The sequence below is a fragment of the Natronolimnohabitans sp. A-GB9 genome (genome assembly GCF_030848565.1).
Lineage (GTDB): Archaea > Halobacteriota > Halobacteria > Halobacteriales > Natrialbaceae > Natronolimnohabitans.
The window spans coordinates 229,117-285,631 of sequence record NZ_JAVDDV010000004.1 but is presented as its reverse complement, the minus strand read 5'-3'; the positions used below and the strand labels follow the sequence as shown (position 1 = coordinate 285,631).

Genomic DNA, 56,515 nt, shown 5'->3' with positions numbered 1-56,515 from the left:
ACGGCCAGGGAACAGGCCTCGATCGCGTCGTTTATCGACGAGGCCGAACCGGACCGCACGACAGACGGGACGAGCGCGAACGCGTCGGGGACCGAATCGGCGTCGGCGGATTCGACGGTCGAGACGACGACTTCGACTGAGACGACGGACACGACGGCATCGCCATCGACGGCAACCGGCGGGTTCGAGATCCGTGGCGGGGCTCCGTCCGTCTCGCGGGTGAGCGACGACGGGTCGAGTACGGACGCGTCGCCACAGGACGTCGCCGATGCAATCCTCGAGACCCAACGCGAGCGAACGGCGACACGGGACGACCGAGCCACCACCACCGAGAGAACCGAGCGTGAACACGAGCGCGAAACGACGGACGCGTCCGAGGACGGGTTCGGGGAGCTCTCCGGCTCGACGACGACGACCCGCGTGACCAACGACTCCTTCGGCACGGACGAGGCCTTCGAGACGGACGATGACCGCTACCGTGCGCTCGGAGCTGCCCTCGGTGCCGGCGGCGCCGTCTCCGTCGACGGGCTGCTCGAGGACGACGAGTTCCTGCCGGAGCTGCCGGCGGCCGAACCCGAGGAGACCCGCATCGAGTTCGAGGAGACGTTCGATCCCGACGCAACGACGGCCACGGCAAGCGCCGAGCAGGACGGCTTCGAGTGGGTCGATTCGGGCTCGCTCGAGACGACGCGGCTCTCGAATCGATGAGCGAAAGACCGTGGGAGGAACCCACAAGATTTTTGCACCGATCCCGACTCGTCTCCCGTATGGCACTCGAATCCCACGCGGACGGCGTCGCCAGCCAGCCACAGCGTTTCCAGTCGGGATTCGACTTCTTCTTCGCCCGGTGATCCCGGGCCGGTGGATCCGCGGGCGCTCACACCGGGCGCTCGCGGCGAAACCGACCACGTTCGTCTTCGGCCGGAGCTGGTCCCGGCCACGAGGGGAGTATCGGAACCGCTAACTGACCGACACGCAGCCATACGAACAAGCGAATGCAACTTCCAGCACAACAGGTCGCGGTCCTAGAGGCCGCGAGCGCGGACGAGGCAACGTCCGTCGACGCCCTCGCCGATGAGGCCGATCTTCCCCCCGAGACCGTCACCGGGGCGGCGTTCGAACTCGAGTCGGAGGGGCTGGTCGCCGTCGAGGAGCGCGTCGACGAAACGATTACACTGACCGAAGAGGGTGCCGAGTACGCCGACGAACGGCTCCCCGAAATTCGGCTGTACGAAGCCGCCCTCGAGGCTGGCGCCGACGAAGACCCCACACAGATGGGACAGGTCATCGGCGCCTCCGGCCTCGAGGGTGGCCAGGTCGACATCGCGCTCTCGAACTACGCCCGGAAGGGGTACGGAACGATCGAGAGCGGCGAGATCACGGCCGATCCGGACGCCGATCCCACGGCGGACGCGGAAGCGAACGCCCTCGAAGCGCTCGCCGAATCGGGCGAGGCAGCCGCCGATAGCGTCGACGTCGACGCGGAGACGATCGACCAACTCGAGCGCCGCGGACTCCTCGAGCGGACCGAGACGACGGTTCGCGAGGTGACACTGACCGAACTCGGCGTCACCGAACTGATGGCGGGCATCGAGACCGCCGAGACGGTCGGACAAGTCACGCCGGAGCTACTCACAAGCGGCGAGTGGGAGACGGTCGAGTTCGCCGACTACAACGTCGAGGCCGACGCCGAGGCGGTCGAAAGCGGCACGGTTCACGTTCTCCGTCAGATGTCCGAGCGGGTCAAGGACGTCCTCGTCGGGATGGGCTTCCAGGAGATGGATGGTCCCCACGTCGACGCGGACTTCTGGATCAACGACTGCCTGTTCATGCCACAGGACCACCCCGCACGGACCCACTGGGACCGGTTCGCGATGGAAGAACCCAGCCACATCGACGAGCTCCCCGAGGAACTCGTCGAGGACGTCGAACGGGTCCACCGCGAGGGCCTGGGCGAAGACAGCGAGGGGTATCACTCGCCGTGGGACGAGGACTTCGCCCGCGCGCTCGCACTGCGAGGGCATACGACCTCGCTTTCGACGCGGTACCTCTCCGGCGAAGAGATCGGCGAGATCGAACCACCTGCTCGCTTCTTCAGCGTCGAGAAGGCCTACCGCAACGACACCCTCGATGCGACCCACTTACTCGAGTTCTACCAGATCGAGGGATGGGTGATGGCCGAGGACCTCTCGGTGCGGGACCTCATGGGCACCTTCGAGGAGTTCTACGCCCAGTTCGGCATCGAGGACATCCAGTTCAAACCCCACTACAACCCCTACACCGAGCCCAGCTTCGAGCTGTTCGGTACCCACCCCACGACGGGCGAACTGATCGAGATCGGCAACTCCGGCATCTTCCGCGAAGAGATGTTAGAGCCACTGGGCGTCGACTGTGACGTAATGGCCTGGGGGCTCGCACTGGAACGACTCGCCATGCTGACCACCGGCGCGGAGGACATCCGCGACCTCCACGGCACGCTGGCCGATCTCGAGTTCCTGCGGAACGCGGAGGTGACCTACTGATGCCCACTGTCGACATCGATCCAGACGAACTGCGCGAGTTGACCGGCGCGGAGGAGAAAGGCGACGAGGAACTCAAAGACGACCTGTTCGGCCTCGGCCTCGAGTTCGAGGGCCGTACCGAGGACGGCGCGTTCGAACTCGAGTTCGCCCCCGACCGCCTCGATCGGCTCTCGGTCGAAGGGGTCGCGCGCTCGCTGCGATATCACTACGGCGACGCACGCGGAGTTCACGTCCCGTCGACGAATTCGGCGGACTGGACGATCAAGGTCGACGAGTCGGTCCCCGACGAGCGCCCCTACGTCACGGGTGCGGTGATCCGCGACGTCGACTTAGACGAGGAGAGTCTCGATTCGCTCATCCAGCTCCAGGAGAAGCTCCACGCGACGATGGGCCGCAAGCGAGCGAAGGGCGCGATCGGCATTCACGACCTGACGATGCTCAAAGGGAGTCCCGCGACGGAGGGGAACCCGACCATCGAGTACGTCGGCGTCGAACCCGAGGAGGATACGTTCGTCCCGCTGGACTCGGATCAGGAGATGACGCCCGCGGACGTGCTCGAAGAGCACCCGACCGGCCAGACCTACGCCGACCTCGTCGGCGACTACGAGCGCTACCCGGCGATCTACGACGACCTCGGGCTGTTCTCGTTCCCGCCGGTCATCAACGGCCGCCGGACGGAGGTCTCGACGGACTCCCACGCTCTGTTCGTCGAGATGACCGGCACCGACCAGTGGACCATCGACAAGATGTTGAACATCGTCTGCTACGCGCTTGCCGCCCGCGGCGCGACGATCGAGGACGTCGCCGTCGAGTATCCGGACAGCGAGTCCGCGAACGCGGACTCGAACGGGAGCCGGACGCAGTCCGGCGGACGCGAGATCGTCCGCCCCGACCTCTCGACGAAGACCAAAACGGTCGCCCACGACCGCATCGAGACCATCCTCGGGATCGACCTCGATCCCGACGAAGTGATCGACCTCGCAGAGCGGTCGGGACTCGAGGCCACAAAAGCAGAAAACGAGGACGGGAACCTCGTCTACGAAGTTACGATCCCGCCCTACCGCGTCGACGTCCTCCACCCGCTGGACGTCATCGACGATCTCGGACGGGCCTACGGCTTCAACGACCTCGAGCCGACCTATCCCGACGTGGGGACCGTCGGCGGTCGCCACGAACGCTCCCGGCTCGAGCGCGCGACGCGCACCCAGCTCGTCGGGCTGGGCTTCGAGGACCTGCTCAACTTCCACATGATCAACGAGACGGAGAACTTCGAACGCCTCGAGATCGAGCCGGGTGCCGACGCCTACGGCGCCGGCGAGCCGACGACGATCAAGGAAGTCTACAGCGAGGACTACACCATGTTGCGGACGTGGGTGATGCCCTCGCTGCTGATGGTCCTCGAGCGAAACACCCACCGCTCGTACCCCCAGCACCTATCCGAGATCGGGTTTACGGCCCGCCTCGACGAGAGCGAAAACACTGGCGTCTTCGAGAACCGCCACGTCGGGGCCGTCCTCGCGAGCCACGACGCGGGCTACGAGGACGCCAAGGCCCGCCTGCAGGCGCTGTGCCGGCAGTTCGACGTCGACCTCGAGACGCCCCCAACTGACCACCCAACCTTCATCGATGGCCGCACGGCCGCGGTCGTCATCGACGGCGAAGAAGTCGGCGTCATCGGCGAGGTCCATCCGAAGGTGCTCGTCGAACATGACCTCGAGGTGCCCGTCGCGGCCTTCGAGTTCGATCTTCAGGCGCTGCAGTAGGTCCTCGAGTCGTTTTCTCCCTTCAAACACGGCGGGTGAGATGATCCCGCACGGAACGTTGGCACCGCTCACAGAGCGCCTCGAGTTGGCACATCGTCGCCAGAACCGGGTACGATCGCGGACAGTCGCTGTAGAGCGACGCGACGAGTCGGCGGTGAGAAACGCCGACGGTACCGTCGGTGGTCGTCCCGTGGATCACATCCTGGCGTTCCCGGCAGACGCGACGACAGCGCTCGCGGTGGCGCGCAAGCGTTTCGTGGCGCTCTCGGAGCTCCTCGAACCCAAGTTCGAGCAGGGGCGTCTCGTCGGCCGCGACGAGCCAGTCAGTAATCGTCTCGACGGTGTCGACCGCCGAGCGAAGGGACTCCAGTTCGTCCGCCAGTGCCGCGGCCATCGCCGTCCGTTCCGAGTGGCGTGTTCCGATCGTCGATCGAACCGCCGCCTTCACGTCGGGGGTGAATCGACGATCGCTCTCCGGCGACAGGGCGAGCGCGAGCTCCGGTCCGAGTTCGTCCCGAACGTGTTCCGTAAGCGTCGGCGGGCGAGCGGAACGTGAAGCCACAGCTCGAACCGTCTCGTCGAACGCGTCACGGACCGCTCGACAGCGGTCGGCTGACTCCGACGACACTGACTGCGCCCCCGCCATCGAGATGGCCGTCACCCCACCATCAGTAGCCGTCGGTCGAGTCGGCGACACGGGTTCGATCTGCTCGAGCGTGCGGGCGAACCGTTCGAGCGCCGTGACCGTCTCGTCGGCCCGCTCCCGCTCGGCTTCGACACGGTCGATCGCGCGGTGGATACGGGTCGTCACGGTCATGGATTCCCTCGAGAGACGCTGAGCAGTCCGGTCGGGCCATCAGACGGCGCGGTCGTTACGTCGAGACGCCAGTTCGAGTCGGGCGAAGACGCGGCGGCCACGGTCAGATCTCGGCTCGGTAACCGACGGAACAACTCGAGAACGATCGGGAGCGTCACGGCGCGTTCGGCCGACCGTTCGAGCGCGTAGCCGTCGAGCGTGACGGCCCACGATCGAGTGCCAGTATCGAGATCGATCGTCGGCTCGATCGCGTAGGTCTCGAGCAATCCGGCGGTCTCGAGTCGCGACAACGTCGTCTCGAGGGGATCGTCGCCAGACGGTTGGGCGGGGAGCCGCTGTGCGGCCGCCAACAGGACGTCACGCTGGGCGGCCGGCTCGAGGTGGTCCTCTAGTTCCGTCGCCATGCTCTCGAGCAAGCGGAGACAGAGCTCGTCGGGGTCTTCGATCGTTTCGGCGGTCTCGAAGTAGGTGTCCATGATCGTCTCCTCGAGGGCGGCGTGAGGCGAGTCGGCGATCGTCTCGAAGACGGCGCCCGCGACGGTGTGACAGAAGTCGACGGCCGACCGGGTCCGGTCGTGGCCGTCCGCAGTCTGGGTCTCGAGTTCGTCGACTGGCGTGTCCGGTGGCGCGCCGCCGGCGTGTGTCTCGTCGCTCGTGCGTGAGTGAACGATTACGTCGTAGAAGGGAACGCGCGGATCGTAGCGTCGGAGTGCCGCCCGGTACTGTTCGGTCGCGCGTGCGGCCGCTCGAGCCATCGTGCGACTCTCGAACGCAAGTCCCGAGGCGGGCACCGGCCGCTCCCCCGTACGACCGCAGACGAGGTAGTAGGAGCCCGATTCGCTCGCGAGTGACTCGATGTAGCGTCTGATGTCGTCGAGTGTCGTTCCAACCATTTTAGGCTAGCCTAAAGAAAAACAGTCACATATAATTTAGGCATACCTAAAGGGAGGGAGCGACCGAAAGCGTGGCGCTTTGCGCCGCGGGAAGGCAAACGGGGAGCAAAGCAACCCGTGAGCAAGAAGAGCCACTGATACGGACTGCTGTACCGATCTCCCGCCAATCGCCGATCCGTTCTTGCGACCGCAGTAATTGACGACAGCAGACCGTATGAGCCGACGTCCACACCGATCACAACACAGTCCGGCGATCGGGTCTGGAGTGACGGTCAGTAGCTACTACGCGAGTCGAAGAGCGAACAAAAAGCGGTAGCTCTCGATCGGACTTTGGCGAGTGGCGAGGGGCCGATAATGCCAGTAGCGCTCCTGGCACGCAACGAGCACAGCGTGAACCGCCGTCTCTAGAACTCGTGTTCGACCTCTTCCTCGTCGGCTTTCTGGATGATGATCTTGCCGTCTCGGACCCGGACGAATACCTCGTCACCGATATCCATGCCCGCGACTGCGAGTTCGTCCTCGTGAAGGTTGAGGTGAACGTTGTGGTAGTTTCCGTCTTCGTCTTTCGCACCGCTTGGACTCAGCTTCTTTTTCCGTACCATCGCGGGATTCTATGACGAACTTCGCCGTAGGATATACTTAAGTGTTTTCGACGCGCCAACGAACGGTCGAATTCGAGAGAACGAGACGGAACCGACCGACGAGCGAGCGAACACTGCGGAAGACTGGCGGAAGCGACTCACTTAAAGATACCGCCGCAGTCGGTCGGTTTTGGGGGATATCTTTATGTCGAGTCGTGTGCTGGACTGACACGGAGGCGAAACCAATGGTACGCGAAGACGGGAAACGAAACTTTGCACTGCGCGAGTCGGACGGCGAGGAATCGAGCGTCTTCTCCGGAAACACACCGCGTCAGGCCGCACTCAAGGCGGCCCGGCGACTCGAGCCTGGCTCGAGCGAGGAGGAGGCAGAGCGGGTCGAACTGCGACTTCGAGAGAAAGGGACGGACAAGGTACACATCTACGACGGCTGGGCCTGGGAGGAGACGGCGCCCGACGACAAGCCCGACTGGATGCCCAACGAGATCACGGAGGCGAACGTCTCGAAAAAGGGGATCGAACACTTAGACGAGTGACGGCCGTCGACGGTTTTCTCGCCTGAACTGTTTTCCCTCGGAGCCGGTGGTTTCGACGTACTCGTGGGCGGAAACGGGGGTCGTTTCTCCTACTCCACGACGCGTCGCTGGCCGCACCGCCAACTCGATGCGACAGTTGGTCACGAACGAAGACGGTCAGCGATACGTGACTGTCAGTCCGCCGGCCAACGGTCCATTTGGCCATCGGAATCGTTGCTCCGCTATGCCGATTCGACCGCCGACGGAGGACGATCTGCGTGAGCTAGCCGACTCGCTCTATCTCGACCTCACCGACGACGAACTCGAGTTCTTCGCCGAGATGGCCGCACAGCGGGCGGACGCCTACGAGACGGTCCGATCGTACGATCCCGAGCCGCGACTCGGCGGCAACGAGCGACGCGAACGGACGAACGGAACCCGCGTTCCCAGCGCGGAGGACCCGTACAACGCCTGGGTGAGCAAGTGCTACGTCGAAGGCGACGCAAACGGCGAACTCGACGGACTGGACGTCGCGATCAAGGACAACATCTGTGTCGCCGGCGTCGAGATGACCTGTGGCTCTCACCCCGTCGTGGGCTACGTCCCCGACGTCGACGCGACGCTCGTAACCCGACTGCTCGAGGCCGGCGCCGACGTCGTCGGCAAGACGAACATGGACGATTTCGCCATGACACGCACCGGCCACAGCGCGTTCGGGCCGATCATGCACCCCCACGACGACGACTATCTGGCAGCCGGCTCGAGCGGTGGTAGTGCAGTCGTCGTCGCCACCGGCGAAGCCGACGCCGCCATCGGCTCCGATCAGGGCGGCAGCGTCCGCATTCCGGCCGCGGTCTGTGGGATCGTCGGCCACAAGCCGACCTACGGGCTCGTCCCTTACACCGGCTGTATCGGTCTCGCATACGCGATCGGCCACCCTGGCCCGATGGGACCGGACGTCGAGACGGTCGCACGCGTCCTCTCGAGCATCGCCGGCAGCAACGAACGTGACCTCCGGGACCCGAATCCAGTGCCCGTCGAACCCTATCACGAGAAACTCGACGGCGACGCCGACGAGTTCTCGATCGGCGTCCTCGACGAGGGATTCGACCGGGACGAGGCCAACGCAAGCGTCCTCGAGTGTGTTCGCGACGGCCTCGCGGAACTCGAAGATCGCGGTGCCACTCTCGAGGAGGTTTCCGAGCCGATGCACCGTGATGCAAGTGATATCCACACCGTCTGTACGGCCGAAGGGCTGCTCGACGCGATGATCGGCGAAGGGGTGGGCCACGGCTGGAAGGCCTGGTACAACACGTCCTGGATCGAGTTCTTCGGCTCGACGCGGCGAGTCGAGGCCGACGACTTCCCGGCCCCGCTGAAACTGTCCCTGCTCATGGGCGCCTACGCCAACGATGCCTACCACTCGCGATACTACGCCGACGGGATGAACCTCGTCATCGAACTCACCGAGCGCTACGACGCCTTACTCGAGGAGTACGACCTGCTGGCGATGCCGACGACGCTGGATACGGCACCCGAACACGATCCCGAGCAGGATCAGTACGACCGAATGCAAGCGGACATCGTCGTCGCTAACACGACTCCCTTCAACCGGACCGGCCACCCCGCGGTCAGCGTTCCCGTCGGCGAGGTCGACGGGCTGCCGGTCGGGCTCATGCTCGTCGGATCGCGATTCGACGACGCGAGCGTCCTCGACGCCGCCGAGACGGTCGAGTCGATAGTCGAAACGATATAATCGATCGTCAGACGCTCGCGTCCGCGACGATCGACGCGAAGTTCTCGACGACGCGAGTCGCGTCGACGTCCTCGAGATCGGTGTCGCCGTCCGTCCAGCCGAAATCGGCCTCGAGGCGCTCGCGGAGCGTGCCGGTGAACTCGGGGTGGAACTGCACCGTCCACAGCGGCGCGCTGTGATGACGCGTCGCGAAGGCGTGGTAGTAGTCGGCCGAGGCGATGACGGTCATCCCGTCGCCGACGTCGGTGACGACGTCGCCGTGGGCGACGGGGACGACCGGCGAGACGTCTTCGAACAGCCGGTCGTCGGCGAGCGTCGCTGTGATCGGTCGAGCGATCGTTCCGACGTGTTCGACGGTTCCATCCAGCGCCGCGTTGACGAGTTGGTGGCCGAAACAGACGCCGAGCGTCGGGATCTCGCGGTCGATCAGCTCCCGGACGAGTCGTTTCTGATCGTCGATCCAGGGCTGCTCGTCGGCTTCGTAGACGCCGGCCGTCGACCCCGAGAGGACGACCCCGTCAGTCCGCTCGAGGGCCGGACGCTCGCCCGCAGGATAGTCGATCTCGAGCGCGTTCGGGACGAGCGCGGAGAGGGCGTCGCAGTGGTACTCGCAGTCTGTGTCGACCTCGTTGCGGACGACAGTGATCGTCGGCGTTCCCATCGGAGACAGGAAAGAGGTATCCGAGTAGACGTATCAAACGAGCCGTTCGGTGCAATATCTGCGACCGAACGTCGACCGATCACGGTTTCGGGTGGACATCCGAAATGAGCAGTCGTCGGTTTCGAGACGATCGCTGCTCGGGTCATCGATCGTACCGGACAACATCCGTTGCAGACACTGGGATCAGATCGAACTCCCGCGTCGCCGACCGCCGGGTATGACCGACGACGAACTGCACGAGCCCGAGTTCTCGGGGACGACGATCGAGGAGTGGAACGAGCCACGACTCGAGGACTTCGACACCGACAACGTGAGCACCGCGAGTCAGCGCCTCTCGCGAGCGCAGTCGATAACGAGCGGGGAGCACAGCCCGCCGGAACGTCAAGCCGTTTCCCTTCTTATACTGTCGGACAGCAGTCAGTGAGACGTCGGTCGCGAGATCGCGGCCCTCACCCTCGGGACGGCCGCAGTAGCGCGACCGATCGTCGAATCGTGCTGTCCAACAGTATTAGGCTGGACTCGAGTCCGACGCACCGCCACGAACGAGTTTGAGGAGTCCCTGAGCGGCTAGCCCGATCATCGCCCACTTCCAGGCGAGGACGGCGACGCCGAGCAACAGCGCCCCGCGCAGTCGCTTCCCGCGTTCGAACGACTGCTTCGCCTCCGAGAGGACCGAAACGACCGTCAGTGACCGCGTTGCCGTCGAGCCGAGGAGTTTCTTGAGTACCATATCCGACCTTGGAAAGCCGACCCGATAACGGGCGGCCCGGAGCGCGCAAGCCTCGAGACTGGAGCAGACGCGTCACGTTCGCTACGCCGGTCGGCCGATCGTATAACAGAACAGCCGCGTCTGACCGGCGCCCCGCGGCGCGAAGAAGTCCGTCACGATACCGTCGTCGAACGGTGAAATCGCGGGTCTGGGTGCCTTGGCTCATGGCGTTTTCTCGGCACCACAACGGTCATACTGTCGGACAGCAGTCAGTGAGCCGTCGGCCGCGAATTCGCGGCCGTCACCGTCGGCAACGGCCGCAGTAATGCGACCGACGGTGAATAGTGCTGTCCGGTAGTATCAGTGCGCCGTCGGGTTCGACGCACTGGATGCGTAACGCCGGTCAGGGCTCCGCCTCGACCGCTTCGAACGCTTCCTCAGGGAGGAGGCCAACGACCTCGTCGAACTCAAGGGTCTCGATCAACGCGGCCGACTCACCGTCGACGAGGGCGAGGCCAAAGCCGGTATGGGGTTCGGTATCGGTGACGGTCACGTCGTCGACCTCCTCCATGCGGGTCTCGAGCGCCTCGATCGACTCTGCGGCGAGTTCTCGCTGCTCCTCCTCGAATTCGGCCTGGGCCTCGGACTGATCGATCTCGCCCTCTTCGACCTGTTCCATGAGGTCCTCTTCCAACTCGGCTAACTCGTCAATGTCGATGCCGACCTCGATGGCGACAGTGTACTCACCGTTCGTGTCCGGATCGTTCTCGGCCTCGTCACCGTCGTCGTCCGCAGCGAGTCGTCCGGTCAGTGCGAGCGCGGTTCCGGTGCCGCCGAGTTGCACCACTCGACGGCGGGACAATGGGTTCGACATTCATACGCTCGACCAGCATCACCATCATAGGGCTTTGCTTTCTACTGCAGAGTGCGGTGGTGATACTGTCGGACAGCAGTCAGTACACACCCGATCACGTCTCGACGCCTGTCGCGGAACGCGACAGCGTCTCGAGTGGGATCGGTGTGTGCATCGTGTTGTCCGGAAGTATGAGTTTCGCCATAAGTTGTTCGTTACTTTCATACGGTCTCCTGTAGGCAATTACCGCCGATCGCCGACCCCGTGCTGTCGATCGGCGGTAACTCGGTACAGCAGTCCGCATCAGACGCCGTATCAAAACCTTTTCATTTGCCATACCACCACACCAGGGGCGAAAAGGCGGGCGGGAGCTTTTTCTCGCTGCGGTTTGATACGGCGGTCGAGAAACGATGGAGCTCGAGTCGATCCCGGGTGTCGGCGAAAAGACCGCTCGAGCGCTTGCCGCGCTCGACGATCCCGAGCGCGCGCTGCGGCGGGGTGACGTCGCGACGATCGCGACCGCACCGGGGATCAGCCAGGGTCGGGCCGCCCGCATCGCCCGCGGCGCGATCCGTCTGGAACACGACGATCCCGGCGGCTTCCTCGCGACCGACCGCGCCCGAGAGATCTACCGCGAGGTACTCGGCCTCCTGAAAGCACGGACGGTCACCGACTACGCCGCCCAGCGACTCGAGACGATCTACCCGAGCCAGCGACGGTCGCGCATCGAGGAGATCCAGGCGTTCGCCCGCGAGGCCATCGAACGCGAGTACGACGACGCCGTCCTCGAGGCCCTCGAGGGCGTCGAGCCGTTAGGACAGCCGGGCGACGTCCACGTCCGGGAGCGCTGTCTGGCGACGACCGACGCCGAGCGCTACGCCGAGGCTCGCGAGGCGATCCCCGAACTCTCCGTCGAGGTCGTCGAGGACGCCCAGGGGCTGGCCGAACTCGCGCGGGGGTACTCGACGGTGATCGCGCTCGACGAGTCTTTCGCCGGCGTCACCGTCGAGGGCGACGTCCAGGTAAAACCCGACGCTCTCGAGAACCCCGCCGCAGTCGTCCCCGAGCGTCCGCTCGCGTTCTTCGCGCGCAACCAGGATCGACTACAGGCCGCCGTCGAGGTCCACCGGGCCGCCGACCTCGAGCCAGCCTGCGATCTCGACGCGCTCGAGGACGGACTCTCACGGCTCGACGAGGACGGCACCGTCGCGGGCGACGACGAACTCGATCGGCTGACGACGGCGGTCGACGACCTCGATGCGGCGGTAAGCGCAGCGGAAAGTGTCGCCAACGATCGGCTTCGAGAGGCGATCCGGGAACAGGACGTCACCATCGAAGGGTCGGACCTGCTCTCGCTGGTCGAACGCGGCGCCGGCGTCGACTCGCTGCTCTCACGGGAACTCGCAGACGAGTACGCAGCAGCCGTCGAGGCCGCCCGCGAACACCTGATCGACGCGCTGGATCTCGATCAGGGAGAGGCCGAGATCGCCCGCCGGACGTTCAGCGACGAGCCGGCGTTTCCCGTCGAGCGCGACGAGGCAGTCGTCTCTCGACTACGCGAGGAGTTGACCGCGGCTAAGGAGCGACGTGCCGGGCGGCTCAAACGAGAGCTCGCGGCCGATCTGGCCGACCAGCGCGAGGGCGCACGACGGCTGGTTCGGAACGCCCTCGAGTTAGACGTCGAACTCGCGATCGCCCGATTCGCCGACGAGTACGAGTGTACGATGCCGGCGTTCGTGTATCCGGACGACGACGGACGTGAGGGGCCGGTCGGGTTCGCCATCGAGGGCGGCCAGTCGCCCCTGCTTGAGGAACCGCTCGAGGAGATCGATCCCGTCGACTACGAGGTCTCGGGCGTCACCCTGCTGTCGGGTGTCAACAGCGGCGGGAAGACCTCGACGCTCGATCTGGTCGCGAGCGTCGTCGTGCTGGCCCACATGGGGTTGCCCGTTCCCGCAGAGCGAGTCCGGTTGCGACGGTTCGACGACCTCCACTATCACGCCAAGACCCAGGGCACCCTCGATGCGGGCGCCTTCGAGTCGACGGTACGGGAGTTTGCAGCCCTCGCACAGGGTGGCGAGGGATCGCTCGTGCTCGTCGACGAACTCGAGAGTATCACCGAGCCCGGCGCCTCGGCGAAGATCATCGCGGGCATCTTAGAGGCGCTCTCGGAGAACGGAGCGACAGCCGTCTTCGTCTCCCACCTCGCCGGCGAGATCCGCGAGATGGCCGACTACGACGTGACCGTCGACGGTATCGAGGCAGTGGGACTCGTCGACGGCGAACTCGAGGTCAGTCGCTCGCCGGTCAAAGACCACCTGGCGCGGTCGACGCCCGAACTGATCGTCGAGAAACTGGCCGACGAGGCGCGAGACGAGACGGCCGTGGCGAACGGTGGGGCGGCTGAGGAGGTGTCGGAGCCGGTCTTCTACGATCGCCTGCTCGAGAAGTTCGACTGAGACGGCCCTCCGTGGCGATCTTCCGATTCCCGCAGCTATTTACTGCTGGTTTCGACATACGTTATTCGTGAACTGTTCGCGAACTACGAGGCAGTGTCACTCGTTGGTCGAGTACATTCCGACGATCGGCGACAGTCGACGATCGACAGGGACACCGACGGCCGATCGTCACGTCGGTCGCCGGCTTCGCTCGAGCGACACGCACCGGAGGCGACGCCGCGAGGGTTCGGACCCGTATGAACCGTAGTGGCGAACTCACTGCGGATCCGAAACTGTACGCCGTCCTCGGGCTCGCCGGCGTCGGCGTCTTCGGCAGCACGCTCGTCTCGCCGGCGCTGCCCGGGATGGCGTCGGCGTTCGACCTGACGGAAGCGCGGGTCGGGATGGTGATGACGGCGTTTTTCCTCACTGCAGTCGTCGCGATCCCGATCGTCGGCTCGCTGACGGACGCCCTCGGTCGACGGCGAGTGTTTCTCACGTCGCTGGTCGTCTACGGGCTCGCGGGCGTGCTCATCGCGTTCGTCGACTCCTTTGCCGTCGTTTTGCTCCTTCGGGCGCTTCAGGGGTGTGCGTTTCCCGGCCTGATTCCGATGGCGATTACGCTGATCGGCGACCTTTACGAGGGACGGGTCGCGACGACGGCACAGGGATTTCTCACGAGCATGACCGGACTGGTCGGCGTGGCCTCGCCGCTGCTCGCCGGGGCGCTGGTCGACGTCTCCTGGCGGCTGCCGTTTGCACTGTATGGACTGTCGTTTCTCGCCTTCGTCCTGTGTTATCTCTGGCTGCCGGAGCCGAACTCGAGGACGTCAGACACGGCCGAATCCGGAGAATCGGAGTCGATCGTCCCTTCACTGTCGCGGGTTCTCGAGACGGCACGGGAGGTCGGAACCGCGCTACCGACCGCGAGTCGGATCGTCATCGTCGGGGTCATCGTTCTCTTTCTCGTCCGGTATGCGCTCTTTACGTTCGTGCCGCTGTACGCGGTCACCGTCCTCGGGACGAGCGAGTTCGTCGGTGGCGTCGCCGTCGCAGTCCTCGGACTCGGTCGGCTGGTCGCCGCGCCGGCGGCGGGCCGACTCGTCGGACAGGTCGGTCGCCGGGCCGTCCTGGTCTGGAGTCTCCTCCTGTTTGGCGCTGGCACCGCAGCGTTGCTCCTGACCCGCGATCCCTGGCTCGTCCTCCTCGTTCTCGGAATCGCAAGCGTCGGCGACGGCCTCTTCGATCCGGTCGCAAACGACGTCGTTACCGCCACTGCGGCGGCCGACGTCCGTGGCCGCGTCGTCAGCGTCCTCGAGGTCGGAAAGACCGGCGCGATCTCCGTGGCACCGATCGCCTTCGGCCTCCTCCTCTCGGTGAGTTCCTACACAGCGTTGTTCGTCACTGGGACCGTCCTTCTCATCGTGACGGCGGGGATCGTCGGAGTGGGCTTCGATGAGCGGTGAACGCGGGCGCGGTGGGACCGCACCGGTTCTCGAGGGGTTGCGTCCGCCTCGAGCGGTCACATCCCGAAACGTGCAAGTAAAACTACTACCTCACGTCCCGAACAATGTGATGGTATGCCCTACCAATTTTCGTGTTCGGAGGGGAACTGTCAGTTCGTGATTCGCTCGAGCAGTGCTGACGAGGTGAGACGACTGGTGCGAGCACACGTCCGGATGACCCACGGTGGACGGATCGCTCCGGCTGACATCGAGCGAGAAATGGAGCGGATCGAACTCGCCTGACGGCGAGTCGAACCCCACCGTCTCGAATCGACGGCGATCGCGACTTCGGTACCGACGCTATCGCCGTCCGACCCACGTCTGAGACGAACCGCTGTCGTCACGTCCTGCCGATCGCCGACCCTGTTTTGATGATCGGCAGGACAGCGGTACAGCAGTCCGTATGACGCGTTACAGGCGCCCTAGCCCGAGTCGCGGCGAAGAACTAAGTAGCTCCGACAGCGAGGTGAAAGTAATGGCGGACGACCCCGAGGAGGGGATGCTGTCGTGGGACGAATCCGTGTTCAGGGACGAACACGTCTTCGAGATCGACTACGTCCCCGAGACGTTCAAACACCGCGAAAGCCAGACCGAGAGCCTGACGTACGCGCTCCGGCCGGCGGTGCGTGGCTCCCGGCCCCTGAACGTCGTCGCCCGCGGCCCCCCGGGAACGGGCAAGACGACGGCCATTCAGAAGCTGTTCGACGAGATCGGAGCCCAGACCAGCGACGTGCGTACGATCCGCGTCAACTGTCAGGTCAACGCGACGCGGTACTCGGTGTTCTCGCGGCTCTTCGAAGGGACGTTCGACTACGAACCACCGTCGTCGGGCATCTCCTTCAAGAAACTGTTCGGTCAGATCGCCGAGAAGCTCGTCGAGGAGGATCGAACACTCATCGTCGCCTTGGACGACGTCAACTACCTCTTCTACGAGAACGAGGCCAGCGACACGCTATACTCGCTGTTGCGGGCCCACGAAGAGTACCCTGGCGCGAAAATCGGCGTCATCGTCGTCTCTTCCGATCCCGCACTCGAGGTCATCGACGAGCTCGATTCGCGGGTCCAGAGCGTCTTCCGACCCGAGGACGTCTACTTCCCGGTCTACGACCAGCCCGAGATCGTCGACATCCTCTCCGAACGCGTCACACGCGGTTTCAACGACGACGTCATCTCGCGGGCAACCCTCGAGTACGTCGCCGAGCTCACCGCCGACAGCGGCGATCTACGGGTCGGAATCGACCTGCTCCGACGGGCCGGCCTCAACGCCGAGATGCGTGCAAGCCCCACCGTCGAACGCGAGGACGTCGAGGAGGCCTACGAGAAGTCCAAGTACATCGATCTCTCGCGGAGCCTCTCGGGGCTGACCGACACCGAACGGGCGCTGCTCGAGGTGATCGCCGACAACGACGGCGAGCAGGCTGGCGACGTCTACGAGGCCTTCCACGAGCGGACCGACCTCGGCTACACGCGTTACTCCGAGATCGTCAACAAACTCGATCAGCTGGGATTGATCGAGGCCGACTACGCCGAGGTCGACGGTCGCGGCCGGTCGCGGTCGCTCTCGTTGTCCTACGAGAAAGACGCGGTGTTAGAGCGACTCGAGTGAGGTCTTGGATTCGACGACCCTCCGATAGAATGCCGGCCCGTCGCTTACCCGCTAGGAGCGCGTAGTCGGGATATGTCGATGCCGACGCTCCTCGTCTATGGCTCGTACGGCTACGTCGGCGAGCTGGTCGCCCGCGAAGCGATCGACCGCGGGCTGGATCCGATCCTGGCCGGCCGCGACCGAGAGAAGCTCCGCGAACAGGTCGACGAACTCGACCAGCCGGGCCGACGTTTCTCGCTCGAGGATCACGACGTCGTTGCCGAGGCCCTCGCGGACGTCGACTGTGTCCTCAACTGCGCAGGGCCGTTCTCGAACACTGCGGAGCCGCTCGTCTATGGCAGTCTCGAGAGCGGGACCGACTACGTCGACATTACCGGCGAGATCCCCGTCATCGAGTCGATTCGTGACCGCGACGACGAAGCCGTCGACGCGGGCGTCACCCTGCTGCCCGCCGCCGCGCTGTCGACGATCCCGATGGACTGTCTGGCCGCCCACCTCGCGGACCGGCTCCCAGAGGCCGACTCCCTCGCGCTGGGCGTCGATTCGTTCCGAATCCCTTCGATCGGGACCGTTCGGACGGTTATCGAGGGCGCCGACACCGGGGGTGCCGTCCGCCGCGACGGGGACCTCGAGCGCGTGCCGACGGCCTGGCGGACTCGTGAGATCGACTTCGGCCGCGGCGAGCGTCCCGCGGTGACGATGCCGATGGGCGACGTCTGTACGACCCACTACACGACCGGGATCCCGAACGTCGAGATGTACGCCGTGATGCCCCAGCCGGCACGGCTCGCGCTCCGATCGCATCGCTACCTCGCGCCCCTGTTCGAGTCGAAACCGCTGCGGTGGACGCTGAAGCAACTGGCCGGGATCCGCGAGGGGCCCTCCAAGCGGCGACGCGAACGCGGCTCGGCGTACGTCTGGGGCGAGGCGCAGACAGACGACGGTGAGCAGGTCGTCTCCCGGCTACGAACGCCCGACCCGTACGTCGTCACCGTCGACGGCGCCGTAACGACCGCCGAGCGCGTGCTCGAGGGGGACACCGAACCGGGATTCCAGACACCCGCGGGTGCGTTCGGTGCCGACTTCGTCTTCGAACTCGAGGGCGTCGAGGGCTTTTTCGACGAATCGATGCCCGCAGCCTCGTCGCCGGTGAGTCCACTCCTGCAGTGACGGCGTATCCGCCGACGTGAGGCACTCTCCAGTCGCTTTCGAAGACGAGACGGGGCACGAAACCGGCAAACAGAACCACTGTTATTCCCTCGAGTGCGAGTGAGGCCGCGATCCGAAACGTTCGCTGTGGTCGTAGCGAGAACGCGGCTACTCAGCGCACGAATCGAACTCGTCTTCGTCGCCGGGCATGACGTACCAGTCGCCGTCGATCTCGAGCGCACTGAGATACATCGAGCGGGTTTCCGCCTCGCCCTCGATCTCGGCTTCGACCTCGTAGCGGAGTTCTTTCGCGTCTTCGACCTCGGCATCGAGTTCTCCCTCTTCGTTCGCCGCTTCGATCTCCTCTTCGTCGACTGACTCCGAACAGTCACAGGAGACGGCTTCGAGTTCTCCGGCGTCACCCATCTCGAACATGAACTCGTAAGCGTCGGCGAGTTCGTCCTCGTCGAGTTCGTTGTCGTACTCGTGTGGCGCATAGGATGCGGCCTCCTCGTACGCTCCATCATAGAGTGCGGCAATCAGGTCTTCGCCCATGTCACACGCGGAGTCACCGAGAAGACTACCCGTACAGCCGGCGAGACTGACCGCGACACCGGACGCCGCGGTGGCTTGAAGAATTCGCCGCCGTGAAACATCGTCTGACATACACGAACTCCGTTCTAACACCTATCATATAATATTTTTGTTGTCTATGGCTTGTCAGCACATACAGCCACTAATACACCAATAAAATGACATTGGATGTTGTTTTTAATAGTGGTGGGGCGATCGATGGCGGGGTTCGCTGAACGCCAGCCAGACGGATTCACGCTTTCGAGTCGCTGTCCCCGCCGGCATTCGCCGTCCCAACTCCCACGGAACACTCCGCCTAACGGTCGATCTGGAACGCCACGAGTTCTACCAGTCGGTTCAGTACGAGGCGAATCCCCGCGGGCGAAGCCGACGCGCGGAACGCGACACAAGCAGTTCTGTCGGCGCTTGGCGAACGACTCGACGAGACACGCTCACACCACCTCGACGGACAGTTGCCCGAAGAGATCGGTACCCACCTCGTCGAGGGTGCCTCGGGTCGCCGGTTCGACTACGACGAATTTCTCGAGCGCGTCCCGGAGCGGACCGACCGCGCCGAGGTCGGCGGGCCCGAACGACTCGTCGAGGCCGTCGTTGGGGCGCTGTTCGAGCACGTCGAGGAGAACGAGCGCGAGGACCTCCGGGAACGTCTCGAGGAACTGGACTTCGAAGAGGCGATTCCGGAGTCCGGTCCCGGCACGCGAAGCGATAGTAATACTGCCGGACAGCAGTCGAGCGTGTCATAGAAAGATTCGCACGCTCTGCTTATCCAAGTCTTGTCAAGACTCGCGTGCAAGATGGAACGCGCATATTCAACACCAACTGTACAATAAAAGAATACTTAATCAAATCAGTCCTATCGAGCTATAATGATAGAATGGCAGCGACGGATTGTCATGTTATTGTCTGCCGTGGCCCTGCTTGTCTTTGTGTACACGCTCCTCTACCAGTGGGCAATGCTCACGTTTGAAGGGGTAGAGATCGCGTTTTTTGATTCCTTACAAGTCGTCATTGAGGCACTCACGACAGCCGGATTCGGTGGCGATACTGGGTACTGGAACACAGCCATCATGAATCTCATCGTCGTTTGGATGAACCTTTCCGGCGTGCTCCTCGTGTTTCTAGCACTACCGCTGTTCGTCGTGCCGCTATTTCAACAAGCCCTCAAAGATAACCCACAGGAATCGACCGAACTTACTGACCACGTCATCATCTGTTCATACAACCCGCGCGAAGATGTCCTTCGGTCTAAGCTTGAGGCAGCGGATGTCCCCTATGTTATTATCGATGATGATCCCAAAACGGTGCTGGATCTGAATACCCGTGGAATCGAAGCGATCTGCGGCGATCCCGAATATGAGCAGACGTTCCGAGCCGCAAACATCAACGAAGCCCAGGCGCTGGTGGCCGATGTTTCTGACGAAGAGAACATCTCAGTAATTCTTACTGCTAGAGAACTCCGGGAAGATCTGATGGTCGTGAGTGTCGCGGAGAATAAACAGGATGCAGAGTATCATCGGTATGCGGGCGCTGACCAGGTGATTCGACCTCGACAAGCCCTTGGTCGCGCGCTCGGCAATAAAGCGACCCTCTCGGTTACAAGAAAACTCCAAGAGACGATTGAACTCGGTGACGATTTTGAACTCGCAGAAATCCTCGTCGAGAAAAACAGCGACCTCGCAGGGCAGACTCTTGCGGAATTGAAACTGCCGAGAGAGCTCGGGATTACCGTCAATGGGATCTGGTCCAATGGTGAGTTCAGTCCTGCTCCGGAGCCCAATACGCGGATTGACGCAAATACGATTTTGCTTGTTGCCGGAAATCACGAGGCCCTCCAAGAGGTGAAGAGCCGAACAATTTCTCCAATGACCCCCGGTAGTGAGCAGGTCATCGTGGCGGGCTATGGTGTCGTTGGGCAAGCAGTCATCGACGTTCTGGAGACAAACGACGTTTCACCCACGGTGGTTGATATAACTGAGGACGACAGAGTCGATATTACCGGCGATATTAATCAGCAGGAAACACTCTCTGAATCCGGTGTCGAAAATGCAAGCGTTGTCGTGTTGGCACTGGATGCCGACACGACCACAATGTACGCTACCGTCGCAATCGAAGAGTTGGCACCCGATATCGAAGTGATAACACGGGTGAACGATGTCGAAAACACAGCAAAACTCTACCGGGCTGGTGCCGAGTACGTGCTCGCCCTTTCGACCGTTACCGGGCGAATGGTCTCATCCGTTCTCTTAGAGGACGAAGAAGGTCTCACACCGGAAACGCAGTTAGAAGTTCTCACACCGGAAACACAGTTCGAAATTATCCGGACAACTGCCCCTGAGCTTGTCGGCAGAACGCTCAAGGAATCGGCTGTCCGCAACCGAACCGGAGCGACCGTCGTCGCCATTGAGCGGAACGGTGAATTGCTGACAAATCCCGGAGCCGGTTCAGTAATCAAAGGAAACGACCGCCTCATTGTCACAGGAAGTGACGACGCTGTCAACGCGTTCATTACAACATTCAGATGAGTCGCTCTGGTGCTACATCACGTTCTGGTGTTCAATCTTGGCCGAGAGTTCCAGCAAATTGTTCCGCTGGGCTCTGACGGAATGAAATACATGTGTTGACTACAGCCTCTGAGCGCGCAAAAAGGGGAGTCCTTAGGGAGTTGATACTGGTTTTCGGGCGGTACAGGCTCTCTTACCAGCAATCATATAGCGAAACCCCCCTTCTCCAATGCCCTCAGCCTCTGGATGCAGACCACCTTCTAACAGCTTGTGAAAATGTCCGTTCAACGGTTGATGGAGAGAAGGCGCATATCGATCACTGATCTTTGGGCAACCCGTATGGGGACGAATCGGTCCTAGATATCCGTGTTACTGCGTCTATCGGTCGGAGCCAACAGTTCAGCAGTGAAACGGCACTATTTTTTCGCATGCGAACCGAACGCAGACACGTGGCAGAATTACTCATTCTCGTGGGATTGCTGGTGGCGGTGTTCGTCGGGTACAATATCGGCGGGTCATCAACCGGGGTCGCCTTCGGACCGGCAGTCGGCAGCCGGGCCGTCAGAAAAGTCACCGCCGGAGCACTGTTTACCGTGTTTGCGTTCCTCGGAGCGTGGACGATTGGGCGGAAGGTCATCACGACGATGAGTACCGAAATCATCGATGCAGCAGCCTTTACACCTGCAGCGAGCGTTGGCGTCCTCTTTTTTACCGGGCTCGCACTCCTGATCTCGAACCTCTACGGTGTCCCGGCGTCAACCTCGATGACAGCCGTCGCAGCAATCGTCGGACTCGGATTGGCAACGGGGACGCTCAACACTGCGCTAATGTTTACCATCCTGTCGGCATGGATCGTCGCCCCGCTGATCGCCGTCTTCACAGGTGTGTTTATTGGCAGATATCTGTACCCGCACCTCGACGCCAAATTCGAATTCGGTCGCCTCACGAACCCGTTGATCGCAATCGATACCCAGGGGAGACTCCCACGGCTATCGGTCAACGATAACGTCTCGCCTCGGGATCTGATCGGGTCGGCGCTTGTGGTGGCAATTGCCTGCTACATGGCGTTCAGTGCTGGGGCCTCGAACGCGGCGAACGCAGTCGCCCCGCTTGTCGGTAACGGTTCCCTTGACCCTAGCCCGGCGATTCTCCTCGCAATTGGGGCCATCAGCGTGGGCGGCTTCACGATTGCCCGGCGGACGCTGGCGACCGTTGGCAACGATATTACTGAGATGCCGATTCTGGCTGCGCTCATTGTTTCGACCGTGGGTGCGACGATTATCACCGTCCTATCGTGGCTCGGAATTCCAGCCAGTCTCGCCGTGAGTACGACCAGTTGTATTATTGGACTCGGGTGGGGCCGTGCAAGCCGAGCGCGGACGCTCGCAGAAATAGTCACACGATCTCCCGCCGATGAATCCGCTCCAAAGTTTACGACTGGTGCACTCAGACTTCACCCAGTTGAAGGCAACAAGGGGGTCAATTCGGGCCCGACTGTGGGCGAACTCGCTGAAGGCGAGACTCCTCACCCGGACAGACAGCACGCATCCGGGGATGGTGTGTCTAGCATCGGCGAAAAAGACCCGGAGGAACTGTCTGCCGAAGGTCTGTTCCACCAGGCAGCGGCAGTTCGCGTTGTGACACTCTGGGTGATCACGCCGATGATGTCGCTCGTGGGATCCTATGCCTTGTTTTCACTTCTCGGCTAAGAGAACCCTTCTGAATCGATGATCGTCGCAATATCCGAAGATTCTTCGACAAGCTTTCGATGCAACTCTCCTTCCATGTGCGTTCTATATCCGGTCGCTACAAAACTCCCATCCTCAAATCCAGAAAGGCGAGACCGATGAATTCACTCTATATCTTGCATACCAGTTCGAATATCAATCGCATTTGGTGGCTCCTTCACCGGTCAGTTCGCAGCTCTACTGATCGTTGTGAACGATTCTATGACACGCTGGGACAGCAGTCAGTAAAACGTCGGTCGCGAACTCGCGGCCGTCACCCGTTGGGACGGCCGCAGTAGCGCGACCGATCGGTGAATAGTTCTGTCCGGCAGTATAACGACTGATCCGGATGCTGTGCCGATGGTCCGGCGTGACCGTGACCGTCTAGCGATCGCGCCGGCACTGACAGACAGCGGTCCGTCTGAGAGGAGACGACCGCACGATGGGACACGGTCCCGGCAGTTGCCGTCCGAACAGTGAGAAAGCGAGTGGCCCTGGTGACGCTCATGGAGCAGGCAGCCATCGTCGAGACGGTCAGCGAGCGCTCGCCCCGAGAGCGATAAGCGCCGGCATCTGCGAGATGATCGCGTTCCGGCCGACTGGTTCGTCAGTGCCGGACGGTTGTTCGACAAGTCGAACGCGAACGCAGCGTCGACGGCTACCGCTGTGACTCACGAAGGATCTGCGGACCGATCGCGAGCGTCCGTTTTGCGACCGTTGCGACTCGAGTGATGTACGTCGTCAGCAGCAGGAACGGCATGAGGGTGATCGAAAACGACAACCCGATGAGCCAGAGCAGGTTGTCGATCCCGAACGTACTGCCGGGGATCGTCGCCTGATCGACGAACGTCAACATCATTCCCGAAACGAGCAGCGCCGGAATCCCTGCATAGAGAATCAGACGCATGAGGTCGATCAGCTCCCACTGGAAGTACAGCGTCTTGACGTGCTCTCGAGCGGGTCCGAACATCGCAAGCGACGTCCGGAGATCGTCGAACGCCTCGAACTGCGGTTTCTCGAGTGCATCCTGATAGTCGTCTTCGAGTCGATCGATCTGGAATAGTTTCCACGAGTAGTTGTAGTCCAGCGCAGCGTTGACCACGTTGAACGTCCCGAACTGTTCGTCCTCGAGTTTCTCGCGCACCGCTTCGCTGTTGCCGGTGATGCTATCGACGAACGCCTCGACTTCCTCGACGAGTTCCTCGTCGTCGAGTTCCTGGACCGAGTCCCGGAGGTCGTGAGCGCGCTCTTCGCTCGTGTCGACGATTTCACGCAGCAACGCCGACGGATCCGCCGGAGCCGGTTTGCCGGTCACCTCCTTCATGTACCCTCTGAAGTCGAGCGCTTCGCTCATTCGCTGCCGTTGGTCGCCGAGCGGACCGTTCTCCTGTGAGATGATCAGCTGACTGATGGTTACGACGAGGGTGATGCCGGTGATCAGCGCGCTGAGCATCGTCGAAAACATCGACTCGATGACGGCCCGCTGTGCGAGCATCTCCGAGAGCGTCGGCCTGACGAAGATTCCAGTCATGAAAAGCGCGAAGAACACGAGTGTGAGCAGTCCAGTCAGCACCAGCCGGTTCGCCTTGAGCAGGAACCAGAACTTGAGTCGACTGTTACCGGCGCGCTCGCGCATCGTGTTGGCCGGCCCCGGATCTTCCGAGTCGTCATTCATCGCGCTCCTCATCTACCGGCCGCTTGAAGACGAGAAACTTCGTCCCGCCACCGCTGTAATCGATCGTGCCGATTAGCTCCCAGCCGTCGCTTCCGAACTCGTTGAGGACCTCCTCTGGATCGGAAGCTTCCTGCATCGTCGGATTTCGCGGCGGACGAACCGTCTCGTACTCCCACCGCTTCGCGGTCGTGTCGGCCATCTGAACACCGTTACCACGAACATCGCCGAAAAAAGTCACCTTGCAGTCTCGACGACCGGGCGTATCATACGGTCTCCTGTCGTCACTGCCCGCCGATCGCCAGGACGGGGTCGGCGATCGGCAAGAGATCGGGACAGCAGTCCGTATCAGGCCTGGTCGACCTGCTCGCGGTAGTCTTCGGTCGTCTCGATGGCCGACTCGACTTTCTCCCGGGTGTTGCCGTCGGCCTCCTCGCGAACCTGCCGGAGCGTGTTGAGGCGTTCGTCGAGAAGGGCGTGATCGGGGTTGGTGTCGCCCATCACGTAGTCGGCAAACGCCTCCGCAGTCTCGCGAATGTCGTCGCGAACGTCGTCGTCGGCCGCCTTCGCCGCTTCCTCTAAGTCGTCGCGTGCCTGCTGGAGTTGTTCGGTCATGTCCGGAGCCAATACGAGACGACGCATAACGGTTGGGCGAGCAATGGCCACGTTCGGCTGCTGGCAACGAAAAAAGCGACTCCGCACACGCGTTACACCGACCGAACGGCGGCAAAACGAGCAATACGGACGCCCTACCATGAGAAACGTCATCGTACACTGTGACTGTCGCCGGGAAATCAATCGACTACCAGCGTTACTGACTAACGGATTTTTTAGCATCTCGCTCGCTCTCGAGAGTGCCATGCCAGTATCACGGCGAACGGCGATGAAAGCGATGGGTGTTGCGGGTGGACTCGCAGCGGTTCCGAGTACAGTGTACGCACGCGGTGACCATCCAGACGACAAACGAGAGCCCGCGGACGAAAAAGGGAAGCCGGCAAACGACGGTCCCCCGGAAGCGCCGCCGACCGGCGGCGTCCGTGTAGCCCACTTCTCACCGGACGCGCCAAACGTGGATATCCTCGTCGACGGCGAACAAGTGTTGGCCGACGTCGCCTATCGCGATATCTCGCCGTATCTCGAGCTCGCACCGGGAACCTACCAGGTTACGATCACGGCGGCGGGTGATCCGGAGGCGGTAGTCTACGACGAGGAAGTGACCGTCGAGAACGCTTTCTACACGCTCGCCGCCATCGGCGAACTCGAGGCAGGAACGTTCGACGTGCTCGTGTTGACCGACGCCGGCTCCGCGGTGGTCCGGCTCGCCCACGCCGCACCGGACGCTCCGGCCGTCGACGTCAGCGCTGCCGGTCAGCCGCTGTTCGAGAACGTGGCCTTCGGCGAGACCTCGGAGTACGTCGCGGTGCCGGCCGGTGACTACACGCTCGACGTGTCGCCGGCGGGCGAGCCGGGGGCGGTCGTCGCCTCGGTCGACGTGACACTCGAGCTCGCGACCCCCTACACGGCGGCCGCAGTCGGCTATCTCGACCCGCCGGCCGACGTCGAGGATCGCGAGTTCGAAGTGTTGCTCACGCCCGATGGGCCGGCGGCCCAGGAGGCTGAGAACTGATACTGCCGGACAGCAGTCAGTGACACGTCGGTCGCGAACTCGCGGCCGTCACCCGTTGGGACGGCCGCAGTCGCGCGACCGATCGTCGAATCGTGCTGTCCGGCAGTATGATACGGACTGCTGTCCCGAGGTCCCGTCGATCGCCGACACGGGATCGGTGATCGGCGGGCAGTGACGACAGGAGACCGTCTGAAACGGGTCGGCGTCGACCGTGGCGGTCAAGTTCGTCGGCCACATATCCGGGGTACCGTGAGCGACACTCGAGGCCCCCTCCAGCCGGACCGTCCCGACGTCGACCGACCGTTTACGGTCGACGCGCCCTTCGATCCCGCGGGCGACCAGCCTGAGGCGATCGAACAGTTGGCCGACGGTTTCAACGCGGGAATGGACGAACAGACCTTACTCGGCGTCACGGGGTCGGGAAAGACCAACACCGTCTCGTGGGTGATCGAAGCGATCCAGAAGCCGACGCTGGTCATCGCCCACAACAAGACGCTTGCCGCCCAACTCTACGAGGAGTTCCGGACCCTCTTTCCCGACAACGCCGTCGAGTACTTCGTCTCCTACTACGACTACTACCAGCCCGAGGCCTACGTCGAGCAGACCGACACCTACATCGACAAGGACGCCTCGATCAACGACGAGATCGATCGTCTGCGCCACTCCGCGACGCGCTCGCTTTTGACGCGGGAAGACGTCATCGTCGTCGCCTCGGTGTCGGCGATCTACGGGCTCGGTGATCCGCGCAACTACGTCGATATGTCGATGCGACTCGAGGTCGGCGAGGAGATCGGCCGCGACGAACTGCTCGCCCGACTCGTGGACCTGAACTACGAGCGCAACGACGTCGACTTCACACAGGGCACGTTCCGGGTGCGAGGCGACACCGTCGAGATCTACCCGATGTACGGCCGCTACGCCGTCCGCGTCGAGCTGTGGGGCGACGAGATCGATCGGATGGTCAAAGTCGATCCCCTCGAGGGCGAGACCAAAGGCGACCAACAGGCCGTCCTCATCCACCCCGCCGAACACTACTCGATCCCGGAGACGAAACTCGAGCGCGCGATGGACGAGATCCGTGAGGATCTCGACGACCGGATCTCCTACTTCGAGCGCCAGGGCGATATGATCGCCGCCCAGCGCATCGACGAGCGGACGACGTTCGATCTCGAGATGATGCAGGAAACGGGCTACTGTTCGGGGATCGAGAACTACTCGGTCTACCTCTCGGATCGGGAGTCCGGCGAGGCGCCCTACACGCTGTTGGATTACTTCCCCGACGACTTCCTGACCGTGGTCGACGAGTCACACGTCACGCTCCCACAGATCCGCGGCCAGTACGCCGGCGACAAGTCCCGGAAGGACTCACTGGTCGAGAACGGCTTCCGACTTCCGACGGCCTACGACAATCGTCCGCTCACGTTCGAAGAGTTCGAGGAGAAGACGGGCCAGCTGCTGTACGTCTCGGCGACGCCGGGCGACTACGAGCGCGAACACAGCGAGCAGATCGTCGAACAGATCGTTCGCCCGACTCACCTCGTCGACCCCGAAGTCGAGGTCTCGCCGGCAAGCGGCCAGATCGACGACCTGATGGATCGCATCGACCAGCGCATCGAACGCGACGAACGAACCCTCGTGACGACGCTGACGAAGCGGATGGCCGAGGATCTGACCGAGTATCTCGAGGAAGCCGGTGTGAACGTCGAGTACATGCACGACGAGACCGACACCTTGGAGCGCCACGAGATCATCCGCTCCCTTCGGCTCGGAGAGATCGACGTCCTCGTCGGGATCAACCTCCTACGAGAGGGTCTGGACATTCCGGAGGTCTCGCTCGTAGCGATTCTCGACGCCGATCAGGAGGGGTTCCTGCGCTCGGAGACGACGCTCGTCCAGACGATGGGCCGTGCAGCGCGAAACGTCAACGGCAAGGTCGTCCTCTACGCCGACGACCCCTCGAACGCCATGGAGTCGGCGATCGAGGAGACCCGGCGGCGGCGTCGCATCCAACAGGAGTACAACGAGGAACACGGCTTCGAACCGACGACGATCGAAAAGGAGATCGGTGAGACGAACCTCCCCGGATCGAAGACCGACACCAGCGAGGTCTCCGGAAAGAGCCTCGCGGACGAGGACGAGGCCGCCCGCTACATCGACGACCTCGAGGACCGCATGGAGGAGGCCGCAAGCAACCTCGAGTTCGAGTTGGCGGCCGACATCCGGGACCGAATTCGGGAGGTTCGCGAGGAGTTCGACCTCGAGGGTGGCGACGAAGACGAGGGAGTCGCACCGCCGACCGAGGAGTTCTGAGGCGGTCGCTGTAGATTCCCCGACGAAACCACAGGGCAGGTCGCGGGGTCGCTGGGGCAGACGGCAGCGATCCGTACGATGGTCGTCAGCACGGTCAGCAACGCCTATCATCGAATGGGAATATTCGCCGTGCTTATTATTCGACGCTGAACTGTAGCTAGCATGAGACGCTCGAGACGGAAATTCCTGCTAACAGGAGCCACGGCAACGCTGAGCGTCGGTGCGGGCTGTACGAGTCTGTTAGAGGGGGAAAACGGTGGGAGTGGTGATGACGAGGACGACGGCAAGGGCGACGGAAACGAGAACGGCGACGCGATACCGGCCGCCGACTGGCCCTCCTTTCAGCGATCGCCGCGAAACGACGGCTACGCCACGTCGGCAGCGCCGACTGCGGAGCCATCCAAACGGTGGACGACGACGCTATCAGGTGCGATCGGCGATCAGGTCGCGGTCGTCGACGGCACGGTCTACGCCGCGACCGACGACGGGACTGTCCACGCTCTCGAGGCGGCCAACGGCGACGAGCGGTGGGCCGAGTCGCTCGAAGGAGGCCGCACACAGTGTCCGTGTGTCGTCGATGGGCGGGTCGTCGTCGGCACCGACGCGGGCGAGCTCGTCGCCCTGAATGCGGCCAACGGCAAACGGGAGTGGACGGCCGAACTGGCCGGACCCGTCGCGGGTCCGACCGCAGCCGACGGCACCGTCTACGTCGGGACGAGCGAGGATCCGACCGCGTACGCCGTCGACGCGACGGACGGCGACGAACTGTGGTCGACCGGGTTGGGCCTCGACGCCGTCGACTACCCCGCCGTCACCGACGACGGCGTCTATATCGGGGCCGAACGATCACTCGAGGGGGAGCTCTACGCCCTCGATCCGATCGACGGCGACCAGCGGTGGGTCCACGAGGGCTCCAGGATGCAGTCACCGACGGTGATCGAGGGCGATATCGTGGCACCCTCACTTACGGTGGAGGTGCTCACCGCTAGTGGCGTCTCACACCGACAGTTCGGGTTCAGGGGACACGTCCTCTCGTCGCCCGCGGCGACGAGCGACGCGCTGTTCGCGGGCTCGACCGGCGGTCGGTTCGCAGCTGTCGATCGCGGACACGAATGGAACACCGACGTCGGCGGGCGGCCGATCTCAGCCCCCGCAGTCACCGACGAAGCCGTCTATCTCACGAACGGTGGTCCCGAGCTTGTGGCACTCGCAGTCGAGACGGGCGATCAGCGGTGGTCTCGTCCGCTCGAGGGCGAGTTCGCGACTGGGCCGACGGTCGCCGACGACGCGGTCTTCGTCGGCACGGACGCAGGCGAACTCGTCGTCTTCGACTGAGACGGACTGCTGTACCGCTGTTCGCCGATCGTCGACCCCGTGTGGCGATCGGTGGGACCTGACGACAGGAGACCGTATGACGCTATAACTCGAGGGTGTAGACGACCTCCTTGCGTTCCTCGCCACCCATCTCGACAGTTCCCTCGCCGGTCTGTTCGAACCCCTGTTTCTCGTAGAACCGTTGGCCGCCCTCGTTGGAGGCCAGATCGATCGCCTGCATTCGCTTCATGTTGAAGTCCTGTAAGTCCTCACGGAGCCGTTCGTGCAGGGCCGTCCCGATTCCCTCACCCTGATGGTCCGGGTGGACCGCCATCCGGAGCACGTCGCCCTCGTCTCCACTGACGACGCCGTGGGTGAATCCGACGATCTCGTCTTCTTTCTCGGCGAGGATAAAGGCCGTTCCCGGCTCCGAGAGCGACTGCTCGAGTCGTTCGTCGCCGTACCACTCGTCGACGGTCTCGTCGATCGTCTCGGGCTCGAGTTCGTCGTACGTGTCGTGCCAGGTTTCGTGGGCGACGGTGCGGATCTCGTCACGGTCGTCGAGGGTCGCTGGTCGAAGCTCCATACTGGAAGCTACGTTACCGAGGCCCAAAGTGGTATCTCCCCACTGTGTTACCGTCGAACGGAACACGAAGATCCCGTCGCCGACACGCCGCGGTCGCTCGTCGGACACGATCGACGGACGCTGCGCCTGGCGAGCGTTCGCATCGACGAGTGGCGAAACGCGGGTGCTGACGGCGGCGGCGATCAGACGACGGCCGTGACCCAGTCCGCCGTGACGAACTTGTACCGACACCCCTCACAGAGTTCGAGCACGACGGCCTGCTCCGTCGTCAGATGGACGTGATACCGTCGAACCGGGAGTTCCTCACCGCAGTTGACACACGAATCTGGCACGTTATAACATAACTATGGTTACAACCACCATAATTACTTTCCGACGAGGGCCACTCGTCTCCCGTCTCCTCGGCGTTGCCTTCGGTCAGTCGCGTCCCGGGATCACTCGAGTTCGAGCGTATAGACCGCTTCGTCGTAGAACTCGCCGTCGATCTCTACTTCACCGGTATCGGTCTGTTCGAAATCCAGTCCTTCGTAGAACCGCCGACTGGCGTCGTTGAACGCGAAGTCGAACGCTCGAATGCGATCGACGTCGTAGGCCTCGAGTTGTTCGATCAGTCGTTCGTGGAGGTCGGTGCCGACGCCGTCACCCTGGTAGCTGGGTTCGACGTACATCCGGAGGATGTCGGCAGTATCGCCCTGGGCGACCGCGTGGGTGAACCCGACGATCTCACCCTCCTGTTCGACGACGAGGACGACCGTTCCGGGCGCCTCCAGTGGCATCGAGTCGTCGGTATACCAGTCGTCGACCGTCCGATCGATCAGGTCGGCCTCGAGTTCGTCGTAGGTGTCGTGCCAGGTCTCCCGGGCAACGGCTCTGATGGCGTCGAAATCGTCGGCTTTCGCCGGTCGAATTTTCATACCCGTATTTGAAAGGGATGGCATAAAGTGACTTCGACCACGGAAGCAGTGACATATCGTTTCGACGAGAGTAGGGAGTACGAGCACGATAGACAATTATTAGTAACTATTCTCATAGTAAATATTTACCTCTGTGTGCAGTGACGACTACCCATGGCCAGCAGTGATACCCACAGGTCGGAGAAGTTACAGTTCGAATGCCGAGACTGTCCGTATATCACGACGAAGCGATCGCACCCGCCGATCTGTCCCCGGTGTGGCGGGAAAATGCGGAATCGAGGTGATTCTAGTCGACTCGAGACGTAGTCGAACGTAAATCGTGTTGTCCGGCAGTATCATACTACCGGACAAAAATCAGTACAGATTTTCGACCATCCGTTCGGTCGAAATCAGTGACTCGTTTTGTCCGGTAGTATCAGTCCCGAACCTCGAAGCCGCGGTCGCGAAGTAACGCCGGGACGCGATCGCGGTGGTCGCCCTGCAGTTCGACCCGTCCGTCGTCGACCGTACCGCCCGCTCCCACCGAACTCTTGAGGTCCGAGGCGATCGACTCGAGCTCCGATCGCTCGAGATCGAACCCCTCGATGATCGTCACCGGTTTATCGTAGCGACGGCTCTCGGTCCGGATCGACAACACCTGCTGGGAGGTTTCGAGATCGCCCTGACTGTCGAGTTCCTCGAGGAGATCGTCGAGTTCGTCGTCGTTTGCCATACCGAGGCATAGTCGAGCGGTGTGGCATAATCCTTCCCCTGCGTTCGCAATCTACGAGAACTGTCGGAACGGCTGGTCGCCAGTTTCGCGCAAAAAAGTAACTGCTGTTCGTCATACGGTCTGCTGTCGTCACGTCCCACCGATCGCCAACACGGGATCGGCGATCGGCGGGACAGCGGTACACAGATCGTATCAGTATCGACACGGCCGCAGCCGGGTCGCGGTCGTGTCGTCACTCGGTACAGCGACCCGTATCAGTCGTCGTTGTCGTTCTCGTCGTCGTTGTCGTTCTCGTCGTCGTCCTCCTCGTCCACCTCCTCGAGTGTCAGCGTAATTTCCTCGTCGTCGCCGTCGATCTCGACTTCGTCCTCGACCCGTTCGTCCTCGTGCTCGGCGGCGACCATGTACGTGCCGTCCTGGAGGTTCTCGAATTCGACTTCACCGTCCTCGTCGGTCTCCTCCTCCATCGGGAACTCCGGCTCGTCGTCGTCGTTCTCGTCGTCGTCGTTCTCGTCGTCGTCGTTCTCGTCGTCGTCGTTCTCGTCGTCGTCGTTCTCGTCGTCGTCGTTCTCGTCGTCGTCGTTCTCGTCGTCGTCGTTCTCTTCGTCGTCGTTCTCTTCGTCGTCGTTCTCGTCGTCGTCTTCTTCGTCGATCCCCACCATCGCACCCTCGACGGGCTCTTCGTCCTCGTCCTCGACGGTGACCGTTAGCGTGTGTTCCTCGTCGTTTTCGTCGTCGACGTCGTTTTCGTCGTCATCGACATCGTCCTCCTCGTCATCGACGACGTCGTTTTCGTCGTCAACGTCGTTCTCATCATCGACGTCGTTCTCGTCGTCGACGTCGTCATCTTCCTCTTCGTCGGGACAGCCGGCCAGGACCATCGCGATGCCAGCCGTTCCTGTCGCCTTCAGCAGCCGTCTGCGGGTCGTATCGTTCACACCATCCATAACCGTTGGTCATCACACTCCCGTTCGCAAAAAAGGATCCACTGGCAGTCGAAAGCATCCGTTGGTGGAGACGGGCCCGCTCGCTACAGCCGCGATTTGATCGTCTCGGCCGTCTTCTCGCCGACGCCGGGTACGCTCTCTAAGTCCTCGAGGCTCGCCTCCCGAACGTTCTCGACGCTACCAAACCGACCGAGCAGGCGCTTTCGCGTCTCGGGACCGACACCGGGGACGTCGTCTAACACCGTCTTGACCTCGTCGCGGACGGTCTGGTGGTACTGGACGGCAAATCGGTGGGCCTCGTCTCGCACCCGCTGGAGCAAGTGGAGGTGGGGTGCGTCGTCCGGCCACGAGAACTCCCGGTGAGGGGTGACTACGCGCTCCTCGGCTTTCGCGAGTGCGACCGCGGGGACGTCCCAGCCGACCGCCTCGAGTGCGTCGCGGGCGGCCTCGAGCTGTCCCTCGCCGCCGTCGATCAACAGGAGATCGGGGTCCGGCCGATCGTCTCGTCCCTCGACGGCGCGGCTGGCACGCCACTCGAGCAAGGCCCGCATGTTGTCGTAGTCGTCGTTCTGGTCGGTGAGTTTCTTCCGGCGGTAGTGGGCCGTCTCGGCGTTACCATCGACGAAGGTGACGTTGCTGCCGACCGCCGACTTCCCCTGGGCGTGGCTCACGTCGAACCCCTCGATCCGTCGTGCGGACTCGATCTCGAGGGCGTCGGCCACCATCCCACACTCGTCGCGCCCGCCGACGTTCCGGCGGGCGTTCTTCAGCGCGAGGTCGACGAGTTTCGCCTCCCGGCCCGCACCCGGGACGCGGACCGAGACGCCCTCGGCCTCGAGCCAGGCTGTGACTTCGTCGTCCCCGTGGCGCTCGGGCAACAACAGGGCGTCGGGCAGTTCCCGTTCGGCGTAGTACTGGACGATGAACGCGGCGAGCACGGCAGGGACGCCACCCCCACCGTCGCCATCGTTTCTGGGGGCGTCGGCCGACTTCGCACCCGGCGCCTCGAGTGTGTGGCGATCCCGATCCACGAGCTTCCCGTTTTCGGCGCGCAGGCGGGCGACCGTAGCGTCGGCGCCCTCGATGGCGACCCCGAGGACGTCGACCGCTCGTTCGTCGCCGACCGACTGGACGGCCTCGCCGCCCTCGCCGTGGAAGGCCTCGACGGTCTCGAGTCGATCGCGCAGGTTGGCCGCACGTTCGAAGTTGCGCTCTTGGGCGGCGGCCTCCATCTCTCGGCGCAACGGATCCGCCAGCACGCCGGTCTCGCCTTCGAAGAAGCGCTCGACGGCCGTGACGTCCTCGGCGTAGCTCTCGAGGTCGATCTCGCGGGTACAGGGCGCGGTACACAGGCCCATCTCGTAGTCGAGACAGGGACGATCACGGTTTTCGTACTTGTGGTCCGAACAGCCACGGACGCCGTACGTCTCTCGTAAGGCTTTCACGACGACCTCGACCTGGCCCTTGTTCGTGAAGGGGCCAAAGACCGTTGGCCCGCTCGAGGCGCTTTGGGCCTCGCCGTCGGGATCGCGGGTGATCTCGATTCTCGGCGCCTCGTGGGCCGTCAACTGGACCATCGGATACGACTTGTCGTCCTTGAGCCGGACGTTGTAGCGAGGCTGGTGGCGCTTGATCAGGTTCGCCTCAAGGAGGAGTGCCTGTGTCTCGGTGTCGGTGACGGCGATCTCGATCTCGTCGGCGCGATCGACCATCCGTCGGATCCGTGCGCTCCGCGGGTCGGCGTAGGACCGAACCCGGTCCCGGAGATCGACGGCCTTCCCGACGTAGAGGGTCGTGCCGTCGGCCTGGAACTGGTAGACGCCTGGCTCGCGTGGCAACGAACTCGCTCGATCACGAACCGCCTCGGCGTTCATCGGCGGGCCTACGACGTCAGCGGCTTTCAGCCTGACTCATCGGCGCCAGCGTCAGCGTCGGTATCGGCCTCGGGCGCCGAATCGACGGCATCGACATCGACCGCGCCCGACGCACCCGGGCCGATCGCCTCCTCGAGGGCGATCGTGCGCTCGGTCTCGAGGTCGGCGTCGGTGACGGGCAGATCGATGTCGTCGTCGCCGCTGACTCGGAGGACGAGCCGACGCGTCCGCGAGCGGATGTAGCGGACGAAATACACGGCAGAGAGTGCGACGAAGAGTACCCCCGTAACGAGAACGGTCAGATCGAACGCGGTGAGCAGGGTTTCGACGACCTCGAGGGCGCTGCCCGTGATCCCGGTCGTGTCTCCGACGTCGACGCCGGCGACGAGGTCGGCGAGATCGTAGGCCGCCGCCGCGAGGAGGAATCCGACGCCGAGAAACAACACGATAGTAGCCCAGACGAGCTGTCCCAGCGCGTCCTCGGTCTCGACGGAGACGCGGGCGACGTTTGGCCGCTCGACGGTACGGTAGTTCGACCCCGTGCCGTCTTCGGTAAATACGAGCACGCGGTCGTTCGTGACGACGATCGTCGCGCCCTCGAGTTCGACGCGTTGCAGGACGCGCTCACCGTCGTAGCACAACTCGTCGACGTGCTCGCTCCAGGTCCCGAGCATCGGTATCGTACGCGACGTCGAAGGGTAAGTAGCTCGCGACCGGTTCCACGCATTGCGAACCGACGCGGTACATTCTCGGTCGTCGATACGCAAGGGGAGGGTATGAGTGAGTCGACGGAACGATGCTGGCTCGTCGAACGCGAGTTCGGTGACCGCGATTTCGTGACGATCGTCTACGCGACCCGCGACGGCACACGCTACCAGCAACGACAGCGCTCCTCGACGTCGCTGCGGGTCGGCTCGGAAGTCACCGCAGCGACGGAGATCCCCGAGGACGAACTCGAGGAAGTCCCTGACGAAGAGACCCGCAAACGCTACGCCACGGAGGCCGAGCGGACCGCCGAACAGTACGACCCGGACGACCCGATCTGATCGCCCCGTCCGAGTTTGTTCCTCGCGTCTGGTTGGAATATCAACACGGCGAAGTGCCAACTCTTATCGGCGAACGGCGTGTCCACACAGCTATGCCAGCTATCACAGTCGATAGTCTGACCAAATCGTACGGTCAGACCCTCGCACTCGAGGACCTCTCCTTTACGGTCGAAGAGGGCGAGGTGTTCGGCTTCCTCGGTCCCAACGGTGCCGGCAAGTCGACGACGATCAACGTCATCCTCGACTTCATCCGGCCCACGAGCGGTCGGGTCGAGGTACTCGGACTGGACGCCCAGACTCATAGCCGCGAGATCCGCGCGCAGACCGGCGTCCTTCCGGAGGGTGTCGAGACCTACGACCGCCTGACCGCCCGCCAGCATCTCGAGTTCGCCATCGACTCGAAAGGCGCCGACGACGACCCCGAAGCACTGCTCGAGCGAGTCGACCTCCTCGACGCCATCGACAAGAAGGCCGGCGGCTACTCGAAGGGGATGGAACAGCGACTCATGCTCGCGATGGCGCTCGTCGGCGAGCCGGAGCTACTGATTCTGGACGAACCTTCGACGGGTCTCGATCCCAACGGCGCCCGCGAGATGCGCGAAATCGTCCGCGAGGAGAGCGAACGAGGCGCGACCGTCTTCTTCTCGAGTCACATCATGGAACAGGTCGAGGCCGTCTGTAATCGGGTCGGCATCCTCCGGGACGGCGAGATGGTCGCCATCGACACCGTCTCCGGGCTGCGCGACTCCGTCGGGAACGGGACGACGCTGCGGGTCACCGTCGACCGCATCGACGACGCGGCGATGGAGGCCGTTCGTTCGCTGCCCGACGTGACCGAGGCCCGCCTCGAGGGTGGTGATCCGCCGGTCATAACGGCACAGGTCGACGGCTCGAAGACCGCCGTGCTCGGCGAACTCGAGGACCGCGGGATCGAGGTCCGTGACTTCTCGACCCGGGAGGCCTCCCTCGAGGACGTCTTCCAGTCATATACCACCGAGACGGGGGTGGAAGCGCGATGAGCACCGATACTGAGGCCGGCACCGGCACGGGAAGCGGGACGACCACGCCCTCGAGTTCGATCAACGTCGAGAGCGTCCGCGCTATCGCGAAGAAGGACTTCCAGGACGCGGTCCGCTCGTGGGTGTTCTGGGGACTGAGTATCTTCTTCTTCGTGTTGCTGGTCGGCGTGACGGGTACGCTCTCGTACTTCGGTGAGGACATCGCGGCAGAGGGAGCGACGACGGACATGCTCGTGTTGTTCACGAGCGAGATCACGCGGCTCGTCATCCCGCTGATCGCGCTGGTGTTGGGCTGGAAAGCGATCGCCGGCGAACGCGAGACCGGAAGCATCAAGATTCTCCTCTCCCTGCCCCACTCGCGCAAGGACGTCCTGCTCGGCAAGTTACTCGGCCGGTCGGCAGTGCTCTCGGTTTCGCTGGTCGTCGGCTTCGCGCTCGCCGCCGTCGTCGTCGCCGCCTTGCTCGGTGGCTTCGACGTCGTCGACTACGTCGGACTGCTCGCGATGTCGATCGTCTACGGCGTCGCGTACACGAGCATCGCCGTTGCGCTCTCGTCGCTGACCAGATCGACGACGATCGCCGGCGCCGCGATGGTCGGCGTCTTCGTCCTGTTCTACGTCGTCTGGAACGCACTCCAACAGGCATTCGAGCTTCTCGCACAGCGGGAGATCCTCTTTTTCGATACCGTCACCTACACCTTCGAACTCGACGGCCAGGAGGTACAGAGCGAACGCCTACAGGACTGGGTCTACTTCATCCTGAACGTAGATCCCGGTGAGGCCTACAACAGGGGGCTGTCGCTGGTCACTAACACCGACGCGATCGAGGCCCAGGTCCAACTCAACGAGCAGATGTTCGGCGGCGAACTGCCCTTCTTCCTCCAGGACTGGTTCTCGTTCCTGATCCTGCTGTTCTGGATCGTCGTCCCGATCGCGGTCGCACTCTGGCGGTTCGATCGCGTCGACCTGTAAGCCACACTCTCACTTCCTCGAGTTCGATTCCGGCTCGTCACGCTTCGATCAGATCACGACCGATCCAGTCCGTGGTACAGACAGTCTCAGTTCTCCGAAACATAGTTTCAGGTGTCCCGCGATCGTACGCGAGTCCGTGACAGACTGTGTCTTCTACGGCGGCAAAGGCGGCGTCGGCAAGACGACCTGTGCGGCGGCGACAGGTGTCGCACTCGCCGAGGCCGGCCAGCGGACGCTGATCGTCTCGACCGATCCCGCACACTCGCTGTCGGACTCTCTCGAGACCGATCTCGGCCCGGAGCCACGGAAACTCGAGTGGGTCGACGACCCGCGCCTCGCGACCAGCGACGAGGGCGAGTTCGAACTCGACGAGCCCGGCAGCCTCTGGGCCGTCGAGATCGACGTCGAGAGCCAGCGGGAACGGTACGAGCGACTGGCCCAGGCGCTGGCTGCGGATCTACGGAGTGCTGGTATCCGGCTCGACGACGAAGAAGTCGAACGGATCTTCGCGTCGGGTGCCCCCGCGGGCAGCGACGAGCTGGTGGCACTCGATCTTCTGGTCGAGTACGTCGACTCCGGCGAGTGGGACGTCGTCGTTTTCGACACCGCGCCGACGGGACACACCCTGCGGCTGTTCGACATGCCCGACGTGATGGGCCCCGCACTCGAGACGCTCGAGTCGCTTCGCGGACAGGCCCGACGGATCGGCGACGCCGCGAAGACGGCGGTGTTCGGACCGATGTCGATGTTCGGCGGCCCCGACGACGAGGGCGAGGAGAGCCTCGAGGCGTTCCAGGCGCGTCTCGAGCGCGCACGGGACCTCCTCTCCGATCCCGAGCGCACGGAGTTTCGGGTCGTCTTGCTCCCGGAGGGGATGGCCATCGCCGAGTCCGAACGGCTCGTCGAAACGCTCCAGGAGGCCGGCGTCCGCGTCGATCGCCTCGTCGTCAATCAGGTCCTCGAAGATCCCGATGAGGACTGTTCGCGCTGCCAGTCCCGATACGACCGACACGAACGGCGAGTGGCGGAGATCCACGAGACGTTCCCCGATCTCGAGGTCACGACACTGCCCGAACGCGAAGGCGAGGTCCAGGGACTCGAGGCGGTGCGGTCGATCTCGAGGCGACTCCCGGAAGGAACGTAGGATCGACGGCTCGGTTTCGATACTAGTACATTAATCGAATACCAAATCGATCATTCACTATTACTCTTATTAGCCCATCAAGCGAGGTATTATCCGAACTAAATGAAAACATAAGTGGTTCCAAGACGGAGTATACATCAAATGATGGCAAAAATGTTCGACCGCGTTCGACAGCGAACGTGTTCGCACGACTACGAACTTCTCTGGCGGGAAGTCGACGGCGAGATGAAGACGTTCGAATGCAAGCGGTGTGGCCGGCTGCGAGAGGAGTGATACTCTCGGACAGCAGGCGCAGGCGGTGACCCGTCGGTCGCGTCGGGACAGCGGTACAGTATTCCGGACACGCGGGTCGAACAGGAGCGGCCGGACGTTTTCGAGTAGTTCTGTGCGTGGATTGATCGCAATTCGTGAACCGCTCTCCGCCGTACAAGACTTCTGTTACGTCCCGAATGCGGTCGGGATTCCTCTGCCATCAGGCCGTGGAGGATGTCAATCGAGGTCGATTCCGTACTCGGCGAGCAGCTCCCGGAACTCGTCTTCGTCGATGATCGGCACGCCCTCGTCCTCGGCGTCCTGCCGTTTCGTGGCGCCTGGATTCTCGCCGACGACGAGGTAGTCCGTGTTCCCCGAGACGCTGCTCGTAGCGTTTGCGCCGTCTGCTTCGACGGTCTCCTGGGCCTCGCTGCGGGTGACACCGGAAAGCGAGCCCGTAAAGACGAAGGTCAGTCCCTCGAGTGCGTCGCCGCCCGCTTCGAGGTCGGACGCCTGGGGTGAGACGTGCTCGAGCAGGTCGTCGACGGCTGCGGCGTTGGCCTCGCTGGTGAAAAAGTCGTGAATCTGGGCGGCGACGGTCTCGCCGACGTCGTCGACACCCTCGAGCTGGTCGGGGTCGTTCTCGGCGGCTTCGCGGACGGCTTCGAAAGAGCCGAATTCGCGGGCGAGTTCGCGGGCCGTCGTCGGCCCGACGTGGGGAATGCCAAGCGCTGAAAGGAAGTCGGCCAGCGGCGGCTCCCGGCTGTCCTCGATCTCCGAGCGGACGTTCTCGGCACTTTTCTCGCCCCAGCCCTCGAGTTCGGTCAGGTCGTCGCCGTCGAGTTCGTAAAGGTCCGCGACCGACTCGAGCAGGCCCGCGTCGACGAGTTGCCGGACGCTCTGCTCGCCAAGCCCCTCGAGATCGAGGCCGTCGTCACTGGCGTAGTACTCGATCGACCGCCGGAGCTGGGCGTCACAGGCGAGACCGCCCGTACAGAAGGCGATAGGGCCGTCGCGCTCGACGGGGCTGTCACAGACGGGACAGTGATCGGGAAGTTCGTAGTGGCTCTCGGGCTCGTTCTCCGCTCCTTTCTCGACTACTTCCTCGACGTAGGGAATAACGTCACCCGCACGCTGGACACGGACGGTGTCGCCGACATCGACGTTCTTTTCGGCGATCTCCTCGGGATTGTGCAGGCTCGCCCGCGAGACGGTTACGCCGCCGACGTCGACCGGCTCGAGCAAGGCGACCGGCGTCAGGCGGCCGGTTCGACCGACCTGGACGGCGACGTCGACGATCGGTGTCACCTCCGCGCGGGCGGGGAACTTGTAGGCGAAGGCATAGCGGTCGTGACGCGCCGTCCGACCCAGTTCCTCGCGGGCCTCGCGATCGTCGACCTTGATGACGACGCCGTCGATCTCGTAGTTCAGGTCGTCCCGAACCTCGAGCATGCGATCGCGGTACGCTATCGCGTCGGCGATCGACTCCGCTATCTCGACGTGGTCCGTAACGCGAAGTCCCCACTCGGGGAATCGCTCGAGTTCCGCGCTGTGACTGGCTTCTAAGTCGCTGGCCTCGAGGACGTCGAAGAAAAAGACCTCGAGCGGGCGTTCGGCGACGACGGAGGGGTCGAGCTGGCGGATCGTTCCGGCCGTAGCGTTGCGGGGGTTCGCGAAGGGGTCTTCGCCGCGCTCGATGCGTTCGCGGTTGTACGCCTGGAAGGCGTCTTTCGGCATGTAGACCTCGCCTCGCACGGCGAGAAAGTCGGGATGGTCGCCGTGGAGCCGCTGTGGAACCGACCCGATGGTCCGTGCGTTGCGCGTGACGTCGTCGCCCTCGCGGCCGTCGCCGCGAGTGACGGCACGCTCGAGTCGGCCGTCCTCGTAGACGAACTCCATCGAAACGCCGTCGAACTTGGGTTCACAGACGTAGTCGACCGCCCCCACTTCGCGACGCACGCGCTCGTCGAACTCTCTGACGTCGTCGGCCTCGCCGCTTTGATCGATCGACAGCATCGGCGCGACGTGTTCGACCGTCTCGAACGCCTCGATCGGCTCGCCGCCGACGCTTCGGGTGGGGCTGTCGGGGTGGGAGAGGTCGAACGCGTCCTCTAACTCCTGCAGACGAGCAAACAGCGCGTCGTACGTCCGGTCGGCGATGATCGGGTCGTTCTCGACGTAGTAGCGCCGATCGTGCTCGCGGATCGCCTCCCGGAGCAGGGCGACCTGTTCGCGGGCTTCCTCCGGCGAGAGCGCGTCGACCGGCTCGAAGTCAGTCGGCGGCTCCCGGAGGTAGGGGTTGTCTTCGTCTACGTTCTCGTCGGCGAAGGACATTCGTTGCTCGAGGGTTTCGCTGCGGGCCCGTTAACGTTACTGCAGTTCGTCCGGCCGCCGCGTCGAGGGCAGTGGCTACTTATACTGTCGGACAGCAGTCAATGAGCCGTCGGTCGAATCGTGCTGTCCGACAGTATTACCCCCACGGGCTGTCGCCGATTTCGGCACGAACCATCGGGCCGACCCTGACGCGACACTCCGATCGCACCGTGGCGATACACAGCAAAACGTAGCCGTCCGCTCGCTCGCGCTCCGTCAGTGCCTCGGGCTGGCGTCGGTAGTCGAACGCCGCGGCGGCGTCGATCGACCGGCGCTCGTCGACGGCCTCGCTCTCGTCGCGTTCGGATCCGTCTCCGTCGACGGCGAGGACGCGGCCCACGCATGCCGTACAGGTCCCCTTCCGGCAGTCGTACGGCAACCGAATTCCCGCTCGCAGTGCCGCCTCGAGCACCGTCTCCCGTGAATCGACCGAGACGGTCTCGCTCCGACCGTCTGCCCACTCGAGTGTGACGTCGTGTCGGGTCATCGCTTCTCGGACCTCGCTCGCCGTCGTGTGTCCCGTTTCACCATACCACCCCTACGGCGGACGACGAGAAAAGACTGTGCCGCCGGACGAACTGGTCGGCGGCCGGGTGCCGGAACCGATCGCCGTCCGGTTTGTACGCGACGTCGCTACTTCCACGGGTTATCGACGAGTTCGGACTGGACCTGCGAGCCGACGGCGATCCGACTGTTCGCCCGCGGCGAAGCGATACAGAGCAGAACGTAGCCGTCGTCTCGGTGTCGGGGTTTCAGCGCTCGGGGTGTGCGTCGGTACGCGAACGCGTCCGCGACGTCGACCCCCGTTTCGTCGCTCACCTCGCCGTCGACCTCGAGTAGCCGCCCGACACAGCTACCACAGGCGCCGGTACGGCAGCCAAACGGCAGCGCGGCGTCGGGCCGGGCCGCAGCGAGCACCGTCTCGTCCGCCTCGGCGTCGATCGTCCGCGTCGGACCGTCGACCCAGTCGAGAGTGACCTGGTAGCGAGCCATCGATCGAGTTACTGCCAGACGTCGCTCGTACAGTCGCCGTCGGGCCACCGGATCTCGTGGGCACGGGCCGGGCCCGCCGGACACTCACCGAAGTCGACGAGGAAGTCCTCGTCTAACTCGAGAGTCCCGTCTCGTGGGTCGACGTCGGCTTTGAGCATCACCGAGCCGCGCTCGCCCTCCTCGGGGAAGAACTGGTCGTCCCATGTGGAGAACAGCGACGTCGTCCAGTAGAGGCGTTCGCCGTCGAGTGACAGCTGGAGCATCTGTGTGCCAGCCGACAGTTCTCGGCCCTGGATCTCCTGGACGTCGCCGAAGTGGCCGCCGACCGAAAGCGAGTCGGCTCGCCGTGGGTTCGCAGGATCCGAGATATCGTACATCCAGAGCTCTCCGTGGAGCCAGTTCGAGCCGAACAGGTAGCGGTCGTCCATCGAGATCAGGATGTCGGTCGTCAACGGCGGGACGGGCATATCCCAGTCGGGGTGTTCGCGGGCCTCGAAGTCGATCGCCTTCTCGGCGCGGTACTCGCCAGCGTCCTCGTCGTGCCAGAAGTGGAAGATGTTCGACGAGAGCGCCGTTCCGACGAACCCGTGGGTCGATTCGGGGGTGTGGAGGAAGCGAATCTCGAGTGGGATCTTGCCCTCCTCACCGAGGTCGATCGTCTGCTCGACGGTGCCGTCCTCCCAATCCCAGAAGTGGAGTCGGCGGCCGTACTTTCCTTCCTCGACGTCCTCGAGGTCGAACCCGGGGTAGTACGTCTTCGGCGCGGCCCACTCCGTCGAGACCATCACGTTCTGGCGGGGCTGGTACCAGTAGTCGTAGTTCATCTCGATTTCACCCGGTGGCTCCCAGCGACCCTCGATCTCGAAGTCGTCGTTCAACTGGAGGAATCCCCCCGGGAGGTCGCCGTCGGCGTCGCCGAGCATACTGATCAGGATCTCTCCACCGGGGACGCAGTGAACGGTGTGCGGCGCCGAGAGGTCGTACTCGAAGACCGCCTCCGGTTCGATCACCTCGACCAGTTCGGGGTTCCGGCGGTCTTTCGTGTCGATCACGTGGATCCGCGAGGAACGCTGGCCGGGGACGATCAAGTGACGACGCTCGAGGCCGTCCATGTGACACGACGACGAGCAGGCGTTCCACCCGAAGTGGTGGAGTTCGTCACCGCGGTTGGGCATCTCGACTCGATCGACGATCTCTGTGTAGGTATCGGATTCGGGGTCGAGATCGACGACGCCGACGAAATCGGGTGCGTCGATGTCCGTACCGGTATAGAGACACATTACGTAGGCGAGTTCCTCCCGGCTGCCTTCCTCGACGGCCGCCTGCGGCGTCGCGTATCCCGGACCGGTGTGGTGGTGGTCGGTGTGGTCGTGGTCGGGCTCCATTCCAGAACCTGTGTTAGCATTACTCATGGTCGTACTGACCATGGATACACTGATAAGTCTGTGTGAAGCGGTGGCAATCCATGACACGAGGGATGAACGATACCCAGTACTTTACCCGCCAGAGCCAGTACGGAACGGTAGATGGGAGAGGGAGAATTCGGACTGGTCGACCTCGAGGAAGCGGAGACGCCAGGCGACGAGTGGGAGGAGATCGACGTCACCGATACCGAAGCCGACCGCATCGCTCGCAAGCGCGACCGGGAGTTCAACCAGTTTCAAGAGCGGATCAAGGACGCCGATCAGTTCAAAGTAGAGCAGTCAGTGTTCGACGACGCGACCTTCGCCGCGCTCTATAAGCTCGTTCAGGACGGCTACGTCGAGGCCTTCGGCGGGCCACTCTCGACGGGGAAGGAAGCCAACGTCTACCATGCGCTGGGCGACGACCGTGAAGTCGCGGTCAAAATCTACCGGATCAACGCCTCGAACTTCCGGCAGATGCGTGACTACCTCGAAGGCGACCCGCGCTTCGAGGGCCTCGGTGGCAAGAAGAAAGACGTCGTCCTCGCCTGGACGAAAAAGGAACTCGCGAACCTAAAACGTGCCAAGAAAGCCGGCGTCAGGGTCCCGGAGCCGATCGCCGCCGAACGTAACGTCCTCGTCATGGAGTACATCGGTAACGAGGAAGGTCGCGCGCGACGGCTCGGCGAGGTTCACATCGAGAACCCCGAGACCGCCTACGAAGTCATGCGCGAGTACATGCGCCGGCTCTACTCGGCGGGGATCATCCACGGCGACCTAAGCGAGTACAACGTCGTCTTCGACGACGGCCAGCTGGTGATCATCGACGTCGGCCAGGCCGTGACGGTTCACCATCCCAACAGCCGCGACTTTCTCGAGCGGGACTGTCGGAACGTGGCGAGTTTCTTCTCCCGACAAGGAATGGAGACCGACGCCGACGAACTGCTCGAGTTCGTGACGAGTCCGGAGCCGGACCCGTCCCGAGAGTAGCGCCGGGGCCGAGTTCCGACCGCTCTCCTGCCTGCTGCCTGCAGAACACGATCCGACCACTGAAAGTCTATTTTACCCCACGTACGTTTTATCGCCTTGGCTGTAGTGTGGAGTATCGGTGTTAGAGACATGGCAACAACTGACAAACGTATGGTAAACGGTGTCGACGTCTCCGCGCTCGAGGAGGCCATCGAGGCGATCGACGACGATCCAGCCGTCGGCTCGTTTACGTTCAAGGCGGCGACGGAGTGGACCGACGCCCTCAAGGCCGAGACCGTAATCGACGAGTTCGACCAGGCGGGCGAGACGATCCGAACCCGCGAGTTCACACTCGAGGGCGACGAACCCGAACAGATCCTGGGCGAGCGCACGGCGCCGAACGCCGTCGAGACCCTGCTCGGCGCGCTCGGCTCGTGTCTGACCGTCGGCTACGCGGCCCACGCCGCCGCGATGGGGATCGATCTCGAGTCGCTGCACGTCGAGATGGCGGGTGACGTCGATCTCCGGGGGTTCCTCGGCATCGACGACGACGACGACGTCCGTCCCGGTTACGAGTCGATCGAATGTACGGTGGCGATCGACGCCGACGCCGACGAATCGCAACTCCGGGCGTTACGCGACCGCGTCGAGTCGACGTCGCCCCTGATGGACGTCATCACGAACGAGGTGCCGATCGCGACCCATCTCGTCCTCGAGTAACGCTATCGGTTTTTTCAAGAAGGTGGTCGACCCCGCTCGAGTGAAAGCGGACGGTGTCGAACCCGTCGTCCCGAACGCATTGGTGGGTTCCCTCGCTCGACCCAGTACGAACTCCTCGAGTTCGTGACGAGTCCGGACCCGGACCCCTCGAGGGATTGAATCGAGCGCGAGCGCTGTCGTCACCCGCCTCATTATCGTCGAGAGACATGCTTCGACCTTGGTATCTAACTTATAAATGTAAGTATATCAACTATCTCTGTTTCGGGTCGATCGGGATTCGACACAACTAATCACCTTCTAGATATATCGAGTCGAACGGCCGGTGAAACCGGGTCGAAAACGGCCACCGGATGCGGATAGATGGATAAACACCCCGGGGTGACGGTCACGATTGTCGGGACCTCAATTTTTTACGTGTGGTGTCGGCTTCCGGACAGTGATATGCGAAAACACATATCGCGATCCACGTCGTTCGGACGGAGGCGGATAGTATGGCAGTGAAATCGACGATGCACCGGTTCGTCGACGAACTCGATCCGGTCGTCTTCGGTATCGGCTTCGTCGTTTCGGTACTCGCTATCGGTGTGTTCTTTCGCAACCCCTCGAGTTCGGCTGAAGCGATGGATCGGGTCAACACCTTCCTCTGGACCGAATTCATGTGGGTGTACATCGCCGCGATGTTTCTGATGGTCGTGTTCTCACTGTGGCTACTCGTCGGCCCCTGGGGATCGATCAAACTCGGTGGCCCGGACGAGGAGCCAGCGTTTAGCAACACTGAGTTCTTCGCAATGATGTTCTCGGCCGGTATCGCGGCGGGAATCGTCTTCTGGGGACCGGCGGAGGCGTTGACTCACTACGAAACAGTACCGCCGTTCGTCGGCGCGGAATCCCAGAGCACCGACGCTGCGGTCGGTGCGCTACAGTACACGTTCTTTCACTGGGGAATCTCCTACTGGGTGCCGTACCTGATAATCGGAATCCCGGTGGCGTACTACGCATATCGGCGTGACGCACCGATGCGCATCTCGACGGTGATTGCGCCGTTCGTCGGCGTCGACAGGCTCGACGGTCCAATGGCGAAAGCCATCGACATTCTCGCGGTGTTCGCGACGACCGGCGGGATCGCGACGACGCTTGGCTTCGTCGGCAGTCAGTTCCTCACCGGACTCGAGTACGACTACGGTGTGACGTTCGGCGACGGCGGCACGGTACTCGTCATCTCCGGACTGACGATCGCGTTTACGCTCTCTGTCGTCCTCGGCGTCCGGAAAGGGATTCGGTGGCTTTCGCTCTTCAACCTCGGGCTGTTCGGCCTGCTCTGTCTGGCTGTATTCCTGCTGGGACCGACTAACTACATCATGAACGTCGGTACCCAGGCCATCGGCGGATACATCAGCGAGTTTTTCCAGATGAGCCTCTATACGAACCCCAGCGGTGGCGGCGAGTGGGTCGGTGAGTGGACCGTCTTCTACTGGGCGTGGGTGTTCTCCTGGGCCTCGTTCGGCGGTCTCTTCGTCGCTCGTATTTCACGTGGTCGGACGATCAGACAGGTGACCGCGACGGCACTGATCGGTGCGACCGCCGCAACGATCCCGTGGTTTCTCACCATGGGCGGGACCGCGATCTTCCTAGAGCAATCCGGCAGCGCGCCGATGCTCGCGACGGTCTCGGAGTACGGCGTCGAGGTATCCGGGTTCCCGCTCTTCGAGGCGTTGCCGCTTGGCTCGGTGCTGGCGTTTCTGTTCATGATCCTGGTCATCACGTTCTTCGTGACCTCGGCTGACTCCTCGACGCTCGCACTCGGTATGCTCACTACCGGCGGTTCCGAACGACCGTCGACGGTCAATCGCATCATCTGGGGTGCACTCATGGGCGTCCTCGCGTCGCTGTTGATCGTCGGTGGCGGAATCAACGCACTCCAGTCGGCCGCGATCATCACCGGCGGTCCGTTCGCGATTATCGCCGTCGTCGCCATCGTCGGTATGGTCCTCGAGTTCCAGCGTCTCGATCCGCTCCTCGACGGAGACACGGACGAGAGCGGCCAGTCGGAGACCAGTTCGGTTCAGTCGTCGGCCGTCGACGACTGATGTCCGGACACATCCCAGCCGGGTCGCGGTTGCGCCGGTACCGACGTACAGTAGTCCATCTCACTGACCGCTGTCCGACAGTCGACGCCCGACGGACCAAGGTCTTAAACTCACCCAGCCAGTATCGTACTGTATGCAACACGTGAAGATTCCGCAGGACCGCATCGGCGTCCTCATCGGCGAGGGCGGCGAGACGATGCGCGAGATCGAGGCGGAAGCCGAGGTGCGACTCGACATCGATTCGGAGAACGGCTCCGTCGCCGTCGAAACCGTCGGCGACCCCGTTCGCGGCCTCAAGGCCCCCGACATCGTCCGCGCGATCGGTCGCGGCTTCGCGCCCGAGGCGGCGCTGCGACTGCTCGAGGACGAGATGATGATGTTCGACGTCGTCGACATCGACGCCGCCGCGCGAAACAAAAACGACATGAAACGAAAGAAGGGCCGACTCATCGGTGAGGGCGGTCGGACCCGCGAGCTCATGGAGGAGCTCACCGGAGCCGAGGTCGTCATCTACGGCTCGACGCTCGGGGTCATCGGCGCGCCACAGGAAGTCGACGCCGTCCGCAGCGCCGCCGAGATGCTGCTAGATGGAGCGCCACACGGCGCCGTCTACTCCTTCTTAGAGGAGAAACACAACGAGATGAAACACCAGGGCATGGAGTACCACCGGTTCCCCGGCGGCCAGTCCTGATCACAGCCAGCAGTCGCTCTCGCGTTCGCAGTCGAGTCGCGACCATCGACCACTCGCGGTCCACGCGACCATCGAACTGAATCGATTCTCATCCAGTACCGGTACAGGAAGGATATAAATAGTAGTAGCAAAGTCGCCGAAAAACCGTCGTACAGCGCCCCCGTACGGGGATTAGACTCAGCAGTTCTCGAAAGCTTTATATAGAATCACAATCAATCCTTCGGTTGACTATGGCACAACAGATGGGCAACCAGCCACTCATCGTTCTTTCGGAGGAGAGCCAGCGGACCTCCGGCAAAGACGCGCAGTCGATGAACGTACAGGCCGGCAAGGCCGTTGCCGAGTCCGTACGGACCACACTCGGCCCGAAGGGGATGGACAAGATGCTCGTCGACTCGACGGGCAACGTCATCGTCACGAACGACGGCGTCACCCTCCTCTCGGAGATGGAGATCGATCACCCGGCGGCCGACATGATCGTCGAAGTCGCCGAGACGCAGGAAGACGAGGTCGGCGATGGTACCACCAGCGCCGTCGTCATCGCCGGTGAACTGCTGAGCCAGGCCGAGGAGCTCTTAGACCAGGACATCCACGCGACGACCCTCGCCCAGGGGTACCGCCAGGCTGCCGAAGAGGCTACGGAGGCCCTCGAGGAGGTCGCCATCGACGTCGACGAGGACGACGAGGAGATCCTCCACCAGATCGCCGCGACGGCGATGACCGGCAAGGGTGCCGAAAGCTCCCGTGACCTGCTGGCCGAACTCGTCGTCGATGCCGTCCAGGCCGTCGCCGACGACGACAGCGTCGACACGGACAACATCAAAGTCGAGAAGGTCGTCGGCGGCTCGATCGAAAACTCCGAGCTCGTCGAGGGCGTCATCGTCGACAAGGAGCGTGTCTCCGAGAACATGCCCTACTTCGCCGAGGACGCCGACGTCGCGATCGTCGACGGCGACTTAGAGATCAAAGAGACCGAGATCGACGCCGAGGTCAACGTCACCGACCCCGACCAGCTCGAGCAGTTCCTCGAACAGGAGGAACAGCAGCTCCGCGAGATGGCCGAGCAGGTCGCCGACGTCGGCGCCGACGTCGTCTTCGTCGACGGCGGTATCGACGACATGGCCCAGCACTACCTCGCCCAGGAAGGCATCATCGCCGTCCGCCGCGTCAAATCCAGCGACCAGAGCCAGCTGGCCCGCGCAACCGGCGCCACGCCCGTCTCGAGCGTCGAGGACCTGAGCGAGGACGACCTCGGCTTCGCCGGCAGCGTCGCCCAGAAGGAGATCGCCGGCGACCAGCGCATCTTCGTCGAGGACGTCGACGACGCCAAGGCCGTCACCCTCATCCTCCGCGGTGGCACCGAGCACGTCATCGACGAGGTCGACCGCGCCATCGAGGACTCCCTCGGTGTCGTCCGCACGACCCTAGAGGACGGCAAGGTCGTCGCCGGCGGTGGCGCCCCCGAAATCGAGCTCTCACTGGCACTGCGTGATTATGCCGACTCCGTCGGCGGCCGCGAACAGCTCGCCGTCGAAGCGTTCGCCGACGCCCTCGAGGTCATCCCGCGCACGCTGGCCGAAAACGCCGGGCTGGACCCCATCGACTCGCTGGTCGAACTGCGTGCCGACCACGACGGTGGCGACACGTCCTCGGGCCTCGACGCCTACACCGGCGACACGATCGACATGGCCGAGGAAGGCGTCTACGAGCCCCTGCGCGTGAAGACCCAGGCCATCGAGTCCGCCACCGAGGCTGCCGTCATGCTGCTTCGCATCGACGACGTCATCGCCGCCGGTGACCTCGCCGTCGCCGACGACGACGACGAGGACGACATGCCCGCTGGCGGTGCCGGCGGCATGGGCGGCATGGGCGGTATGGGCGGTGGAATGGGCGGCATGATGTAAACCTAAACTTTGCTCTGCAGGCCAGCGAAGTTGGCCCTCGGCAAAATTTAGGATTAAAGCCTCCGCCTTCCGTTCCGGCTGCGCAAGCGCAGCCGTCACATCAGTTGTCGGCCCGAGCGCTTCGCGCTCGGTGAACGGCATCGCTCAGGTTCGTCGAACCGTTCGCTCGCCGACAAGGGACCTGAGGACCGGTTCGCCGGGCGAAAACGAGGGGCTCATCCACTACCGCTCGAGCCGTGGCGTACCCTCGAGTCGGCCCATCTTCTCCGCGATCGACGCGTTCGGATTGTCGTCTCCGGCCCGTCCTCGAGGACTGGCCTCGAGGTCGACTTCGTCAATGGACTCCCTGATACGGACAGCCGTCGTCGGTCCGGCGCGACCGCGAGCCATCCCCGGTCGCACCGGTACGTCGGTAGGGCATTCTGTATCAGTTGTCACTATAGTGCGGGTTACCCCCCAAACTGGGCGATACCGTATCTTTCCACACTGGTGTCGTGACAACTGCTGTTCCGGCACCAACGACGGCTCCAGTTCTGGTTTCCCCGGTGATCCCTACCCGGGGGCGCTTATCGACACCTGTTCGTTGTCCTGTGGATACTGAACCTAGTCTCTGTAATCACGGCGGAGTAACACTGCACACGGCCGAATTTGTGAGATAGGGAGATATTATAATTACGTACTCCAGCTATATCATTTTGTGAAGTTAGGCAAAGATATAATACGATAAAATATTATCTTTCTAACATGGATAGGAGATCCATACTGAAAACGGTTGGTACCGGAATCGGTGCGACTGCATTCGCGGGAATGGCAACTGCTGCACCCACAGACGGTGACCATCTCGAGAAATTGGAGATCAGTACGGAAAAACTGAAAACCGGTGAAACGCGTCGACTCTATTCACAGGCTCGATCATCTCCGGCCGGGGAAGCGATGGAAGCGTTCCTCGTGGATGAACAGGAATCTGTGAACGGACGGGGGAACAGTCTAATCAACACGAAGGAAATGACCGGGATGCGGATTACCGGATCAGAGATTCCGGAGCACGTTCGTCTCAAAGCACCACTTCGATCCAGTCGGGGTGAACTGCAGGACTACATCGAACTCCGTGTACTGCAAAACGACGCGGTCACTGCAGAGGCGCTTGTAAACGATCGAGCGTACAAAACGAATCCGTCGCTTCTGTCCGACAATCAAGACATCGGCACCTCTTCGGGCAGTTCCGATAGTAACCAAGAGGTAATGACTGCCATCGAATGGTATCAGGAAATGCAGTCTTCCGGCCCTAGTATTGCCAATGCAACGAGTTGCGGTAGTTCGTGGACCTTCGAGAATAACAGTGCAGCCTGTCAACTTCTCTCAGGCCTAACTGTCATTGCAGGTGCCGTTCTGACCATTATACCAGAACCAGGTACGACCGCAATCGGGACAGTATCGATTGCCGGTGTTCTTTCCGGAAGCTGTACCGTGATCGATGCCGTCGATCAAATGGTCGATGATTGTAATGTAAACGAGATAACAATCTGTGCCTATCAACCGTGCTGGTACTGTACTCCGAACTACTACGCATACCCCTCGGACTGCACCTAAGGTAATTTAAAATAGGTAGGTACATAATTGAGGGTATACGACCGACGATCAACCACCTGCGTTCCACCCTCCACTACGGAGTCCAGATGAAACAGCACAGACGAGGATCGGTACTTATCGTTATCGGCGGCAGTTTGATCGCATTTTCCCAGGGAACGGTCTCCCTGGCTGGAACCGAACACTCCCCCAGTATCGCGGTAGTCGGTGCAGCGGTGTTACTGCTCGGTGCTGGTGTACTGCTTCGGTCCCTTTGGAAGGACTGATACGGACTGCGGAAACTCGCGTCCGGCACAACCGCGGACGGGCCGCGATTCGATCACGAGGGGGAGTACCGTCCGACATCGGCGGCTTCGGGACCCCGTTTCAGGGCGTATTAAGTGGGCCCCGCAATATTCGCCAGTATGCACACGCTTCTACTGGATAGCGGCGACGTCGACGAGCACGCCGCCCTCGAGGACGTCATCGACGCCGTCGAGGGGGCCTTCGCGGCCTTCGAACGCGGGGACACCCAGATGCCCGCGAAGTCCTACATCGATCTCCCACAGTACAACGGGGACTTCCGGTCGATGCCCGCCTACCTCGATACGGGCGAGTGGGACGCCGCCGGGATCAAGTGGGTCAACGTCCACCCGGACAACCCCACCGACCACGATTTGCCGACCGTCCTGGGGACGATGATCTACTCCGATCCCGAGACCGCGTTCCCACTCGCGATTCTGGACGGAACGACGTTGACGATGAAACGCACCGGCGCGGCCGCGGCGGTCGCGACCGACTACCTCGCCGTCGAGGACGCCACCTCGCTGGGGATCGTCGGCGCGGGCGTCCAGTCGTACACCCAGCTACAGGCGATCAGCGAGATCCGGCCGATCGAAGAGGTCGTCGTCTCGGACGTCGACGACGAGCGCGTCGAGCGGTTCGTCGAGACCTTCGAGGACGAGTTCGACGTCCGCGCCGGCTCGATTTCCGAGGCGGGCCACTGTGATATCCTCACGACGGTGACGCCCGTCGAGGACCCCATCGTCGGTCTCGAGGACGTCGGCGACCACACCCACATCAACGCCATCGGCGCCGACGCCGAAGGGAAACACGAACTGCACGACGAGTTGCTCCAGGCTGCCCGGATCGTCATCGACGACCACGAACAGTGTGCCCACTCCGGCGAGATCAACGTCCCCTACCACGAGGGCGTGCTGACCGACGACGACATCCACGCCGAGATCGGCGAGGTCGTCATCGGCGAGAAAGAGGGCCGGACCGAAGACACCGGCGTCACCGTCTTCGACTCGACCGGACTGGCCATCCAGGACGTCGCCGCGGCACGCGTCGTCTACGAGCGAGCAAGTGACGCGAGCGACGGACATCCGTTCGATCTCGTCGGTGCCGATACCGATACGGACTCGAGGTGAACAGGCGACGCGTCGAGACTCGAGGGACGAACGGCGCGGAATCGACCGTCAATCGCGAATGCGCCGCGGGACCGAGCCGGTCATCGGCAGTTCACCGCAGTAGTGGACGACCGGCTCGTCCGTCGGTGTCGGCAGGTCGTTTACCTCGAACATCGTGTTTTCGTTGATCGTTACGTCGGCGGGCTGCAGGGGCCACGGGTCGTGAGCGATCTCACCGGTCAAAACGCCCCTGCTCTCGGCCGCGTAGAAGCGCCGACGTTCGACGAGCCAGTAGGCGAGCGTGTCGGGCTCGGGCCTGAACACGTCACCGTCGGGGCGATAGGTCGCATCGAACCGCGCGATCGGCTCGTCGGCCTCGAACTGGGGGCGGACGCCGGTGGCCGTCTGGCTTCGCGTGCTCCTGAACGCGACCTCCTCGTCGTCGGAACTGACCCGCATGTGAGCGTGGTAGACCGGCAACCGAGTCGTTCGGCCGACGACCGCCGCGATCAACGGGCTCCCCACGTCGATACTGAAGAAAAAGAGGCCTGGATCGCCGCGATACCGGACGTATGTCCTGACGTTGAGTTCGGCGACGGCTGTTCTGGTGACCGGCGGCGCGCCGCGAAATCCGACGTTCGTCAACACGAACGGAAGCACGCTGAGCCAGGCGTCGCCGTCGCGAGTCTCGAGTGTCAGTTCGTCGGGGACGTGTGGACGAAGCGCGTCGGGATCGACGGGCCAGTGACAGAACAGTCCGTCGCGCCACGTCATCGATGCGACGTGGGGTGTCGCCGGCGACGAGCCGTCAGTAAACGTCCAGCGAACGGGATCCGTTCGCGATCGTGACCGGCGCCGTGATCGTCGTTCGTTCTGATCAGTCATCCTCGAAAGCCAGTCCAGTGGACTGTAGGCCCCGATACACCGAACACCTGCATAAAACAGCCAGTTGGCTGTCAGCTCCGATGGGAGTTATAGAATTCGAAATGGAAACGAAACCAGAACCGAAAACGAGTCCGACGTCGATCGGTCAGTTCGCGTCAGTGACGACAGGAGACCGTATCAGTCCTCGATCTCGATCGCCGGACGACCGGGCTCGGCGTTTTTCAGGACGCTGTCGTCGGCTTCCTCGGCCTGGACCACGTTCACCGGTGCCTCGAACTCGCGTTCGATCAGCCAGGCGGCGGCCTCGAGGGCGGCGTACTCCTCGTCGGGCTCGAGCGACATCGACAGCGCCTCGCGTTCGGCCTGCAGATCCTGGCCGTAGTCGGCGGCGGCATCGCCCTGTTCGCGGATGTGGTCGTGGCCCATCAGTTCACCGATGAGGTTGTCGGCATCGGATTCGATGGCGATCGCTAAGGCGTCGTACTTCCAGTCGGGGGCGACGACGACGTCGATCCGTTCGGGGTCCTCGATCCCGGCGACATCGACGATGTCGCGGATGTCCTCGCGGGTGTTCTCGACCAGGCGGCGACGCTTGGTGACGTGGTCGGCGTCGATCTCGGCGGTCGGCCACGCCGCGTCGACGACGAGGCCGTCGTTGTCGAGTGTGTCCCACAGCTCCTCGGCGAGGTGGGGCGTGACTGGCGCAAGCAGCCTGACGACCGCCGACAACCCGCGTTCGTACGTCTCGGCGTGGGGTTCGGTGTACTCGCTGTATTGACGCAGCGTCCGGACGAGGTCCTGGGTCTCGCGCAGCGCCTTGTTGAACGTCAGCTCGTCGTACTCGTCGGTGGCGATGGCGATCGTCGCGTCGATTTCGGCGTCGACGTAGCTCGCGATCGCGTCGTCGTCGCCGTCGGGAGCGTCGACGACGTACTCTTCGACCATATCCTTCAGCCGACCGAGGAAGGCGTTCGTCGAACGCACGCCCTCCTCGCTCCAGTCGAAGTCACGCTCGGGCTGGGCGGCCTGCATCATAAAGAGTCGCGCCGTGTCGGCGCCGTACTCCTCGACGATCCGCTGGGGAGAGACGACGTTGCCCTTCGATTTGGACATCTTCTCGCCCTCGAGCTGGACCATCCCCTGGGCCAGCAGGTTCGTGAAGGGTTCGCGGTGTTCGAGACCCTCGTGGTCTGCCAACACCTTCGTGAAAAAGCGCGAGTACAGCAGGTGCATCACGGCGTGTTCGATGCCGCCGACGTACTGGTCGACGGGCATCCAGTCGTTGGCCCGCTCGCGGTCGAAGGGTGCGTCCTCGAGGTCGGGCGAAACGTACCGCAGGAAGTACCACGAGGAGTCGACGAAGGTGTCCATCGTGTCGGTTTCACGCGTCGCGTCGCCGCCACACTTCGGACAGGTCGTCTCCTGCCACTCCTCGGCGGCATCGAGTGGGTTCCCGGTGGTGTTGATGAACTCCGGCAACTCGACCGGGAGCTCCTCGTCGGGGACCGAGACGGCACCGCAGTCGTCGTGACAGTGGACGATCGGGATCGGCGTCCCCCAGTAGCGCTGGCGGGAAATCCCCCAGTCCCGGAGCTGGTACTGTGTCGCCTCCTCAGCGGTGTCTATCTCCTCGGTCAGTCGTTCGCGGGCGGTCTCGCTGTCGAGGCCCGAGTAGTCGCCGGAGTTGATGAGGACGCCGTCGTCGGTAAACGCCGCCTCGCTGACGTCGGGCGCCTCGGGCTCTTCGCCATCCTCGGGTTCGGGGGCGATGACCGGGACGATGTCGATGTCGTTTTTCTGTGCGAAGGCGTGGTCGCGCTCGTCGTGGCCGGGGACGGCCATCAGGGCACCCGTCCCGACGTCCGAGAGGACGAAGTCCGCGACGTAGACGGGGATCTCCTCGCCCGTGACTGGGTTGGTAGCGGTGAGGTCGGTTTCGACGCCGTTTGGCTCGTCGCCGTCGGGGTCGGCCTCGTGTTCGATGAAGTGGCGGACGTCGTCGTCTTCCTCGGCCAACGCCTCACTGATCGGGTGGTCGGGGGCAAGCGCAAAGAAGGTCGCGCCATAGACGGTGTCGACGCGGGTCGTAAAGGCCGTCACCGAGCCGTGGTCTTCGATCTCGAAGTCCAGTTCCGTCCCGTACTGGCGGCCGATCCAGTTGCGCTGCATCTGGCGCACCGAGTTTGGCCACCCCTCGAGGTCGTCGATCGCCTCGAGCAGTTCGTCGGCGTACTCGGTGATCTTCAGGAACCACTGCTCGAGTTCGCGCTGCTCGACGGGCGTGTCACACCGCCAGCACAGTTCCGCTTCGCCCTCGACCTGTTCGTCTGCGAGGACCGTCTCACACTCGGGACACCAGTTGACTTCGGCGTCACGACGCTCGACGAGCCCTTCCTCGCGGAACCGAGCGAAGAGCCACTGGTTCCACTGGTAGTAGTCGGGCGTACAGGTGGTGATCTCCCGCTCCCAGTCGTAGCCAAAGCCCATCGCGCCCATCTGGTCGCGCATCGTCTCGA

The 56,515-nt window shown here is 63.1% G+C and carries 55 protein-coding genes (2 of these 55 running past the window's edge); 31 read left to right on the top strand and 24 right to left on the bottom strand.

Translation table 11 applies throughout. The features are described 5' to 3' along the window. From RBH26_RS08015 to pheT, 4 genes are all read left to right on the top strand, one after another. A protein-coding gene (locus RBH26_RS08015; RefSeq protein WP_306757673.1) for a hypothetical protein crosses the window boundary here: on the top strand, nt 1-708 show its 3' portion. 801 nt of this gene lie to the left of the window's left edge; only the last 708 of its 1,509 coding nucleotides appear in the window; the start codon falls outside the window, past its left edge; it ends in the stop codon at nt 706-708. Further along, nucleotides 705-851, top strand: a complete 147-nt coding sequence (locus tag RBH26_RS08010; RefSeq protein ID WP_306757672.1) for a hypothetical protein — start codon at nt 705-707, stop codon at nt 849-851. The genes RBH26_RS08015 and RBH26_RS08010 overlap by 4 nt, the downstream gene beginning before the upstream one ends. Nucleotides 852-995: 144 nt before the next feature. Continuing rightward, on the top strand, nt 996-2,522 hold the full coding sequence (locus RBH26_RS08005; RefSeq protein WP_306757671.1) for a phenylalanine--tRNA ligase subunit alpha: 1,527 nt from the start codon (nt 996-998) through the stop codon (nt 2,520-2,522). Further along, nucleotides 2,522-4,285 (top strand): phenylalanine--tRNA ligase subunit beta, encoded by a 1,764-nt coding sequence (pheT, locus tag RBH26_RS08000; RefSeq protein ID WP_306757670.1) that lies wholly within the window; start codon nt 2,522-2,524, stop codon nt 4,283-4,285. Before RBH26_RS08005 ends, pheT begins: the two co-directional genes overlap by 1 nt. 22 nt (nt 4,286-4,307) lie before the next feature. Here pheT and RBH26_RS07995 read toward each other — a convergent pair whose 3' ends face one another. The 3 genes from RBH26_RS07995 to RBH26_RS07985 all read right to left on the bottom strand — a co-directional run bounded on the left by RBH26_RS07995 (nt 4,308) and on the right by RBH26_RS07985 (nt 6,597). After that, on the bottom strand, nt 4,308-5,102 hold the full coding sequence (locus RBH26_RS07995; RefSeq protein WP_306757669.1) for a hypothetical protein: 795 nt from the start codon (nt 5,100-5,102) through the stop codon (nt 4,308-4,310). Next, nucleotides 5,099-5,995, bottom strand: a complete 897-nt coding sequence (locus RBH26_RS07990) for a hypothetical protein (protein ID WP_306757668.1) — start codon at nt 5,993-5,995, stop codon at nt 5,099-5,101. The genes RBH26_RS07995 and RBH26_RS07990 overlap by 4 nt, the downstream gene beginning before the upstream one ends. Before the next feature lie 404 nt (nt 5,996-6,399). Further along, nucleotides 6,400-6,597, bottom strand: coding sequence for a hypothetical protein (locus RBH26_RS07985; protein WP_006674053.1), 198 nt, complete (start codon nt 6,595-6,597; stop codon nt 6,400-6,402). A 224-nt stretch (nt 6,598-6,821) separates the two neighbouring features. Here RBH26_RS07985 and RBH26_RS07980 point away from each other — a divergent pair, with 224 nt between their 5' ends. Beyond that, on the top strand, nt 6,822-7,130 hold the full coding sequence (locus tag RBH26_RS07980; RefSeq protein WP_306757667.1) for a non-histone chromosomal MC1 family protein: 309 nt from the start codon (nt 6,822-6,824) through the stop codon (nt 7,128-7,130). Nucleotides 7,131-7,353: 223 nt separating this feature from the next. Beyond that, nucleotides 7,354-8,865: an amidase family protein gene (locus RBH26_RS07975; protein ID WP_306757666.1), complete on the top strand. Its 1,512-nt coding sequence runs from the start codon at nt 7,354-7,356 to the stop codon at nt 8,863-8,865. A gap of 7 nt (nt 8,866-8,872) precedes the next feature. On the opposite strand, the gene RBH26_RS07970 is transcribed toward RBH26_RS07975, so the two are convergent. After that, nucleotides 8,873-9,526 carry a type 1 glutamine amidotransferase gene (locus RBH26_RS07970; RefSeq protein ID WP_306757665.1) on the bottom strand — a complete coding sequence of 218 codons (654 nt, stop codon included), beginning with the start codon at nt 9,524-9,526 and terminating at the stop codon, nt 8,873-8,875. Nucleotides 9,527-9,743: 217 nt separating this feature from the next. Here RBH26_RS07970 and RBH26_RS07965 point away from each other — a divergent pair, with 217 nt between their 5' ends. Then, nucleotides 9,744-9,950 (top strand): hypothetical protein, encoded by a 207-nt coding sequence (locus RBH26_RS07965; protein ID WP_306757664.1) that lies wholly within the window; start codon nt 9,744-9,746, stop codon nt 9,948-9,950. Nucleotides 9,951-10,034: 84 nt separating this feature from the next. Here the strand turns inward: RBH26_RS07965 and RBH26_RS07960 are convergent, their stop codons facing one another. Next, a complete protein-coding gene (locus RBH26_RS07960) occupies nt 10,035-10,256 on the bottom strand; it encodes a hypothetical protein (RefSeq protein WP_306757663.1) in 222 nt (73 codons plus the stop codon). Nucleotides 10,257-10,638: 382 nt separating this feature from the next. Then, nucleotides 10,639-11,109, bottom strand: a complete 471-nt coding sequence (locus RBH26_RS07955) for a hypothetical protein (RefSeq protein WP_306757662.1) — start codon at nt 11,107-11,109, stop codon at nt 10,639-10,641. A gap of 389 nt (nt 11,110-11,498) precedes the next feature. On the opposite strand from RBH26_RS07955, the gene RBH26_RS07950 reads away from it, so the two are divergent. The 5 genes from RBH26_RS07950 (at nt 11,499) to RBH26_RS07930 (ending at nt 17,807) form a co-directional block, all read left to right on the top strand. Then, nucleotides 11,499-13,547, top strand: coding sequence for a helix-hairpin-helix domain-containing protein (locus RBH26_RS07950; RefSeq protein ID WP_306757661.1), 2,049 nt, complete (start codon nt 11,499-11,501; stop codon nt 13,545-13,547). A 236-nt stretch (nt 13,548-13,783) separates the two neighbouring features. After that, the gene (locus tag RBH26_RS07945; protein WP_306757660.1) at nt 13,784-14,992 is read left to right on the top strand and encodes an MFS transporter; all 1,209 of its coding nucleotides are present in this window, start codon (nt 13,784-13,786) and stop codon (nt 14,990-14,992) included. A gap of 114 nt (nt 14,993-15,106) precedes the next feature. Further along, the gene (locus RBH26_RS07940) at nt 15,107-15,274 is read left to right on the top strand and encodes a DUF1059 domain-containing protein (protein WP_306757659.1); all 168 of its coding nucleotides are present in this window, start codon (nt 15,107-15,109) and stop codon (nt 15,272-15,274) included. A gap of 232 nt (nt 15,275-15,506) precedes the next feature. Further along, complete coding sequence (locus tag RBH26_RS07935; RefSeq protein WP_306757658.1) at nt 15,507-16,637, top strand: ORC1-type DNA replication protein; 1,131 nt, start codon at nt 15,507-15,509, stop codon at nt 16,635-16,637. A gap of 78 nt (nt 16,638-16,715) precedes the next feature. Further along, nucleotides 16,716-17,807, top strand: coding sequence for a saccharopine dehydrogenase NADP-binding domain-containing protein (locus RBH26_RS07930; protein WP_306757695.1), 1,092 nt, complete (start codon nt 16,716-16,718; stop codon nt 17,805-17,807). Between the two features lie 147 nt (nt 17,808-17,954). On the opposite strand, the gene RBH26_RS07925 is transcribed toward RBH26_RS07930, so the two are convergent. Continuing rightward, nucleotides 17,955-18,452 carry a twin-arginine translocation signal domain-containing protein gene (locus RBH26_RS07925; protein ID WP_306757657.1) on the bottom strand — a complete coding sequence of 166 codons (498 nt, stop codon included), beginning with the start codon at nt 18,450-18,452 and terminating at the stop codon, nt 17,955-17,957. 233 nt (nt 18,453-18,685) lie between these two features. Here RBH26_RS07925 and RBH26_RS07920 point away from each other — a divergent pair, with 233 nt between their 5' ends. The 3 genes from RBH26_RS07920 (at nt 18,686) to RBH26_RS07910 (ending at nt 22,590) form a co-directional block, all read left to right on the top strand. Beyond that, a complete protein-coding gene (locus RBH26_RS07920; protein WP_306757694.1) occupies nt 18,686-19,123 on the top strand; it encodes a DUF2267 domain-containing protein in 438 nt (145 codons plus the stop codon). Nucleotides 19,124-19,246: 123 nt separating this feature from the next. Further along, entirely contained in the window at nt 19,247-20,902 is a 1,656-nt protein-coding gene (locus RBH26_RS07915; RefSeq protein WP_141463516.1) for an NAD-binding protein, read from the top strand. A gap of 428 nt (nt 20,903-21,330) precedes the next feature. After that, nucleotides 21,331-22,590, top strand: a complete 1,260-nt coding sequence (locus tag RBH26_RS07910) for an inorganic phosphate transporter (RefSeq protein ID WP_141463515.1) — start codon at nt 21,331-21,333, stop codon at nt 22,588-22,590. A 676-nt stretch (nt 22,591-23,266) separates the two neighbouring features. Here the strand turns inward: RBH26_RS07910 and RBH26_RS07905 are convergent. From RBH26_RS07905 to RBH26_RS07895, 3 genes are all read right to left on the bottom strand, one after another. After that, entirely contained in the window at nt 23,267-24,283 is a 1,017-nt protein-coding gene (locus RBH26_RS07905) for a hypothetical protein (protein ID WP_306757656.1), read from the bottom strand. After that, complete coding sequence (locus tag RBH26_RS07900) at nt 24,276-24,482, bottom strand: DUF4177 domain-containing protein (protein WP_306757655.1); 207 nt, start codon at nt 24,480-24,482, stop codon at nt 24,276-24,278. Before RBH26_RS07900 ends, RBH26_RS07905 begins: the two co-directional genes overlap by 8 nt. Nucleotides 24,483-24,628: 146 nt before the next feature. Beyond that, a complete protein-coding gene (locus RBH26_RS07895) occupies nt 24,629-24,895 on the bottom strand; it encodes a hypothetical protein (RefSeq protein ID WP_306757654.1) in 267 nt (88 codons plus the stop codon). Between the two features lie 244 nt (nt 24,896-25,139). Here RBH26_RS07895 and RBH26_RS07890 point away from each other — a divergent pair, with 244 nt between their 5' ends. From RBH26_RS07890 to RBH26_RS07880, 3 genes are all read left to right on the top strand, one after another. Further along, nucleotides 25,140-25,907: a DUF4397 domain-containing protein gene (locus tag RBH26_RS07890; RefSeq protein ID WP_306757653.1), complete on the top strand. Its 768-nt coding sequence runs from the start codon at nt 25,140-25,142 to the stop codon at nt 25,905-25,907. Between the two features lie 249 nt (nt 25,908-26,156). Beyond that, nucleotides 26,157-28,217, top strand: coding sequence for an excinuclease ABC subunit UvrB (gene uvrB, locus RBH26_RS07885; protein WP_306757652.1), 2,061 nt, complete (start codon nt 26,157-26,159; stop codon nt 28,215-28,217). 162 nt (nt 28,218-28,379) lie between these two features. Further along, a complete protein-coding gene (locus RBH26_RS07880; protein ID WP_306757651.1) occupies nt 28,380-29,552 on the top strand; it encodes a PQQ-binding-like beta-propeller repeat protein in 1,173 nt (390 codons plus the stop codon). Nucleotides 29,553-29,634: 82 nt separating this feature from the next. Here RBH26_RS07880 and RBH26_RS07875 read toward each other — a convergent pair whose 3' ends face one another. From RBH26_RS07875 to RBH26_RS07865, 3 genes are all read right to left on the bottom strand, one after another. Continuing rightward, nucleotides 29,635-30,117 (bottom strand): GNAT family N-acetyltransferase, encoded by a 483-nt coding sequence (locus RBH26_RS07875; protein ID WP_306757650.1) that lies wholly within the window; start codon nt 30,115-30,117, stop codon nt 29,635-29,637. Between the two features lie 182 nt (nt 30,118-30,299). Next, nucleotides 30,300-30,449, bottom strand: coding sequence for a hypothetical protein (locus tag RBH26_RS07870; protein WP_306757649.1), 150 nt, complete (start codon nt 30,447-30,449; stop codon nt 30,300-30,302). A gap of 102 nt (nt 30,450-30,551) precedes the next feature. Next, a complete protein-coding gene (locus RBH26_RS07865; RefSeq protein ID WP_306757648.1) occupies nt 30,552-31,031 on the bottom strand; it encodes a GNAT family N-acetyltransferase in 480 nt (159 codons plus the stop codon). A gap of 153 nt (nt 31,032-31,184) precedes the next feature. Between RBH26_RS07865 and RBH26_RS07860 the strand changes: the two genes are divergently transcribed. Beyond that, entirely contained in the window at nt 31,185-31,337 is a 153-nt protein-coding gene (locus RBH26_RS07860; RefSeq protein WP_306757647.1) for a rubrerythrin-like domain-containing protein, read from the top strand. Between the two features lie 109 nt (nt 31,338-31,446). On the opposite strand, the gene RBH26_RS07855 is transcribed toward RBH26_RS07860, so the two are convergent. The 4 genes from RBH26_RS07855 to RBH26_RS07840 form a co-directional block, all read right to left on the bottom strand. Next, nucleotides 31,447-31,743: a translation initiation factor gene (locus RBH26_RS07855; RefSeq protein ID WP_306757646.1), complete on the bottom strand. Its 297-nt coding sequence runs from the start codon at nt 31,741-31,743 to the stop codon at nt 31,447-31,449. 254 nt (nt 31,744-31,997) lie between these two features. Then, nucleotides 31,998-32,681, bottom strand: a complete 684-nt coding sequence (locus RBH26_RS07850; RefSeq protein WP_306757645.1) for a twin-arginine translocation signal domain-containing protein — start codon at nt 32,679-32,681, stop codon at nt 31,998-32,000. A gap of 92 nt (nt 32,682-32,773) precedes the next feature. Beyond that, on the bottom strand, nt 32,774-34,564 hold the full coding sequence (locus RBH26_RS07845; protein WP_306757644.1) for an excinuclease ABC subunit C: 1,791 nt from the start codon (nt 34,562-34,564) through the stop codon (nt 32,774-32,776). A gap of 26 nt (nt 34,565-34,590) precedes the next feature. After that, on the bottom strand, nt 34,591-35,238 hold the full coding sequence (locus RBH26_RS07840; protein ID WP_306757643.1) for a hypothetical protein: 648 nt from the start codon (nt 35,236-35,238) through the stop codon (nt 34,591-34,593). A 102-nt stretch (nt 35,239-35,340) separates the two neighbouring features. On the opposite strand from RBH26_RS07840, the gene RBH26_RS07835 reads away from it, so the two are divergent. The 5 genes from RBH26_RS07835 (at nt 35,341) to RBH26_RS07815 (ending at nt 39,017) form a co-directional block, all read left to right on the top strand. Then, nucleotides 35,341-35,610: a hypothetical protein gene (locus tag RBH26_RS07835; protein WP_306757642.1), complete on the top strand. Its 270-nt coding sequence runs from the start codon at nt 35,341-35,343 to the stop codon at nt 35,608-35,610. Between the two features lie 92 nt (nt 35,611-35,702). Continuing rightward, entirely contained in the window at nt 35,703-36,629 is a 927-nt protein-coding gene (locus RBH26_RS07830; protein ID WP_306757641.1) for an ABC transporter ATP-binding protein, read from the top strand. Then, entirely contained in the window at nt 36,626-37,600 is a 975-nt protein-coding gene (locus tag RBH26_RS07825) for an ABC transporter permease (RefSeq protein ID WP_306757640.1), read from the top strand. The genes RBH26_RS07830 and RBH26_RS07825 overlap by 4 nt, the downstream gene beginning before the upstream one ends. 136 nt (nt 37,601-37,736) lie before the next feature. Next, nucleotides 37,737-38,744, top strand: coding sequence for a TRC40/GET3/ArsA family transport-energizing ATPase (locus RBH26_RS07820; RefSeq protein ID WP_306757639.1), 1,008 nt, complete (start codon nt 37,737-37,739; stop codon nt 38,742-38,744). A 141-nt stretch (nt 38,745-38,885) separates the two neighbouring features. Next, complete coding sequence (locus RBH26_RS07815) at nt 38,886-39,017, top strand: hypothetical protein (protein ID WP_306757638.1); 132 nt, start codon at nt 38,886-38,888, stop codon at nt 39,015-39,017. Between the two features lie 216 nt (nt 39,018-39,233). Here the strand turns inward: RBH26_RS07815 and ligA are convergent, their stop codons facing one another. From ligA to RBH26_RS07795, 4 genes are all read right to left on the bottom strand, one after another. Then, entirely contained in the window at nt 39,234-41,330 is a 2,097-nt protein-coding gene (gene ligA / locus RBH26_RS07810) for an NAD-dependent DNA ligase LigA (RefSeq protein WP_306757637.1), read from the bottom strand. 136 nt (nt 41,331-41,466) lie between these two features. Next, complete coding sequence (locus RBH26_RS07805; RefSeq protein WP_306757636.1) at nt 41,467-41,856, bottom strand: 2Fe-2S iron-sulfur cluster-binding protein; 390 nt, start codon at nt 41,854-41,856, stop codon at nt 41,467-41,469. A 146-nt stretch (nt 41,857-42,002) separates the two neighbouring features. Further along, nucleotides 42,003-42,362 carry a 2Fe-2S iron-sulfur cluster-binding protein gene (locus tag RBH26_RS07800; RefSeq protein ID WP_306757635.1) on the bottom strand — a complete coding sequence of 120 codons (360 nt, stop codon included), beginning with the start codon at nt 42,360-42,362 and terminating at the stop codon, nt 42,003-42,005. 8 nt (nt 42,363-42,370) lie between these two features. Next, complete coding sequence (locus RBH26_RS07795) at nt 42,371-43,774, bottom strand: selenium-binding protein SBP56-related protein (protein ID WP_306757634.1); 1,404 nt, start codon at nt 43,772-43,774, stop codon at nt 42,371-42,373. 114 nt (nt 43,775-43,888) lie between these two features. On the opposite strand from RBH26_RS07795, the gene rio1 reads away from it, so the two are divergent. The 5 genes from rio1 (at nt 43,889) to thsA (ending at nt 50,136) form a co-directional block, all read left to right on the top strand. Further along, nucleotides 43,889-44,755: a serine/threonine-protein kinase Rio1 gene (gene rio1, locus RBH26_RS07790; protein ID WP_306757633.1), complete on the top strand. Its 867-nt coding sequence runs from the start codon at nt 43,889-43,891 to the stop codon at nt 44,753-44,755. Nucleotides 44,756-44,884: 129 nt separating this feature from the next. Next, the gene (locus RBH26_RS07785; protein ID WP_306757632.1) at nt 44,885-45,454 is read left to right on the top strand and encodes an OsmC family protein; all 570 of its coding nucleotides are present in this window, start codon (nt 44,885-44,887) and stop codon (nt 45,452-45,454) included. A 491-nt stretch (nt 45,455-45,945) separates the two neighbouring features. Beyond that, the gene (locus tag RBH26_RS07780) at nt 45,946-47,541 is read left to right on the top strand and encodes a BCCT family transporter (RefSeq protein ID WP_306757631.1); all 1,596 of its coding nucleotides are present in this window, start codon (nt 45,946-45,948) and stop codon (nt 47,539-47,541) included. A 133-nt stretch (nt 47,542-47,674) separates the two neighbouring features. Beyond that, a complete protein-coding gene (locus RBH26_RS07775; RefSeq protein WP_306757630.1) occupies nt 47,675-48,232 on the top strand; it encodes a KH domain-containing protein in 558 nt (185 codons plus the stop codon). Between the two features lie 242 nt (nt 48,233-48,474). After that, nucleotides 48,475-50,136, top strand: coding sequence for a thermosome subunit alpha (gene thsA / locus RBH26_RS07770; protein WP_306757693.1), 1,662 nt, complete (start codon nt 48,475-48,477; stop codon nt 50,134-50,136). Between the two features lie 222 nt (nt 50,137-50,358). Here thsA and RBH26_RS07765 read toward each other — a convergent pair whose 3' ends face one another. Further along, a complete protein-coding gene (locus RBH26_RS07765) occupies nt 50,359-50,526 on the bottom strand; it encodes a hypothetical protein (RefSeq protein ID WP_306757629.1) in 168 nt (55 codons plus the stop codon). 354 nt (nt 50,527-50,880) lie between these two features. Between RBH26_RS07765 and RBH26_RS07760 the strand changes: the two genes are divergently transcribed. After that, nucleotides 50,881-51,726 carry a hypothetical protein gene (locus RBH26_RS07760; RefSeq protein ID WP_306757628.1) on the top strand — a complete coding sequence of 282 codons (846 nt, stop codon included), beginning with the start codon at nt 50,881-50,883 and terminating at the stop codon, nt 51,724-51,726. A gap of 401 nt (nt 51,727-52,127) precedes the next feature. Then, entirely contained in the window at nt 52,128-53,135 is a 1,008-nt protein-coding gene (locus RBH26_RS07755) for an ornithine cyclodeaminase family protein (RefSeq protein ID WP_306757627.1), read from the top strand. A 48-nt stretch (nt 53,136-53,183) separates the two neighbouring features. On the opposite strand, the gene RBH26_RS07750 is transcribed toward RBH26_RS07755, so the two are convergent. After that, nucleotides 53,184-53,999: a DUF2071 domain-containing protein gene (locus RBH26_RS07750; RefSeq protein WP_306757626.1), complete on the bottom strand. Its 816-nt coding sequence runs from the start codon at nt 53,997-53,999 to the stop codon at nt 53,184-53,186. A 177-nt stretch (nt 54,000-54,176) separates the two neighbouring features. Further along, nucleotides 54,177-56,515, bottom strand: partial view of a leucine--tRNA ligase gene (leuS, locus tag RBH26_RS07745; protein WP_306757625.1) — the 3' portion only. 313 nt of this gene lie beyond the right edge of the window; only the last 2,339 of its 2,652 coding nucleotides appear in the window; its start codon lies beyond the right edge, outside the window; the stop codon is at nt 54,177-54,179.

Coding starts and splice junctions, on each gene's coding strand:
- RBH26_RS07880 (WP_306757651.1), top strand. CDS start 28,380: ATGAGACGCTCGAGACGGAAATTCCTGCTAACAGGAGCCACGGCAACG.
- RBH26_RS07940 (WP_306757659.1), top strand. CDS start 15,107: ATGCCCTACCAATTTTCGTGTTCGGAGGGGAACTGTCAGTTCGTGATT.
- RBH26_RS07805 (WP_306757636.1), bottom strand. CDS start 41,856: ATGACCCGACACGACGTCACACTCGAGTGGGCAGACGGTCGGAGCGAG.
- RBH26_RS07835 (WP_306757642.1), top strand. CDS start 35,341: ATGAGTGAGTCGACGGAACGATGCTGGCTCGTCGAACGCGAGTTCGGT.
- RBH26_RS07780 (WP_306757631.1), top strand. CDS start 45,946: ATGGCAGTGAAATCGACGATGCACCGGTTCGTCGACGAACTCGATCCG.
- RBH26_RS07995 (WP_306757669.1), bottom strand. CDS start 5,102: ATGACCGTGACGACCCGTATCCACCGCGCGATCGACCGTGTCGAAGCC.
- RBH26_RS07800 (WP_306757635.1), bottom strand. CDS start 42,362: ATGGCTCGCTACCAGGTCACTCTCGACTGGGTCGACGGTCCGACGCGG.
- RBH26_RS07970 (WP_306757665.1), bottom strand. CDS start 9,526: ATGGGAACGCCGACGATCACTGTCGTCCGCAACGAGGTCGACACAGAC.
- RBH26_RS07945 (WP_306757660.1), top strand. CDS start 13,784: ATGAACCGTAGTGGCGAACTCACTGCGGATCCGAAACTGTACGCCGTC.
- RBH26_RS07815 (WP_306757638.1), top strand. CDS start 38,886: ATGATGGCAAAAATGTTCGACCGCGTTCGACAGCGAACGTGTTCGCAC.
- RBH26_RS07895 (WP_306757654.1), bottom strand. CDS start 24,895: ATGACCGAACAACTCCAGCAGGCACGCGACGACTTAGAGGAAGCGGCG.
- RBH26_RS08005 (WP_306757671.1), top strand. CDS start 996: ATGCAACTTCCAGCACAACAGGTCGCGGTCCTAGAGGCCGCGAGCGCG.
- RBH26_RS07975 (WP_306757666.1), top strand. CDS start 7,354: ATGCCGATTCGACCGCCGACGGAGGACGATCTGCGTGAGCTAGCCGAC.
- RBH26_RS07765 (WP_306757629.1), bottom strand. CDS start 50,526: ATGGCTCGCGGTCGCGCCGGACCGACGACGGCTGTCCGTATCAGGGAG.
- RBH26_RS07900 (WP_306757655.1), bottom strand. CDS start 24,482: ATGGCCGACACGACCGCGAAGCGGTGGGAGTACGAGACGGTTCGTCCG.
- RBH26_RS07990 (WP_306757668.1), bottom strand. CDS start 5,995: ATGGTTGGAACGACACTCGACGACATCAGACGCTACATCGAGTCACTC.
- RBH26_RS07960 (WP_306757663.1), bottom strand. CDS start 10,256: ATGGTACTCAAGAAACTCCTCGGCTCGACGGCAACGCGGTCACTGACG.
- RBH26_RS07830 (WP_306757641.1), top strand. CDS start 35,703: ATGCCAGCTATCACAGTCGATAGTCTGACCAAATCGTACGGTCAGACC.
- RBH26_RS07795 (WP_306757634.1), bottom strand. CDS start 43,774: ATGAGTAATGCTAACACAGGTTCTGGAATGGAGCCCGACCACGACCAC.
- RBH26_RS07965 (WP_306757664.1), top strand. CDS start 9,744: ATGACCGACGACGAACTGCACGAGCCCGAGTTCTCGGGGACGACGATC.
- RBH26_RS07905 (WP_306757656.1), bottom strand. CDS start 24,283: ATGAATGACGACTCGGAAGATCCGGGGCCGGCCAACACGATGCGCGAG.
- RBH26_RS07865 (WP_306757648.1), bottom strand. CDS start 31,031: ATGAAAATTCGACCGGCGAAAGCCGACGATTTCGACGCCATCAGAGCC.
- RBH26_RS07875 (WP_306757650.1), bottom strand. CDS start 30,117: ATGGAGCTTCGACCAGCGACCCTCGACGACCGTGACGAGATCCGCACC.
- RBH26_RS07985 (WP_006674053.1), bottom strand. CDS start 6,597: ATGGTACGGAAAAAGAAGCTGAGTCCAAGCGGTGCGAAAGACGAAGAC.
- RBH26_RS07750 (WP_306757626.1), bottom strand. CDS start 53,999: ATGACTGATCAGAACGAACGACGATCACGGCGCCGGTCACGATCGCGA.
- ligA (WP_306757637.1), bottom strand. CDS start 41,330: ATGTCCTTCGCCGACGAGAACGTAGACGAAGACAACCCCTACCTCCGG.
- RBH26_RS08010 (WP_306757672.1), top strand. CDS start 705: ATGAGCGAAAGACCGTGGGAGGAACCCACAAGATTTTTGCACCGATCC.
- RBH26_RS07855 (WP_306757646.1), bottom strand. CDS start 31,743: ATGGCAAACGACGACGAACTCGACGATCTCCTCGAGGAACTCGACAGT.
- RBH26_RS07825 (WP_306757640.1), top strand. CDS start 36,626: ATGAGCACCGATACTGAGGCCGGCACCGGCACGGGAAGCGGGACGACC.
- RBH26_RS07935 (WP_306757658.1), top strand. CDS start 15,507: ATGGCGGACGACCCCGAGGAGGGGATGCTGTCGTGGGACGAATCCGTG.
- RBH26_RS07755 (WP_306757627.1), top strand. CDS start 52,128: ATGCACACGCTTCTACTGGATAGCGGCGACGTCGACGAGCACGCCGCC.
- RBH26_RS07930 (WP_306757695.1), top strand. CDS start 16,716: ATGCCGACGCTCCTCGTCTATGGCTCGTACGGCTACGTCGGCGAGCTG.
- RBH26_RS07860 (WP_306757647.1), top strand. CDS start 31,185: ATGGCCAGCAGTGATACCCACAGGTCGGAGAAGTTACAGTTCGAATGC.
- RBH26_RS07775 (WP_306757630.1), top strand. CDS start 47,675: ATGCAACACGTGAAGATTCCGCAGGACCGCATCGGCGTCCTCATCGGC.
- RBH26_RS07925 (WP_306757657.1), bottom strand. CDS start 18,452: ATGTCAGACGATGTTTCACGGCGGCGAATTCTTCAAGCCACCGCGGCG.
- thsA (WP_306757693.1), top strand. CDS start 48,475: ATGGGCAACCAGCCACTCATCGTTCTTTCGGAGGAGAGCCAGCGGACC.
- RBH26_RS07760 (WP_306757628.1), top strand. CDS start 50,881: ATGGATAGGAGATCCATACTGAAAACGGTTGGTACCGGAATCGGTGCG.
- pheT (WP_306757670.1), top strand. CDS start 2,522: ATGCCCACTGTCGACATCGATCCAGACGAACTGCGCGAGTTGACCGGC.
- RBH26_RS07915 (WP_141463516.1), top strand. CDS start 19,247: ATGATAGAATGGCAGCGACGGATTGTCATGTTATTGTCTGCCGTGGCC.
- RBH26_RS07955 (WP_306757662.1), bottom strand. CDS start 11,109: ATGTCGAACCCATTGTCCCGCCGTCGAGTGGTGCAACTCGGCGGCACC.
- RBH26_RS07890 (WP_306757653.1), top strand. CDS start 25,140: ATGCCAGTATCACGGCGAACGGCGATGAAAGCGATGGGTGTTGCGGGT.
- RBH26_RS07845 (WP_306757644.1), bottom strand. CDS start 34,564: ATGAACGCCGAGGCGGTTCGTGATCGAGCGAGTTCGTTGCCACGCGAG.
- RBH26_RS07785 (WP_306757632.1), top strand. CDS start 44,885: ATGGCAACAACTGACAAACGTATGGTAAACGGTGTCGACGTCTCCGCG.
- rio1 (WP_306757633.1), top strand. CDS start 43,889: ATGGGAGAGGGAGAATTCGGACTGGTCGACCTCGAGGAAGCGGAGACG.
- RBH26_RS07950 (WP_306757661.1), top strand. CDS start 11,499: ATGGAGCTCGAGTCGATCCCGGGTGTCGGCGAAAAGACCGCTCGAGCG.
- RBH26_RS07980 (WP_306757667.1), top strand. CDS start 6,822: ATGGTACGCGAAGACGGGAAACGAAACTTTGCACTGCGCGAGTCGGAC.
- RBH26_RS07840 (WP_306757643.1), bottom strand. CDS start 35,238: ATGCTCGGGACCTGGAGCGAGCACGTCGACGAGTTGTGCTACGACGGT.